We start from the raw sequence: 43,375 nt of genomic DNA on the forward strand, positions 1-43,375 counted from the left end.
CGAATACACTTGACCCACGGGTGCAACACCTCTCTTCAACGGACATCTAGACAATCTCCAACTCTAGAAGGTGTTGCACTTGCATCTAGACAACAGGCGGCCTCGCAAGACTCCAGCCATATAAGACGCTGATACTGTGGAGCGTGGAGAAGGCGACGACGTGAGGACCGCGAACGGAATCCGACTCCAGAGGAGGGCCCCGATGTCCCAAGAAACCGCATCGCACGCACGGACCGCCCCAGCCCATCGCGCCCGGCACGCGGGTGGCCCAGACCCCGTTCTTCCAGACTCCGACACCCCGGTCGACGCGCCTGAGCAGGATCGCTCCGGTTCGGAAGGAATCATCGCGAAGGCCATGGATCTGACGAAAAGCTACGGATCCGCCGAGACCGCCGTCACCGCATTGGACCATGTCACGGTGGATTTCGAGCGCGGTCGGCTCACCGCCATCATGGGACCGTCAGGTTCCGGAAAATCCACGCTGATGCATTGCATGGCGGGATTGGACAAACCCACGTCCGGACAGGTGTTCATCGAGGATCTCGAAGTCTCCGCGATGGGCCAGCGGCAGCTCACGAGGTTGCGGCGCCGACGCATCGGCTTCATCTTCCAGTCGTTCAACCTCGTTCCAACGCTCACCGCCAAGGAGAACATCCTTCTGCCGCTGCAGATCGCCAAACGCCCGGTGGACAACGATTGGTTCGACCATATCGTCGAAGTCGTGGGACTCAAGGACCGTCTCGACCACCGCCCAAGTCAGCTTTCGGGAGGACAACAGCAGCGCGTGGCCTGCGCGCGGGCGCTGATGTCCCGACCCGCCGTGATTTTCGCCGACGAGCCCACTGGAAACCTCGACTCGCACTCCAGCAGGGATGTTCTGAGGTTCCTCCATGACTCGGTGCGGGAGTACGGGCAAAGCATCGTCATGGTCACGCACGACCCACGCGCGGCGTCGTACGCCGACCGCGTGCTGGTCCTCGCGGATGGAAGAATCGTGAGGGACATGGATTCCCCTTCCTACGAGGAGATATTGGACGTTTTCGCCTCGGACGACTCCGAGCCGAATGACGACGGGACGCTGTCATGATGCGCATTGGCCTGCGGGACGCTCGATCGCATCTCGGGCGTTTCGCCATGTCCATCATCGCCATCGCCCTTGGCGTGGGCTTCGTCGTCGGCTCCTTCTGCTTCCGGGAGATGCTCAACAACCAGACCTCGCAGATGATGGCCACCAACGCCGACCACGACGTTTACGTCAGAGGCGTCCATTCCACCGACGACTCCTCGGAGTCGTCGTCATCGTCAACCTCCTCCCTCAAGGAATACAACTCGATCAGCACCAGCCTGATCGCCACCATCAAGAAGGTGTCGGGAGTCACGTCCGCTGTTGCGAGCGAGAACATCAGTCTTTCCGGAGTGGTCCTTGTGGGAAGCGATGGCAATGCCGTGTCGACGCTGGGCGCTCCCACCCTCGCCATTGCGATGAGCGGAGACCATCCCTGGCGTTCCGCGACGATCACCTCCGGCCATCTGCCGAAAAACGACAACGAGATCGTCCTTGACGACTTCGCAGCCAAGAAAGCCGGACTATCCACAGGCGACAAGGCCACCATGGTCTTCGCCGACGGTCCACGGACCATGACGGTTGTGGGCATCTTCTCCACGAGCTCAAGTCAGGCGGGAGCCATCCTCATCGGAGTGAGTCCGGCGCTGGTGACCCATTATTCGGATAGCTCCGGCCACGGCGGCGATACGACATCGATGATCGGAGTCTATGGAAGCTCGACAACGCCACTGAGCGATGCCGAGCAGAAAGACCTGGCACGGAGGATCAACGACGCCCTGCCCTCGGGATCGTCGGCCCACGCGATCACGGGGGACGAACTGAGGAAGGAAAGCACCGACGCCATCCAAAGCCAGCTCGGCTTCGTGCAGCCGCTTATCCTCATCTTCGCGGTGATCGCCCTGTTCGTCGGCTCGTTCATCATCGCCAACACCTTCTCCATGATCGTTCGTGAGTCCATGCGCGGATATGCCTTGCTTCGATCGATAGGCGCGTCCCCGCGGCAGGTGTTCCTCACCGTGGTGGTTCAGGCGCTGGTTCTGGGAGTCATCGGAGCGTCCGCCGGCGTGGGACTGGGCTGGGGAATGGTTCGTCTGATCATCGCGGTCCTCTCGGCACGGGGGATGCCATTGACCAGCGCGGTCTCGCTATCCGTCAAGGATGTGGTCGTAGGCGTCGCGGTGGGAATCACCGTATCCGTGATGGGCTCGGCGATCCCCGCGAGACGTGCGTCGCTCACCCCCCCCATTCAAGCCATGAACGAGACCGTCAATCCCGAGAAACCCGTCTGGCCGCATGGAGTGCTCGGAACGGCCATGCTGCTCGTCGGGGGGTTGAGCTGGGCTCTCACCTATGTCCTCGCGACCTCGTCCTCCAGCACGCCCACGCCATGGCCGACGATCAATCGCATCCCCATCGGATGGCCCTTGGGGATCGGAGCCGGACTAATCGTTCTGGGAGTCATCGTCATGGGTCCGGCGCTTATCCGTCCCGCGGGGGCTGTGCTGGGGTGGATACCCTCACACCTTTTCCCGGTGACCGGACGCTTGGCCACACGCAATCTGTCGCGGTCGACGCGGCGCAGCTCGAACACCGCCGCGTCGCTTTTCGTCGGCATAGCGATCGTCAGCTGTCTCGCCGTGATAGCCACATCGGCTAAGGCCTCCGTGTCGTCACTGATCGACAACGGGCTGAAGGCGGACTTCGCCGTGATGTCCGCATCCTACGGCGAGATACCCGCGGGTGCCGTGGACGCCCTTCGCAGGGTGGACGGCGTCGGCAGTCTGAATGCCAACCACATCGTCGTGGGACTGAAATACAACGGAAAATCGGTGTCCGCGACCACGGTGGCCGCTCAAAGCACCCTGTTCTCAAACGTCTTCGCGGCCGATTCGCAATCCGGCGACCCCACGAGCGCCCTCGGGGAAGGAGAACTGGTCGTCGGGTCGACGATAGCGGATGACAACAACTGGTCGGTCGGCGACACCATCACCGTGGGAACGGGAACGGCATCCGGAGACCTGCATGCGAACCTGCGTCTGCGCGTGGGCGCGATCGTCGAGAACTCCGTCTACCGCAGCAGTATCATCATAACCGACGACGTCGCCGGATCCCTGGTGCCGAAGACCGCGATGCCCATTGGCGAAGTGTTCGTATCCGCCGCATCGGGAACTTCGACGACCACACTGGGCAAGGCGCTACGTAAAGCCGTCAAGCCCTACTACGTGATCACGGTCATGACGCGGGACCAATACAAATCGACGATCAGCGACACGATCGACAGCATGATCATGATCCTCTATGCGCTGCTGGCCCTGTCGATCATCATCGCGATCGTCAGCATCGTGAACACCCTTGCGCTGAACGTGTCCGAAAGGACCCGTGAGATCGGACTCCTGCGGGCGATCGGCACGTCAAGGGCGCAGATACGCGGAATGCTGGGAATCGAGGCGGCGATCATATCCGTGTTCGGAACCATCGCTGGGGTTATTGTGGGCACCGTCGCGGGAGCGATGATCAGGGCCGTGTACGAACAGGATGGGATGGAGACGCTCGCCATCCCCTGGTCGCAGCTGGCGGCCTTCGTCGCGGCATCCATCGTGGTGGGGCTTCTGGCAAGCGTGTCCCCCGCCAGCCACGCCTTGAGAAAACCCGTATTGGAGGCCGTCTCCAGTGACTGAGAGTTATCCAAGGAAGAGTTATCCAGCAGAGGGCCATCCGGCGCCCGACCGACCGACCGACCGAAGCGCAGACGCGCATCCCACCAATCAACGCTCCCCCGATATCAGCCGACGTCTGCCCGCGGGATCGATCCCCAAGGGATCGAGAGTGGTAGTTCGGTTGTATGACGGAATCGACACCCGAACCGGTCGTATGTCGTATCGGGACGTTCTCGGACATGTCCTGAGCTGGGACGGTGACGTCTTGGAACTCAGACGCGACCCCTCAATAGATTTCTCCCGTCCTGAAACCACCATCGAAATCGCCGGTAAGGACATCGCGATCATCAAACCGATACCAGAACGCCGACGCATGCCCGGGCATCGGCCACTCGCGGATTAGACCAGTTACGGGATTCCGGTGAAGGGGCACATCCGAAGGCACGCGTGGCTGAGGATGGCGGAGAGCACGGGGAGACAATCGTTAAGCGAAAGGCTTCGGCACCGCTTCGAACGACCCGTCGGAATGAACGCCGCGGATTCGCTCCCCGCGTTTGGCCGAAGTCATCAGTTCCTCGCGCCAAGACGAGCCATCGCCCGGAATCACCACGCTGGAATCGCGTGAGGTCACGCCGGCGGTCAACACGGAACGGTAATCACGAAAAGCCTGCCCATGACGGAAGAACTCGGAGATCGTCCCGTCGTCGCCACTATGGAGGGCATCCGCGAACGACTCCAACCGGGAGGCCATGCTTCGCAAAAGACGCTCCACATTGGCGGAGTCCTCCTCGATCATGGAGCGGGTCCTCGCCGGATCCGTCAACGCCACCCGGGTCATGTCACGCCACGATCCGGCGGACAAGGCGGCCGCGATGGCACGCTCGGGATCATCGCACAGCTCGTTTATCATGGCCGTCGAAACGGCATGCGGCATGTGCGAGATCATCGCGGCGGCCCTGTCGTGCATCTCATCATCCACAACAATCAACTCATCGCCAACCAGCCCGGTGATCATCCGCGCCACGGCATCCAACCTGACCTTGCTTGTCCCGGCATCAACGGTGACAGCCCACAAAGCGCCGTCGAAAAGCGATGCATCCGCCGCCGCGAACCCCGATCTCTCATTGCCCGCCATCGGATGCGCACCGACGTAGCAGTCACCCAAACCAGCGGCGACAACCTGCCGGCGGACCATGCCCTTGACGCTTCCGACATCCGTCAGCGTCGTCGCGTTAGGATCAAAAGACCGTGACAATCGTGACAGCACCTCGGGCATGGCCCTTAGCGGATTGCACAGAACCACGATCCGCGGACGCGCCTCCACGAGCTCATCAAGGGAATACACGCATCGAATCCCCTTCTCGCGTGCCGCGGCATAGCAATGGTCACGATGGTTCCACGCAACCACATCGCATCCGGCGTCCACAAGACGCAACGCCAGTGATCCTCCAATCAGTCCAAGACCGACGATGCCGATCGTGCTCACCACAGCAATTCCCTCCGTATCCGCTCACCCGACATGCCCTCCCCGCACGAATCCCCACCGGAACCCCGCGTCGACGTATCCACCCTGACCCCGCCACGCGGAAGCATCCATGCGTCGACCGGAGGCGACACGCTCTCACGCCGCGGATAAACCGCCAGCGTCTTCACCCAATCGCCCGCAGCGACCAATGTTCTCAGGCAATCATTGAACCGCGGATCCCAAGGTGCGGAATCCAGTGTGGCGATGAAACTGTATGTGCCATCATGACCCTTGATGGGACGGGAGATGAAACTCGTCATGTTCAGCCCCGCGTCGCGCAGGACATCCAACAGATCGGCTAGCACGCCCGGACCTGTGCTCAACGGTATGAACGTCACGACGGTTTCGAAATCGCCGGCGTCCCGATGGCGGAAGACCCGCATGATCCTCTCCCGATGGTTTCGGGGCGCGATGACCAGAAAGTCGGTGCGCGCCCCTGCGTAGTCCTGGACATGGGATCTCCACGTCCGAGCTCCATACAGAGGACCGCATATCGCGGGCGCCAAAGCCACCTGGCCAGGCTGGAGGTCACGGCACGCCGCGGCATTCGATGTGGTCGGAATCTCACGAAGGCCATGGTCCTGGATGAAGCGTCGACACTGCGCCAAGCCATGCGGATGGGCGACGGCAAACACCGGAGGATCATCCGAATCGGGAAGTACGAAGGCGTCAAAAGACACGTCGACGCTGACGCGCAGAATTCCCATGGAGTTCTCGGAATCGATAAGAGCGTCGAGATTGGGAACAACATAGCCCTCAACGTTGTTCTCCCAAGCCATGACGGACCAAGCGACCTCGGATTGGACGGCGTTCATCATCTCGGGAACGTCCGATGCCGGAACAGGGCGCATCTCGATGCCGAGTACGTCCCGGATCATTCCCGTCGCGGATTGGGCTGCCTCATGCGTGAACGAGCCCTGCGGACCCAGGTAAAGAAGTCGTGTGACGTCCTCGCTCATCGGTATCCCTCCCCTCCTCGCCCCCTACGGAAACCGAGACGGGCACCGCTGCGGACGCTACGACGGCGCATACGTCCGGAGGCATTGAAGAACCTCCGCGGAACCATGACAAGAGCGACCTGCACTATCACCATTCCAAACAACCACATGTATCCCACATGCTGACTGAAATAGGGAAGATCCGATCCCGTGAATCCCACCGGCGTGGTGGCCCCCGACTCGGACCCGGTCAGAGCCATGCCCCAGACGACAAGCGAGGACACGATGAGATGGATGGACAACGCCACCACACCATCGCGCGACCTGGCGCACCAAGCCGACATCGTCACGATCGCGAGGGCAAGGATCAGACCGTACGGCATATTCGAGGACGCTCCCATGCGATGGGCGAAGGTCCCGATGAAACCAACCGCCACCGCCGACAGAATGGTGATGAGGTAGCGAATCGGAGCCGCGAGGGTCTGTGACCATGGCCGGTCGCGACCGACGCTGGTATCCGGGATGTCAGGCATGCCTCCAGTATGCACCGAAGCATGCACCAGCACATGGCCGTACACGGACGGAACAGGCCGCCATGGCGAGCGAACGCCACGGCGGCCCACGGTTCCGTCACCTCACGCGCTATATCAGCGCACGCGCCGAATCCTACGCGTTGTTGTTCTGGCGGCGCTGCTTCGCACGCCACTTGTACCACTCATCACGGCTGAGAATGATCTTGCGTACTCGGACGGCCTCCGGGGTCACCTCTACGCACTCATCCTCGTTGGCGAAGTCGAGGCACTCCTCAAGGCTCATACGGATCGGAGGGGTGAGGGTCTCGAGCACGTCGGCGGTCGCCGAGCGCATGTTGGTCATATGCTTCGCGAGGGTGATGTTCACATCCAGCTCGTCTGGCTTGTTGTTGACGCCCACGACCTGCCCCTCATACACCGGGCTCTGGGGATCGACGAAGAAGTTGCCACGCGCCTGCAGCCTCTGCATAGCGTAGGGAGTGGCGATCCCCGCGCGGTCCGAGACCATCGAGCCATTCTGACGGGTGACGATCTGACCAGCCCAGGGAGCGTATCCGGCCGACAGGGAGCTGGCGATCCCCGTGCCGCGAGTCGCCGACAGAAGAGCCGTGCGGAAGCCAATCAGGCCACGAGACGGAACGGTGAACTGCAGGCGCACCCATCCGGACCCATGATTGCTCATCGAATCCATGCGGCCCTTGCGGTCGGCCATAAGCTGGGTGACGGTTCCCATATACTCCTCGGGAACGTCGATGGTCGTGCTCTCCATGGGCTCATTGAGCTTGCCGTCGATCTCCTTGGTGACCACCTGGGGGCGGCCCACGGTGAGCTCGTAACCCTCTCGACGCATCTGCTCGGCCAGAATGGCCAGCGCAAGCTCTCCCCTGCCCTGGACCTTCCACGCGTCCGGACGCTCGGTGGGAAGAACGTGGATGGAGACATTACCGATCAGCTCATGCTCCAGACGGTCCTTGATCATCCGTGCCGTGAGCTTGTGGTCCTTCCCCTCGGTTCCGGCCAGAGGCGAATCATTCACCCCGAAGGTCATGGAGATCGCCGGCTCATCCACATGGATAAGCGGCAGAGGACGGGGATCGGCGGGATCCACTATCGTCTCCCCGATCATGATGTCGTTCACTCCGGCGATGGCGACGATGTCGCCGGGACCCGCCTCCTCGACGGGAACACGGTCAAGTCCCTTTGTGCGCAGGATCTCCGTCAGCTTGAACTGCTCGACGGAGCCATCCACGCGGGACAGCCCATACTGCTTGCCCTTGATCAGCGTGCCGTTGTAGATGCGGACGAGTCCCAGGCGTCCCAAATAATCCGAGGCGTCGATGTTCGTCACATGCGCCTGAAGAGGGGCCCCTTCGTCGTAGCTTGGCGCAGGAATGGTCGAGATGATCGATTCGAACAGCGGTTCAAGATCCTGGTTGTCAGGCAGCCCACCATCCTCGGGCTGGTTGACCGACGCGTATCCGGCCTTCGCCGCGCAATAGATGACCGGGAGCTCCAGAAGGGAGTCCAGATCGAGGTCCACGCCCTCCTCGGTGACGTCCTGCGCAAGTCCCAGCAGAAGATCCGTGGACTCAGCGACGACCTCGCTGATGCGCGCGTCAGGACGATCCACCTTGTTCACGCAGAGAATGACGGGAAGCTTCGCCTCCAAAGCCTTGCGCAGAACGAAACGCGTCTGGGGAAGCGGTCCCTCGGAAGCGTCCACCAGCAGCACCACGCCGTCGACCATGGAGATTCCGCGCTCCACCTCACCGCCGAAATCGGCGTGTCCGGGGGTGTCGATCACATTGATGGTGATCCCCTCCGGATGACCGTATTTGGCTGCAAGAGGTCCGGTGTACTGCACCGCGGTGTTCTTCGCGAGAATGGTGATTCCCTTCTCGCGCTCAAGGGCGTTGGAGTCCATGACGCGGTCGGGAACCTCCTCACGTTCGGAGAACACGTGCGACTGCTGCAGCATCGCATTGACCAGCGTCGTCTTGCCATGATCGACATGAGCCACAATCGCCACATTCCGAATATCTCCGCGAACCGCCATCACAGAACCTCTCTTCACCAAACCGGAGCACCATCGGATGCCCTCGGCATCCGTTCGCGAACCCCTCGGATTCGCACGCACCCTAAACCGTCGCAAGTGTAACGATGCGTGACGACACAATCATCAGGACGTCCTCAGCGCAATCCCAACGACAGCGCGTCCTGCGCAGAGTCCGGCAGCATGGGGGCCAAATCGGGAAGCTCGGACAACGAGGCCATCCCCATGCGGTCGAGGAACTCATCTGTCGTGACAAGAAGAGCCGCATGGGTTTCAGAATCCTCCCCACGCGCCTCCACAAGACCACGCACCATGAGAATCCTCACGACGCCGTCCGAGTTGACTCCGCGAACCGCCGACACCTGCGAGCGCGTCATGGGCTGTTTGTAAGAGATGATGGCCAAGGCCTCCAACGCGGCTGGCGACAGATTCGCCGAAGTGGTCTGGGAGGTCAGCGACATCACCAACGGAGCAAACTCGGCCCTGCTCACAAGCCTCCACCCTCCCGACAGACGTTTGAGCGCGAAGCCCCGCGCGGGGACTCCGGATCGAGGATCACCGTCATAATCACGGCTCAACGCAGTGAGCTCGTCCTCCACCATCGAGGCGTCGACGTGAAGAACCCGTGCGGCGTCCCGGGACGACAGAGGCCCGTCGCTTGCCATGAGAAGTGCCTCCAAAGCAGCCGCCACGCGTTCACGCGCCTCCCCATCGCCATCCGTCTCGTCGACACCACGCGGTTCGTCAACACCGCGAGTCTCGTCCGTACGTCGCTTCACACCGGAATCGGCTTGATCGGCGGCCAATCCATTGCCGTCACCGTTCATCGTCACGACACTGTCCTCTCCGTCGAACCGCCACCATCATCATCCCTGTCCTTCGCGTGAGGCTCCTCCAACGAAAGATCCGGTTCCGAACCTTCGCCTGCAACCTCCCCATCGCCGGGGTCCCCGACCCAACGCACCCATAGCGGCTCAAATGGACCATCCTGACGAAACTGCAGCCATCCTCGCGTGATGAACACCAAAAGCGAGAAGAACCTGGCCACCACGACGATTCTCGACCCGGCGTCGCGACACAGATCATGGAATCCGACAGGATCGCCACGTGGAACGGACAGAATGCGCCGACGTACCAGCCGCGCCTGCCCACGCAGATCCACCACGGGCGCGTGAAGACGATGCTCCGCCAGCCGCGTCACTGGTGAGTTCGCAATCACCACGGCCGCGATGGACGCAAGGTCGTGAGGGTCCGTCGACCACACAAGCTTCGCCGGCACTGTGAGAACTCCCTCCGTGGAACCCGGATGAGCCACCCATCCTCCATATGCGTCAAGCCGATCGCCGATCCCCACGGCGGCCTTGGAAAAGGCCCGGTATTGCAAAAGCCTCGCGAAGAGGAGATCCCGTTCCTGGAGGGCTCGCAGAGACTCCTCGTCCCGTCCGCTTCCCTCGACCGAGCTGGGCAGAAGCGCCGCGCTTTTCGCCTCAACCAGAATGGACGCCACATCCAGAAAAGCGCTGGCCTGCTCCAAATCGGCATCAACGTCCAGACCACGGACATATTCAAGAAACTCCTCGGTGATGGATGACAGCGACAGCTCGGTCAACTCGAGTCTGTGAGATGACACCATCGTCAGCAACGTCTCGAAAGGGCCGGAATAGACATCAAGATCGACGGAAAAGACCGCCTCATCCGGAGCGCCGTTCGTGCTCCCTGAATCTCCCGGCGATTCGACGCTCATCGCCAGTCACCCGGCCTCGGCCACCGGAACACCTGCCCGGGCCGCACTTCGACCCTCATACGAACCACTCCGACATCCATGCCGCCGACCTCAGGGAACGATCCCTTTGCCCACGAGCTCCCTGGCGACCTCGCGGTATTCCCTCGCAGTCTTATGCCCGGGAGCGTAGATCGTGATGGGGGCCGCGGCCACCGTTGAATCCGGAAGCTTGATGGACCGTGATATGACGGTATGAAGAACCTTGTCCTGAAAAGCCTCATGGATGCGCTGCAACACCTCCTGCGAGTGCAGCGTCCTGGTGTACATGGTCACGAGCACCCCATAGACCTTGAGGTCGGGATTGATCCTGGCGCGCACCTTCTCGATCGACTGCATGAGAAGTGCCACCCCCCGAAGCGCGAAGAACTCCGCCGCGACCGGGATCAGAACACCGTCGGCGGCGGCCAGCGCGTTGACCGTGAGAAGCCCCAGCGAAGGCTGGCAATCGATGATGATGACGTCATAGTCGTCCCTCACCGATCGAAGGACCCCGGAAAGGATGCGCTCCCGTCCGACCTCGGTGACCAGCTGTATCTCCGCCGCCGACAGGTCGATGTTGGCGGGCATCACATCGATATTGGGAAAATCAGTGTGACAGATCACCGTGTGGGGGTCCACGGAGGGGTCGAAAAGAACCGTGTACACAGTTCCCTCCACCGTATTGGCGTTGATTCCCAACCCAACGGTAGCGGCGCCCTGGGGATCGAAATCGACGACAAGCACCTTGCGCCCGTACAGGCTCAGCGCTCCAGCGATGCTGATGGTGCTGGTGGTCTTGCCGACCCCGCCCTTCTGGTTGCACATCGCGATGATTCGCGCCGGGCCGTGGTGTGCGAGAGGCTCCGGCTCGGGGAACGTCTCAAAGTCACGTCCAAGCAAATCGGTAGGCATGAGTCCCACAGTAGCAACAGGTGTACTCACTGTCAGCCGGCCGTCGCCCGCGGATGGGTCATCACATAGGTCTCCACAAGCGTCTGCGGACTGATATGCGTGTACACCTCTGTCGTCGTGACCGAGGCATGGCCAAGCAACTCCTGCACAGTGCGGACGTCGGCCCCGCCCTGGATGAGATGCGTGGCGAAGGAATGCCGCAGCGTGTGCGGATGAAGAGGACGCGAAAGATGGACGCGCTCTCCCGCGGTCCTGACCACGTCCCAAGCCGATTGGCGCGAAAGACGACGCCCACGCAGATTAAGAAACACCGCCCGCACCTCCGTCCCATGACGGGAATGGGATTCGAGGACTGGTCGAGAGGACCCGTAATAGCGTGACAGCGCGTCGCAGGCATACGCCCCAATGGGAACCACGCGCTGTTTGGCGCCCTTCCCGGTAAGTCTCGCATACCGTTCCTCGAGGTCAAGATCACCTCTGTCCAATCCCACCGCCTCCGAGATTCGCGCTCCGGTCGCATACAAGAACTCCAGAAGGGCCTTGTCCCGAAGGACGACCGGATCCATACTTCCGTTCATGGACGCGGCGTCGAGAAGCCTGGATACCTCGTCGATGGTGAGCACGTCGGGAAGGTCACGCCTTGCCTTGGGAGCCCTTACGGAGGCCGAAACATCCACATCGACGACATGCTGGGACAGGGCGAAGCGATGGAACTCGTGGATGGACGCGAGTCTGCGAGATCGGGTTCGGTCGGAGTCACCTTCGGCCCGCCGCCATGTGAGATAGTCCTCGACGTCGCCGCGCGACACTCCGCGCATGTCATCCACGCCGCGGCCGGCCAGCCATGTGGTGTATCCGGCCAGATCGGCGGCATAGGCATCCACGGTGGCTTCGGACAGCCCCCTTTCCACTCCGATGTGGATGATGAACTGATTGCCAAGGGATTGGTACGCAGGCGCGAACGAGGTCGAGCCCCGTCCTTCGACGGGGCTCGACCTTATATGATTATGATCACCGCGGGAATCCACCATTCTCAGGCGGCGACCGGTGCGTTCACATCCTCGGGAAGGGCGCTCTTCGCCTCGGCTACCAGAGCGCGGAACGTGTCGGGGTCCGAGACGGCGATCTCGGCCAGAGCCCGACGGTCAAGATCGATCTCGGCCAGGCGCAGGCCCTGCATGAAGCGGTTGTAGGTCATGCCCTCGGCGCGTGCGGCGGCGTTGATGCGCTGGATCCACAGCTTGCGGAAGTCGCCCTTGCGGGCCTTGCGGTCGCGATAGTTGTAATTGAAGGAGTGAAGCAGCTGCTCCTTGGCCTTGCGGTACAGACGTGAACGCTGTCCGCGGTAGCCGGAGGCCCTTTCGAGAACGACGCGGCGCTTCTTATGGGCGTTCACTGCGCGTTTGACTCGTGCCATGTTATTTCCTCAGCTTTCCTATGACGTCTTCGGTACGATGCTCAGTGGTTGAGCAGCTTGCGCATGTTCTTGCTCTGGGCGGGAGCGAGAACCTCGTCCCTGGACAGAGCGCGGCGCTTACGAGCCGACTTGTGCTCAAGATTGTGGCGCATCGCGCTGCCGGCGTGCATGAGCTTGCCCGAACCCGTCACGCGGACGCGCTTGGACGCTGCTGAATTACTTTTCATCTTCGGCATTGCTGCCCTCCTTGTTGATGATGGACATCTCGTGCGGGCCTTAACCGCCACAGGAACGGCCGGCCCTCAATCTCTTGTGGTCTCAGTCGGCCGTTCCGGCCTCCTCCGCGGCGGAATCGGACTGCTCGGTCCGCGAAGTCTGCTTGGCGGCGAGCCGCGCGGCCTGACGAGCCTGACGCTCGGCCTTGGACTCCGCACCGCGCCGCCGCTGTTCCGACTGCGTGTGCACCTTCTTGCCTTTGGGCGCGAGAGTCATGATGATGTTGCGGCCCTCCTGCTTGGGAGAGGACTCGATGGTGCCATAATCGGCGACGTCCTCCGCGAGCCTGCGCAGAAGCTCCACGCCTCCGATAGGCCGTGACTGCTCACGTCCACGAAGCATGATGGTCACCTTGACCTTGTCTCCGCCGCTGAGGAAACGGGTCACATGGCCCTCCTTGACGGTGAAGTCGTGATCATCGATCTTGAGGCGGAAACGAATCTCCTTGATCTCCGCGGCGCTTTGGTTGCGCCGGGCCTGCCGAGCCTTGACCTTCTCGGTGTATTTGAACTTTCCGTAGTCGATGAGCTTGGCGACGGGAGGCTTCGAATTCGGTGCCACCTCGACAAGGTCGAGACTCGCCTCCTTGGCCAGATTCAAGGCCACGGAGGTCGCAATCACTCCGACCTGCTCCCCATTGGGTCCAATGAGGCGCACCTGAGGTACCCTGATCTCATCGTTGATACGTGGTTCGTCGCTGATGATGACTCCAATCCTTAACTTTCACCGAGACGGACCCCCGGAAACCTTCGGATGTTCATGACGGGCAAGTCGCACGAACCATGACGACAACGCGCCACGACCATGATGAATCCTCACCGCGTGCCGGACGCATCGCATCCGACCATGAACCCGAAACCACAAAAGGCCTCCAGGTGGGGTCGCCCCACTTTCTTGATTTCTCAAGCCGAAATAGGATAGTAACACCATTCCCGCACATGCGCCACCGCATGTCGCGCCATTTCCGCGGAATCCGGCTCCAGATCGGACTCCGATCCCGAATCCCCACCCGCAAAGCACATCCGTCGCATTACAGTGGTGCGCATGGGAACGAGCATATCCATGGATTCGGAAGCAACCTGTGTGATTCTGGGCGCCGGGGAATACGCGGGCACCCGTCCCGTCCTTCCCGATCACCGCCTTCTCATCGCCGCGGATGGTGGGCTCGACCACGCCCGGGAATGGGGCGTCGAAGCCGATGTCGTGGTCGGCGACTTCGATTCGATCGTCGGTCCCGTTCCCCCCAATGATGACGAGGGAGACTCGCGGACAATCACCCTTCCGCCCCAGAAGGACGACACCGACATGCTCAGCGCACTCAAAATAGGCTGGTCCCGGGGAATGAGGACGTTCCATATATACGGCGGATTGGGCGGTCGTCTTGATCAGACCCTCGCCAACATTCAGCTTCTCGCACTTCTCTCATCCCATGGGGGAATCGGTTTTCTCCATGGTGACGGGACGATAGCTACGGCCATCAGCGACGGCCGGCTGACCTTCCCCGCGCATCCATGCCCCCGGACGTCGGTCGTCTCCGTGCTGTGCCACGGGGACGTGGCCATTGGCGTCTCGGAACGGGGTCTGGCCTACCGACTTGATGACGCGATCATGACCAACACCACCCCGAACGGCATCAGCAATGAGTTCGTGGACGCGTCAGCGGCCAGCGTGGACGTCTTGGACGGGACGCTGATCGTCACCTTCCCTGAAGGATCGCCATATCCATCATCCGTGTCGAACAACCACGCAATGACGGGCGGGATTGGCGCGCTGGACATCGCCGTCACGAACGCCGTCAACGATGACCCGCGGCATGACGAAACCGACGGACCCGATTCGGGACGACGCATGATCCTGTACTGTCATCGGCCATGCTCCACGTGCGCGAAGGCACGCGCCTGGCTCGACGACAACGGCATCGCCTTCCGCGAGGTGGAAATCGCCACAAACAATCCGGGCATCGCACGACTCAGCCGGTGGCTTGACCAATCCGGACTGCCCGTCCGAAGGCTGTTCAACACCTCCGGCCGGCAGTATCGAGCCCGCGGACTCTCCTCGCGGCTTGACGGGCTCAGCCGCGACGAGGCCCTATCCATCCTCGCCTCGGACGGGATGCTGGTGAAGCGCCCCGTGCTCGAACATCCGGACGGCGTGCTCATCGGATTTAAGCCACAGGAGTGGCGCGACGCGTTGCTCTAGTACAGGTGCCGCATTACAGTGGAGGCGTCGGTAAATCAAGGCCGAGGTGCCGTGAACGCACCCGGGTTCGTATCCCTAAGGGAGACATACATGACAGTTAAGATTGGTATCAACGGCTTCGGCCGCATCGGCCGTCTCGCATTCCGCCGCATCTTCGAGCTTCAGGCCCGCGGTGGAGAGGCCGGTGACATCGAGGTCGCAGCCATCAACGATCTGACCACCCCGTCCATGCTGGCCTACCTGCTCAAGTACGACAGCACCCACGGCACCTTCCGCCATGACGACGGAACCCCGGTCGAGGTCACGTCCACCGACGACTCCATTGTCGTCGACGGCAAGTCCTACAAGGTCTACGCCGAGAAAGACGCCAACAACATCCCGTGGGTCAAGAACGACGGAGTCGAGTTCGTGCTTGAGTGCACCGGCTTCTACACCTCCGCGGAGAAGTCCCAGGCCCACATCAACGCCGGCGCCAAGAAGGTTCTGATCTCCGCCCCCGCCAAGGATGAGGGAACCCCGACCGTCGTCTTCGGCGTGAACGAGAACATCCTCAAGCCGTCAGACGCGATCGTGTCCGCCGGATCGTGCACCACGAACTCCCTGGCCGCCATGGTCAAGCTGCTCGACGAGAAGTGGGGCATCAAGGCCGGCTTCATGACCACGATCCACGCCTACACGGGAACCCAGATGATCCTCGACGGACCCCGCTTCCCCAAGGAGCGCAACAACCGCGCCGCCGCGATCAACACGATTCCTCATTCGACGGGCGCCGCCAAGGCCATCGGCAAGGTCGTTCCCTCGGTCAACGGCAAGCTGCAGGGCCATGCCCAGCGCATCCAGGTGCCGGACGGATCCGTCACCGAGCTCACCTCCGTGCTGAACACCACGGCCACGGTGGACGAGATCAACGCCGCCTTCAAGGAGGCCTTCTCCACCACGGACTTCTACGGATACAACGCTGACGGCATCGTGTCCTCCGACATCATCGGAGACACCCACGGCGGCGTCTTCGATCCCACGCAGACCGATGTCAACGAGGTCGACGGAGTCACCCTCGCCCGCACCGTGTCCTGGTACGACAACGAGTACGGCTTCACCTGCAACATGATCCGCACTCTGCTGTACTTCGCCGAGATCTCCGAGTGACGCTCAGGAATCCCCGCATCATCTGATGTCGGGATTCCGCGCCAGGGAAATGGGTTCGGTCCCTTGATGGGATCGGGCCCATTTCCTTTTCTCCATTTCCCCCATCGCGTTCCAAGCGCCACGACATGCGCGTCGGCGACATCCGTCCACAGTGGCGGTACAACTGGGAATATGGGAAAAACACGTCATTCAGGTCAGGCATCCACGCCCGCGACCCTTCAGCTTGAGCGTGCGGGCATCCCGTTCCGCATCTACGAATACACCCATGACGCCGACCATATGGACTCGGGATATGGCGTCGAGGCCGCCACGCGTCTTGGATTCGACGAAGGTCAGGTGTTCAAGACGCTAATGGCCGACACGGGAGGGGAACGCGTCATCGGCATTGTCCCCGTCAACGGCCATCTGAATCTCAAGGCACTTGCCGCCGCCGTCGGCGCGAAAAAGGCGACTATGGCCGACCCCTCCGTGGCACAGCGCGAAAGCGGATACGTCGTCGGCGGCATCTCCCCCTTCGGGCAGCACACACACCATCGGACGGTTCTTGACGAGGGCGCGCTGACGTATGACATGATTCTGGTGTCCGGGGGCAAAAGGGGCTTCGATGTGGCGGTCTCCCCACACGACCTTCTCACGGTGCTCCATGCGGCGACCGCCCCCATACGCAAAAGCTGATCCAAGCCTCCACCAGAGAGGTGCCGCTTAGCTCCTTTCGGAGCGCCGCCAATCCCCGCTCCTGGAAGATCCGCGCCGCCCCCCACGAAGTTGCGACGGCATGACGAAATGCATCGTCTCCTTGATGTCACCCGCATGGTCGATGTCGGTGAACCCCCAGCGTCCCAACGTCGAGACGACGCCCTCGACCAGCTCCTCGGGAACCGATGCGCCCGAGGACACGCCAACGACGTTGGCGCCCTCGAACCACCGCTGCGACAGCTCTGACGCGTCATCGATCCGATACGCCCGTCCCCCGCTGGGAAGCTCCTGCTGGGCCACCTCCATAAGACGCACTGAATTCGACGAATTGGACGACCCCACTATGACCACACAATCAGACCGTTGGGCCACCTGCTTCACCGCATTCTGCCTGTTCTGCGTCGCATAGCAGATATCCGAGCTCGGCGGCTCCTCAATCCACGGGAAACGCGCACGCAGGGCGCGAACCACATCAATGGTCTCATCCACGCTCAACGTGGTCTGGGTGAGAAGAACAAGCCGCTGCGACTCCGGGAAACTCAAGCTGGACACATCCTCCACGCCATCGATCAGATGAACCCTGTCGGGCGCCTCTCCGATGACCCCCATGGCCTCGTCATGGCCATGGTGTCCGATATAGACGATGTCGTACCCCTCCCGGACGAATCTGAGAACCTCCCGATGCACCTTGCTCACCAACGGGCAGGTTGCGTCGATGACGTTCATGCCCCGACGCCGCGCCTCCTCCTGCACGGCGGGAGACACTCCATGCGCCGAGAACACCACCGGCACGCCAGCCTCGGCGGCCTCCTGCGGAATCTCGTCAAGCTCGTCCACGAACACCGCGCCCTGCTCGGCGAGATCCTCCACGACATGCCTGTTATGGACGATCTGTCTGCGGACATACACGGGAGGAAGCCCCGAACCGCCATCCCCGTGGGAACCTGAGGACAGTATGGTCCGCACCGTGAGGATCGCCCTGTCGACGCCCGCGCAGAAACCCCGAGGGTCGGCGAGAATGATCCGTCCTGACATGGCACCGCCTTTCGTCGGCTCACCACAGTACCAAAGCCCCTCCAGAAAAATTCCAGCAGACGCAGCCGGCGAATGGGGCAGTCCCGTACTACACTGTCTACACGGTTCACACTGTCAACGCGGCCAGCCCCACACAGCATAACAACGGCTTCGGTCGTTCCCCAACACAAGGGACATCCTCATGCCTCGCATCCTTCCCCCACGCTCCGGCAACCAGTACACCATTCAGTCCGGCGAATACCAGGCTGTGATAGCGCAGCAAGGAGCCTCCCTGCGTTCCCTGACATATCAAGGAAAGAACGTGATCGTCCCCTTCGATGCGGACGACATGGGAACAACCAGCCAGGGTCGGGTTCTTGTGCCCTTTCCCAATCGCCTGGCCGATGGAGAGTACACATTCCATGGAACCCGTCACCTTCTTCCCATCGACGAGCATGACCGGCGCACCGCCATCCACGGATTTGGGCACCAGCACCTCTGGACGCTGGCCAGCGTCGAGGACGACCGCGTGCGGCTGACATGGCGAGTGCCCTGCATGACCGGTTACCCATTCGACCTGGTCGTCGACGCCGTGTACGAAGTCAGTGCCTCCGGACTGGCGCTCACCATAAGCGCATGGAACCATGGGAATGCGGACGCCCCCTGGGCCGTGGGACTACATCCGTGGATTGCCAATGGCCACGATGGATATGGGGATGAGATTGACGCCGACAACGGACGCTGCCGCATCACCGTACCGGCGCGAATGCATGTGACGGTGAACGACAGGCTTCTTCCCACAGGAACGGAGTCCGTGGAGGGAACGGCCTACGACCTTCGCCAACCCACCACCCTGACAGGGCGACACTTCGACGACGCATGGACCGACCTGATCAAAGACGGCTCCGGAGACGCCACGGCGACGCTGACCAGACCAGATGGCATGACCGTGAGCATCCAAGGCGATTCCACCGTCACATCCTTCCAAGTCTGCACCGGGACGGGATTCCCCGCGCAGACACGTCCCGCCGGAATCGCGATCGAGCCGCAGACGGCCTACGCAGATGCCTTCAACAGCGGCATCGACCTCATGGTCGTGCATCCTGATGACACGGTGAGCACGACGCTTTCCCTCAGCGCCAGCATGGCCAACGGCCGCTGACGGGCAAACGCGCGGAAGGGGCGTTGTGCCGGTCCGAGGTTTGTGCGATAATTCCGAGGGTTCGTCAATAGTCAAGTGAAGGAGTCCATCATGGGTATGCGCGGACGCAAGCGCAAGGATCGCCGCAAGAAGGCCGCCAACCACGGCAAAAGGCCCAACGCCTGAGTCTCTCTGACCCCGTCACGGCATAAACGTTAGATGGGTCCAAACGTCAGGTAGATTTATAAAAGAACGGGAAATGATGGGGGTCCCGAAGGATTCATCCTTCGGGACCCCCATCATTCTCATCGATGCCCACTCGATTCGCTCCCTCACCACAGCGCTCCGAAAAGTCCGTCGGCATCCGCGCCCCCACAAACGATCGCCGACCCGAAACAATCGCCGACCCACGTGCGAAGCTACTCGTCCCCTGCGAAGCTACTCGTCCCCGTCCAACTCCTCATGGCAGCAATGGTCTATGGTCTCGTGCAGGCGACGCAGCAGGCAATCAGGAGCGACCTGGGGCCGAAGATAGGCACGCAGCATCTCGATGACTGCACGCTCGCGGCCATCGCACGAGCACTCGGGATCGAAGCACACGTCGACGCGCTGGCCACTGTCATGCGAATCATCCGACGTGCTGCCGGGAGTGTTCGCGGCATACGCGGACCATCCTCCGCCGACTTCGACGGACGATGACGACACGACGGTGGCGTCCACCCGTGTGGAGCGCATCATGGCGCAGTCGCACATCTCCGAATGGATGGTCACCCGTGTCGTTGACACCGCTGACGCGGGGGCGTCCCCACGGTCCTGCCCGTGGCCCTCCACTCGTGCGCTCATGCCAGCTCCTTTTCATTCACGTCATCCACATCCAACGTTCTGTCCTCATTATGTGCATCGTGGCCGCCAGCGGCGTTCGCGGACGGTGAAGACCGTCGCGGCGAGGCCTTTTCGGACCTCCCCACTCCCGTGCCGTACCCCTTTTCCGTTGCATAGGATGCCAACTCATGGCGGAGCTGCGCCCTCGCCCTGTTGAGCCGGCTCATCACCGTACCGATGGGAACGCCCTGTTCGTCGGCGACCTGCTGATAGCTTTTGCCGTCGATGGCGGCATCGATAAACACCTGACGCCGCTCAGGGCTCAGCGAATCGAGCGCGTGGATGATCTCCTCGGGAGCGAAGGCATCGAGATACTGCTGCTCCGCGGATTTCAACCCCTCGGAGCTGTGTCCTGCCGCCGAATATATGTCCCAGTCGTCATATTCACCCGTCGAGTCGTTGGCCCTCTTCGGGCGACGCTTGGACTTGGCGTACTGGTTGAAGAAGGCGTTGCGCTCGATGGTCGTCATCCACGCCTCGAAGTTGCTCCCCTCCTGGAAGCCGTCGAAGGCCTTGAACGCCCTTTCGAAGGTGTCCTGAATAAGGTCCTGCGCGTCCTCCGGGTTGTTGGTCAGCCGCATCGCCTGACGGTACAGGCCGTTGACCGCGGGAAGCGCAAGCTTCTCAAAGCGGGCACGCTTGTGCGCCACACTCTCCTGACGTTCTTCCTTCACGCATCCCATTCTAAACTCCGCGACAACGGCCACGACTCGGACCGTGCGGCCGGCTTCAACGGCGTCTGCGCGCTCCGGGGAGAAGGCGACCCGCCGGTGGCGCAACCATCCAGAGCGGTATCCACCGAGGTCGAACCGTGCGATTGTCATTTCGCGAAGGCACAATGGGACGCATGTCATCATCATTCGACGCCCTCCACGATTTTCTGGAATCGGTCAGCCCCCAGAACGGGGACACCAGACTCGCCGACTCCCTGCTGCTGGGCTTTGACACCGAAACCACCGGAGCCAGCGTGGGACGGGACTCCATCGTGTCCGCCTCGCTTGTGCTCCGCGTCCCCCAAACAGACCGCCGCGAGGATCATGCCGCCTCCTGGGTGATCAACCCCCACCGCCCCATCAGTCCAGCGGCCTCCCGCGTGAACGGTTTCACCGATGCATTCCTGACGGCCAATGGAGTCGAACCCAAGGACGCCCTTCATGAGATCTCTGGAATCATCGCCACAGCCCAGTCGAAATCGATTCCCCTGCTCGCCTACAACGCCTCGTTCGACGTCGGAATGATTGAGTCCAATCTGCGACAGTGGGGGCTTCCCGGAACCGACATATCCCTCATCATCGATCCTCTGGTGATCGACAGGGCCGTGTCGACGCGTCGCGGGCGGCGTACGCTGTCCGCCACAACCGAGTACTACGGAATCGAGCCGGACGGCGATTTCCATGACGCCCATGCCGACACAGTGGCGGCCGTCGACCTCATCGCACCAATCTCGGAGCTCCACCCCCAGATCGCCGACATGAGATTGAGTGAGGCAATGGAATGGCAACGACAGGCATACATGAGGTGGGCCCACTCGTTCAACAAGTGGCTTCAGTCGCAGGGACGACAACCCATCGACGAGACGTGGCTATAATCCGGACCGAATCCGTCACATCTGCGACCATACGGCTGAACGCCTCGAAAGGGATATGACACATGGAACGCGCGGCAGCACAACCACAACCACAACCACAACCACAACGGCCATCATTGGCCACGGCGGCGGACATCCTCTCCCAGGCCGGACTGCTCCGGGAGATCATCGCCGGCGACGTTTGGACGCTTGATCCCTCGGACATCGACGGATCCGACGTTCCCTTCAGCGACCTCACCTACGATTCCCGAACCGTCACGACGGGGTCCCTCCTCTGCTGCAAAGGGCGCTTCCGTCCCGAATACCTCGTGGACGCCGAGCGTCGCGGCGCGGCAGCCTACGTCTCGCAGGAGGATCTTTCAGGATCCGTCCATATTCCGGGCCTCGTCGTGAACGACGTACGCCAGGCGCTTGGACTGCTCGCCGACGCTTGGTTCGGATATCCCGAAAAGCACCTGACGCTCATCGGCATCACCGGAACCAAAGGCAAGACGACCACGGCGTGGTTCCTCCACTCGATCCTCGATTCGGTCAGCGGCGGACGCTGCGCTCTGCTTTCCTCCATCGCCAACATCGTCGACGGGAGCACCTGGGAGGAATCCAATCTGACCACACCGGAATCCCTCGACACCATGCGCATGATGCGCCGGGCTGTGGATGCCGGCATGCGTTACATGGTGATGGAGGTATCGTCGCAGGCATACAAGGTCCATAGGGTCGACGCGCTCACCTTCGACGTCGGGGCCTTCCTCAACATCAGCCCCGATCACATCAGCCCCATCGAGCATCCGACGTTCGAGGACTATCTGTATTGCAAAAGACGGATAGTCGACCACAGTAGAAGTCTGGTTCTGGGAGCCGACACCGCACACGCCGCCCTCCTGAGACAGGACGCCGCACACGCGGACATCCCCGTCACGACCTTCGCCCTCCACGACGGCCGAAAGGACACCGACGCCGATGTGGCCGCCGAACCTTTGGACCCCACTCATCTCTCCTATAGGATCGTCACCCACGACGGGGATTCCCATGACTGCCGTCTGGAACTTGATGGGGACTTCAACTATGCGAACGCGGCGGCGGCCGTGGCCATCGCGAATGCCGCCGGGGCCGTGGTGGATGGGAAATCGATCCGATCCATGGAGCGCGTGCGCGTTCCCGGACGTATGGAGAGGTTCGTCGACGAGAGATCACAGACCATCGGCATCGTCGACTATGCGCACAACGGCGTCTCGACCACCGCACTACTGGACTTTGTGGATGAGAGATATGGATCGAGACATCCCCATATCACCCTGATCACCGGCTCAGCGGGCAACAAGGCTTTCGACAGGCGGCGTGAGATCGTCGCGGCGGCGGAGAATCGCATCGACAGATTCATCTTCACCGAGGATGACACGGACACCGAGCCCACAGAGGATATATGTCGGCAGATGGACGAGAGCATCACGGTTCCCACAGTGGCTCACGACATCATCCTCGATCGTGTCGCTGCGATCGAAAAGGCCATCAGCGACGCCAGATCCCACCCCGATCGCGTCGACGTGATACTCGCCATAGGCAAAGGCAGCGAGCGCTGGATCAAAAGGCTGAACGAGCACACCCCCTATGAGGGCGACGACGTGCTGTTCTCCCGACTGCTGGGTTGAGCCGCGGACGCGGGGATCGGCATCAAGGTGCAGAGCCACGTTGTAAGGTAAGGCGGTGGCCATTGGTCCCATGGGACGAGCGGTTCCGTGACCGTATGGCCGCCATCGATACATGATTGGAGACATCGTTGACCAGCGTCGAATTCGTCACCATACAGGATGTGCAGCAGGAGGCCGAACGGCATGGCGTTGCCCTGCCGTTGGAGCAGACGGACATCTGGATGAGCTACCAGAACACCATTGAGGGACGGCGCTATTGGGGATCCGCCGTGCTCCGCGAGGACGACCGCATCGTCGCGCTGATCTCCCTTGTCGAGTTCACCACCCACGGGTACCGTTTCCTCCGCGCCTGGCACGGACCCGTATGGGTTGATGGCACTCCCACGCCAGAGCAGGAGCGTGATGCCATCAAGGCCCTGTCCTCGGCAGTCCACCACAAGGATGGCGCGCAACTATTCATCCGCTGTGCCGTGTGGTCCGAATCCGATCTCACGCACGCCACATTGTCGGCGGTTCCCTACGATCGGACCGTTGTAATCGATGTCACCGGAGGAGACGAGGCCATCCTGTCGCGAATGAAGCGGCGTGGTCGCCGAGATGTCCGCAAATCGCTGCGCGAATGCCCTGCGGCATGCGCGGATGAGACCACCGATGCCATGAAGTCGTTCCGCGAATATTACGAGATCATGGTCGAAACCGGGCAACGCGACGGTTTTGCGCCCGCCCCGATCGAGGATTACGAGACCATGCTGCGAATCCTCGGAGAGGACCATTGCCGGGTTTTCGCCGCACGAAGCGAGGGAAAGGTGATCGCATGGTCAATCGTCACCGTCACGGGAACCATGGCGGTGCGCTACTACGCGGCGATGAGGACCGACGCGATGGGCATGCACGCCACGGACAGACTGCTCTACTGGGAGTGCTGCGAGCTCGGGCGGCGCGGAATATCGGATTACGATCTGATGGGCATAGGAAGCGACTTCTCCCCCTCGCTCAAAGGCCTGAATGAGTTCAAAACCAAATTCACCGAGGAAATCACCGAGGTCGCCCCCGATCGGGACGTCCCCCTCCATCCCATCGCATATTCGACGCTCACGGGAATCAAGTCGATGAGGTCGGCCCTTCGCCGCTAACCCTCTCGGGAAATCCCTCAAGACGCTGGCTCATCACCGTCGTCACACCATCGGATCTCATGGTGACCCCGTACAACGCGTCGGCTATCCCCATGGTCCGCTGCTGGTGCGTGATGATGATGAGCTGCGCGTGTTTGCTCAGATCGGACACCGCGGAGAGCAACCGGGACAGATTCACATCGTCCAGCGCCGCCTCCACCTCGTCCATCACATAGAACGGACTTGGGCGCGCCATGAAGATTGCGAAAAGCAGCGCCAAAGCCGTCAAGGAGCGTTCGCCTCCCGAGAGAAGACTGAGCTGCCGGACTCTCTTTCCTGCAGGACTCGCCTCGACCACAACACCCGTCGTCAGAAGATCATCGGGGTTGTCCAGACGCAGACGTCCATGCCCGCCTGGAAAAAGCGTGGCGAAAACATCCTCGAAGGCCTTCGCCGTGTCTTCGAACGCGCTGCGGAACACATCCACCATCGTGGAGTCGATGCGTGAGACAAGTGTCATCAGATCGGCCCTTCCCGCTGCTATGTCGTCACGCTGCGAAACGAGGAAACGGTGGCGTTCCTCCAACGCGTCATACTCCTCCGTAGCCAGAGGATTGACCCGTCCCAGAGCCGCCAGATCCTTGGCGGCCTTGTCCCTTCGCCGTTCCTGCTCAGCCCGGTTGTAGGCGACCGTCTGATAGGCACCGGCATCATCACCTGTGACATCCGCACCTACGTCGGCATCGTCGACACCATCTTCGACGGACTTGCGCACCGGCCGTCCATCATCATCCAGAACGGGCACCGGCCTGTCGGGTCCGAAACCCGCGACAAGCTCATCCACCCCCATCCCCAGCTCATCGGCGACGCGCCTGGACAGCTCGTCATAATCCGACTCCGCCCGTTGAAGCTCCAGATCGATCTTGTGCGCCTTCGCCCCCAGTGACGACACCTCGGGTTCCAACGCATCCCTTTGCGCGCGCAAAGATCGGAGCCGTTCGTTATGCGCATCCATATCCTCATGCAACGACCGGCGCCGACCGTCCACCACATCAATCGCGTTCCGAGCCAGCGAGGATGCGCTCTCGCAGTCCTGCGCTATCCTTCGCAGAACGCCGATCGTCCGGTCTATGTCCGCGTTGCGCGCGGCGATCCCCTCGCGCCTGCGCCGCGCGCGGACGGCGTTGTCGGACAACAGTTCCGCCTGCCGATGAAGCGATTCGCATGACCTCGCCGCATCCTTCCATGACAGCGTGGCGTCCAACTCCTCCTTGCGGCTTCCGGCGAGCGCCACATCAAGCGCCCGCTCACGCTCCGCCAACGTCCCGGCATCCGCGCCATCACCATCCACAGTGTCCGAATCGGCCTCAGCCAAAGCGCGGTGGGCATCCGCGACGCGCTCTTTGTGGAGCTGCTCCTGATCAAGGCACGCCTGATAGGCCTCCTCGATCTGCAACAACTGACGACCGACTTCATCCAGGGTTTTTCTTGACTCCTCGGCGATTCTCTGCTGCTCGCGGATCCTCAGACGACTCTCCTCGAGTTTCTCCCGCAGCGTCTCCACCAGATCGGCGGCCGCACCGACCCGCTTCTGGATGGACTCCCCCTCCCGCCGGAAGCGCCCGGCCTCGGAGCGGTTGGCCTTCGCATCCTCACGTGCCTTGTCGCGGGCGGCCACGAGAAGCATATCGGACGACCCATCCGACGTTCCGGACATCAGCCCGGCCTTCCCCACAAGAAGACCATCAGCGGTGACCGCCATTCTCCATCGTGCGTTCCGGGTTGTTCTCCACGCGTCTTGGGCATCCGACGCGCACGCGACATCCGCCACCATTCCCGCGACGGTGGCGAGAATCGATTCCGCGAGACTGACATCCGCGCATTCCGGATTAACCGACAATCGCGAGGCCAGGGACGGCCCCCCATCATCATGCAGCGCCACGTCCGCATCCGGTCGGGGACAGACGACCACCACATAATCACCATCGACATCCACAGTGACGAGCAGCGATTCGGCGGCGGAGCCATCCATGACGAGAGCCCGGCCCCAAGGACCGATCACACGGTCGAAGGCCCGCTCCCATCCCGGAGAGACGCGAAGAAAATCCCACAGCCTTCCCCTGGAGGCACCATGACCGTCCAACGCGGATTCCATATCCCCGCCACGGCTGGAAAGAGTATCGTTCAGAGCCGCCGCCTTCGCCTCCAGGGATATCGCCCGCGATTCCCGCTCGCGCATCCGGTTCTGGGTCTGCGCAAGCGCCTCCTTGAGCCTCCGGAGATCCTCGCGCGCATCGTCAAGGGACCGTTCCAGATCCCGCAGGGTTTCACCCGCATCGTCCCGCTGTTGCGAAACCCGTGAACGAAGGTCCTCCATCCGGCGGGACAGCTCCGTCCTCCGCGCTCCAAGATCCTGCGACCTCGACCGGGCGAGCTGGACCGCGGACTCCTCCTTGGCGATGAGCTCGCGGATCTCGGCCATTCTGGCGTCCCTCTCCTTCGCGGCCCTGCGGACATGCTCCATCGTCTGTCGTATGGACGCAAGCCTTCTCTCCTCCTGCGCCCGTCTTTCGATGATCTGGTCGCAGGCAAGCCGCCGGTCGGCCACCACGCCGTCCATCCGTTCCGCCTGCTGCGCGAGCTCGGCTGCGCGCTGCCCGATGATGTCAGGATCCTCACCCATATCCGCCACCTTCGAGGAGCGAAGCGACGCCTCACGCTCCTCCACCACGGCGATCATGGATCCGAGGCGCTGCGTCTCCTGGGTGAGGCCACGCCAGTCGCCCTCGCATCGCGCAAGGTCGGGATTGGCGCTGGTCGACAGCTTCTCCAACTGTTCTATCCGTCCCCTCAATGCGGCCAGCCGCGCCGTGACATCCTTCAGCGAGCGCCCCGTGCCACCCGCGGACCGCCGAAGGCCCTCCACGCGTTCGGACAGTCTCACCGCATCGTCGGCCATGACACGGCTTTTCGCATCGCGCAGCGCGGCCGACACAAGATCGGCACGACGGGAGATCCGAGCCTGCCTTCCCAGTGGCCCCATCTGACGCCGCACCTCCGTGATGAGATCGTCCACGCGCGCGAGATTGTCCTGCGTGGCGGCCAGTTTGCGCAGGGCCCTGTCCTTCCTTCTGCGGTGCTTGAGAATCCCCGCGGCCTCCTCTATGAACGCCCTGTTCCCCGCGGGGTCGGCCCGGAGGATGGAGTCCAGCCGCCCCTGTCCGACGATGACATGCATCTGCTGTCCCAGACCGGTGTCGGACAACAGCTCCTGGATGTCCAGCAACCTGCACTGGCTGCCGTTGATGGCGTATTCGGATCCACCGTTGCGGAAAACCGTTCTGCTGATGGTCACCTCGGCATAGGGAACGTCAAGGGCGTGGTCCGAGTTGTCGATCGTCAGCGTCACCTGCGCGCGGCCAAGCGCGGGTCGTGTGGCGGTTCCGGCGAAGATGACGTCCTCCATCGAACTCCCGCGAAGATTCCGGGCCCCCTGCTCCCCCATAACCCAGGTCAGGGCATCGACGATATTCGATTTCCCCGATCCGTTCGGTCCGACCACGGCGGTGATCCCCGGCTCGAAACGCAGGGTCGTCGCGGACGCGAAGGATTTGAATCCGCGAAGCATCAACTCTTTGAGGTACATGGGCGGCCGCCGTCAGACGCGTTCGGATTTGGGCTTGCCCAGGTCGGGATCGTGACGCTCCTTGAGAAGCGCCCTGGCATCCCCGGCGGTGACGAAGCTGCCGCAGATCAGAACGCCATGGCCATATCCGATCCCCATGTCGTCCTCGGCATCGACAAGATCCACGGCCGTCTGGATGGCATCCGGGAATGACTCCTGACGTACAACCCTGTCAGGACCGAAGACGCGCACGGCGATGGCCTCCAGCTCCTCGGCGGGCATCACACGCTCCCTCCACGAGTTCTCCGTCACCACAACCTGACTGAGAAGCGGCTCCAGAACGCCGAGATACTCCTCGACCTGCTTGTCCCTCATCATGGAGACGACACCCACAAGCTGCGAAAAGTCGTAGTTCTCCTCGATGGCGTCGCGAAGCGACTGGGCGGCGTTGACGTTGTGGCCTCCATCGATGATGATCGTCGGAGACGTCCTCACCGGTTCGATACGTCCCGGAATCACCACGGAGCCCAAGGCCTGGGAGACGATGTCGGGATCAAGACGTCCCGTCACGGGGATGACGATCTCCGCTGCGGCCACGGCGGCAAGAGCGTTATGGGCTTGATGCGCCCCGAACTTGGCGATGGGAGTCTGTGGATATTCGCCCATCGGCGTCCGTAACGTCGCCACCTGCCCTCCGACGGCGGGGATGCGCGATTCGACCTCCATCTCCTCCCCATCGCGGATCACGGTGGCATCTGCCCCCTTGGCCGTATCGAGAAGTATGGGCATGACCTTGGCGGCATGGGGCTGGGGACCGATGATCGCGACGCAACCGGGCTTGATGATGCCGGCCTTCTCGGTGGCGATCTTCTCGACCGTGTCGCCGAGCCATTGCATGTGATCCATGTCGACGGGACCAATCACCGCCGCGTCTGCGTCAAGCACGTTCGTCGCGTCCCAGCGTCCTCCCATTCCCACCTCGACCACGGCCACATCCACCGGAGCGTCCGCGAAGGCCCAGATGGCCATGGCAGTGAGAACCTCGAAGAAGCTCATGACGGGCTTGCCCAGCTCCCTCATGCGCGCGTCGACAATGTCGACAAGGCCGCGGGTCTGATCCCAGCAGTCGATGAAGTCGTCGTCCGAGAGCGGCTCTCCGTCCACAGCGATGCGCTCGGTGACATGCTCCAGATGGGGGGACGTGTATAGCCCCGTCCTCATCCCATAGGCGCGGCACACGGCCTCCGCCATCCGTGCGGTGGACCCCTTCCCATTGGTTCCGGTGATGTGGATGACGCGGAAGGACTCCTCGGGATGGCCCATCAGGTCAAGAATCATGGACATCCTGTCCAGATCGAGATTGGTGGTGTTATGCTCGGGCGGACGGTTCATGATCTCACGTTCGACGTCGATCAGCCTCTCCCCATTCCCATCGGGATGCTCCAGTGACATATCTACGACGTCCTCTCACCGCGTTCACGCGCTTTTCTCGTTGACGGCCTCATTCCGTGCCCGGACATATCCGAACCGGATGTCGTGCCTGTTCCTCCGTGCCATTCTATGTCCGCGCCATTCTACGAAAATTCCCAATCCACGGAAACTCCCGGCGGAAGCGCGTTCGTTTGGACGTTTTGAGCGCTGAGGCAACATGTCACCCGCGAAGCGCGACTACCATAGGCCGCTGAGAGACGGGGTCGTGGCGGAGCGACGATTGGACGGCCCGCGCGCCCCCGGAACGCAGAGCGGTGTGGCGCGGAACACGCGTGAGCACGCAAAGGACCATGGGAAAGGACCGTGATGGGCGAGATCATCACCGAGCAGGACAAGCGTTATGAGACGGAGGAGAGCGCATCCGCGCCGGGAGCGGACCAGCCCATGTCCGACAGGGTCAACAACCGGTCCCTGCGCCCCAACAGCCAGATCTTCAAGGAGTTCATGACCACCGGCTGGGACAACAACGAGCCGGATGTCACGCCCCTGCCATCCAGCGCCTACACTCCGGCCCGCCTTGAGGAGCTGGGACGGCGTTTCCCCGGAGAACGGCTGGTGATCCCCGCGGGACAGCCGAAGGTCCGCAACAACGACTGCGACTACGCGTTCCGTCCCGACAGCGCTTTCACCTACTACACCGGTCTCGGACAGGATTTCGAGGCCGGTGCGGTTCTCATCCTCAACCCGCTGGATCCATCGGATCCCCGCGCGGCGGAGGGGAAAACCCATGTTCCCGAGCTTTTCGTGGCACCCCGGGCCGACAACAGCACCGAGGACTACTATCGTGACGCCCATTACGGCGAGTATTGGGTGGGGCCGCGCGCAGGCCTCAAGGAGCTCGCGGCTATGACTGGCATCGAAACGCATGACATCGCGCAGCTCCCCGATGCCCTGGGCAAGGATGTCGGCGCGGCTGCCGGAGCCGTCCACGTGCGTGTCATTCCCGGCGTCGACCAGTCCATCGACGTCATGGTCGACGGTCTTCGGACGTCCAACGGATTCCCCGACCGCGATGGCAATTCAGCCCATGACGACAAATTCCAGGAGTTCGCCTCCGAACAGCGCATGGTGAAGGATTCGTATGAGGTGACTGAGATCCGTCGTGCGGTGGACGCCACAAAGGATGGTTTCGACAGCATTCTGTCCCGCCTCCCCGAGTCCGTCGGCAAGCCGCGGTCGGAGAGGATGCTTGAGGGCGCCTTCAATTCCGTCGCACGTGAGGAGGGCAACGCCGTGGGATACGACACCATCATCGCCTCGGGTGCGCATGCGCCGATCCTGCACTGGATGCGCAACACAGGAGTCGTGGGCGAGGGCGAGATGCTTCTCATCGACGCCGGCGTGGAGGTCGACAGCCTCTACACTGCGGACATCACCCGCACCTTCCCCGTCGGCGGCCATTTCAGTCCATTGCAGCGCAGGCTCTACCAGGCCGTTCTCGACTCGCAGCAGGCGGGATTCGAGGCGGCGCGCCCCGGAGCGACGTATTCCGACATCCATCACGCCTGCATGCGGGTGATCGCCCAACGGCTGCATGATTGGGGCATCCTCCATGTGGACGTGGAGGAGTCGCTCTCCCCGGCCGGACAGCAGCATCGCCGGTGGTTGGCCTGCGGCGTGGCCCATCATCTGGGACTCGACGTCCACGACTGTGCGCAGGCCCGATACGAGTCCTACCAGGACGCCGAGATTCGTCCGGGCATGGTGTTCACCATCGAACCGGGATTGTACTTTGCGCAGAACGATCTTCTTCTTCCGCCCGAGATGCGGGGGATCGGCATCAGGATCGAGGACGATGTCCTGATGACGGACAACGGCCCCGAATGGATCTCCGCGGGAATCCCCAAGGAGATCGACGACGTCGAGGCGTGGATGGCCACGCGTGCGGCGGGCGCCAGATGACCACCCCCACCTTCATCACGGAACTCCGCGCTTACATCGGACACCGTCCTCTATGGCTGTCCGGCGTCACTGCGTATGTGGAGGACGAGACGGGACACGTTCTTCTCGGAAGACGTTCGGACACCGCAGAATGGGCCTTGGTTTCGGGGATTGTCGAGCCCGGAGAGAATCCCGCGGACACGGTGATCCGCGAAGTCGCGGAGGAGACCGGCGTCGATGTGGTCGTGGACGCGCTGGCATCGGTGTCCTCGTCCTCGACGCCCGTCGTGTATCCCAACGGCGACATCACGCGATATCTGGATCTGACCTTCCAGTGTCATGCCGCCCCCGGAGGCAGGCATGATGCGCGCGTGGGAGATGACGAGAGCCTCGACGTGGGGTGGTTCGACCGCAACGAGCTTCCACAGCCACTGTCGCGCAGCACAACCACGCGAATGGAGGACATTCGGCGCTTTATTCGCAACCAACAGGACGGGGACGCTCGTGCCTTGTTCACCGTTGACACCACGGCCAATCAGGAATGAAGCAGCGCGTGCAGCTTCTCCCGGTGGAGACGTTGCTCCCGCGGATCGGGAATCGGCAGGGATGCCAACAGTTTCTTCGTATACGGATCCGAGGGGTGCCCAATCACCTCTGACGCATATCCATGTTCGACGATGTGCCCCTGGTGCATGACCATGATTCTGTCCGCAAGCATGTCCACCACCGCCAAATCATGAGTGATGAACAGGCAAGCAAAGCCGATTTCTGCCTGAAGTTTCGTGAACAGCTCAAGAACCTTAGCCTGCACCGAAACATCAAGCGCGGATGTCGGCTCATCGGCGATGAGCAGCGAAGGTTTGAGCGCCAGCGCCCTAGCAAGGGAAGCCCGCTGACGTTGACCGCCAGAGAGCTCGTGTGGAAACCTGTCCATATATGCCCGCGGAAGCTGGACCATCTCGAGCAGATTGCCGACCTCCTTGCGGGCATCCTGAACAGTGGAGAATCGGTGGTTCACAATTAACGGTTCGGCGACATTCTGAGCGATTGTCATGAGTGGGTCAAAGGAGCTGCCGGGATCTTGAAAAACGAATCCAATCTGTGAGCGAATGGGACGAAAATCACGCTCCCTCACACCGTTCATTTCCTTTCCCAGAACCGTCAAAGATCCGCCACTCACCCTCTGAAGTCCCGCTATGGCCCGACCTGTGGTGGATTTTCCTGATCCGGACTCACCAACCAGCCCCAGAACCTCCCCCCGGTGTATCACGAAATCGATGCCAACGACCGCCACGAAATCCGGCTGCATAAGACGTCCCGGATAGGTGATCACAAGACCTTTCGCCTCAACCGCGACCGGCTGGTCACGCCAGTTCGTTCCTCGGCTGATCCGCTTACCATCAGGTCCGGGCACCGCGATCTTCTGACCGATCCTTGGAACCGCGGCCAACAATCGCCGTGTGTACTCATGGTGGGGTTCGTGGAATATCTGGTCCACATCCCCCTGCTCGACGACATGCCCCTTGTACATGACCACCACCTGGTCGGCTATGTCGGCGATTACCCCCATGTTGTGCGTGATGATCAGAACACTCGCGCCGAATTCGTCACGCGCCAGCCTGAGAAGGTCGAGGATCTCCGACTGGACTGTCACATCCAACGCCGTCGTCGGCTCATCAGCCAGAATGAGTCCCGGATTGAGAACCAACGCCATGGCGATGACAATCCGCTGCTTCTGCCCTCCCGAAAACTGATGGGGGTAATAATCAACACGGGTTTGCGGATCGGGTATGCCCACCTTGCGGAGTATATCGATGGACTTCTCACGCAGCTTATGGCGATCCTTCAAACCGTGGGCACGCAACCCCTCCTCGATCTGCCATCCAATGGTGTAAACGGGGTTGAGCACAAGATTCGGCTCCTGGAAGACCATCGCCGCCCTGTCCCCGCGCATTCGACGCAGATCCTCTCCGCTAAGCGAAAGGACATCCACCGCCTGATCGTCGGCCCTTCCCGATAGGTAAATCGCTCCCGAGGTGGTGGCCGTCTCCGGAAGAAGCTTGATAATGGATCTCGCCGTAACCGATTTCCCCGATCCAGACTCCCCCACGACGCCCACCACGGACCGCCGCGGAACCGTGAAACTCACTCCGTCAATTGCCTTGATGGATCCCGCATCCGTCATGAACGACACGCTCAGACCATCGATTCGCGCCAACTCATCCTGCGGCAGCGCACGCACACCGTCCGAGGAATCCATGCTCCTGGATCTTCGTTCATCGTCCATCTTGAGCCCCCTTTTCCATGACAGCTTCATCCACGTCGACCACGGCATCACACGACTCGACGTCCACGGACGGCTCGACCGACGTGTCCTCGATGGATCCCACGACTTCGCCGACCGATTTACGCGCGCGAAGACGCGGGTCCGCCAAATCATTGAGCGACTCGCCCACCAGAGTGATCCCTAGGACGATGAGAACGATTGCGACGCCCGGGGCCACTGCGGTCCACCAGATTCCGGCCGTGACATCGGCGACGGAGCGGTTAAGGTCATATCCCCATTCAGCGGCGGCGGTCGGCTCTATGCCGAAGCCTAGGAAGCCCAGTCCCGCCAGCGTGAGAATTGCCTCCGAGGAGTTGAGCGTGAGAATCACGGGCAATGTGCGCGTCGAGTTGCGGAGAAGATGCCTCGTCATGATCCTCCAGGTGGAGGCACCGACGACCTTGGCCGATTCGATGTATGCGGACTCCTTGATGCGCACGACCTCGGAGCGGATCACGCGAAAATACTGTGGAATGTACACTACAGTGATGGAGATTCCCGATGCCAGAATCCCACCCCACAAACTCGACTGGCCTCCGGAGATCATAATCGCCATAAGAATGGCCAGCAGCAGCGACGGGAACGAATAGATGGCGTCGGCGACGACGACGAGCACACGATCGATCCATCCTCCGAAGTACCCCGATACGAGTCCCAAGAACACTCCGACGAAGATGGACAGAAGAACCGCGATGATGATGGCGATGACCGCAGTTCTGGCTCCCCAGACCGTGCGGCTGAACACGTCGAAACCCCCCACTGTCGTTCCCCAGATGTGCCCCTCGCCGGGAGCGGACTGAGTGGGGAACGACTTGCCGTTGGCACCCTTGATCTGCGCATACCCATAGGGGGCTATCCACGGCGCGAAAACGGCCACAAGAATGAAGAACGCAGTGATGACGAGTCCCATGATCAGCATCGCCTTCTGCCATCCCACTGCGATTCGCAGCGATTTGACGAAAGGTATGTGAGAGAGGAATGAGGGACCCCGCGACGCGGAGGAGAGCGCTTCGATCCTTTCATCGGACCGTGGACCTACTGTCGAATCCTTTGCTGCCATCGCTCAGTACCTCACTCTCGGATCGATGAGGGCGCTGATGACGTCCACGATGAAATTGACCACAGAGACGATGATGGCAATGAGGATCACGATTCCCTGGACCGCAACGAAATCCCTAGCCTTAAGATAGTTAGACAGCATGAATCCCAAACCCTTCCACTCGAACGTCGTCTCCGTAAGGACGGCCCCGGCAAGCATCATGGCTATCTGCATACCCATCACCGTGATGATAGGAATTAAGGCCGGCCTCCAAGCGTGCTTCGACAACAGACGTCCCTCGGACACACCCCGCGATCGAGCTGCCTCCACGTATCCCGACATGTACGTCGAGATGACGTTCGTCCTCACCAGACGGATGAACACCCCGGCGGTGAGAAGCCCCAAGCTGAGCGCGGGAAGGATGGCGTGCTCCAGAACATCTCCCAGCACTTTCATGTCGCCCAGTTGAAGGGCATCAATGATGTACAGACCCGTGGGCGATACCAACCGTGAGAACTGCATCTCAGACGACAGCGATGAGCGACCGGAGCTGGGGAGGACTCCCAACCACACGGAGAAGATAAGCTTGAGCATAAGCCCGAGGAAGAACACCGGTGTGGCATAGCACAGAATCGCGAAGACCCTGATTGAGGCATCGGCCAAGGTGTCACGCCGGCGTGCGGCCAAACGTCCCAGACCGATGCCGACGATCAACGCGACAACGAGCGACAACAGCGTCAGCTCCAAGGTCGCGGCCCCGTAGTGCACAAGGATCGATGAGACGGGCTGGTTGTCAGTAAGCGTCGTGCCAATATTTCCGTGCAGAAGATCACGCAGATATGCAAGATACTGCACGATCAAAGGTCTGTCATACCCAGCCGCATGAATTCTTCGCTGCAGTTCCTGGGGAGTGAGCCGCCCTCCCATCGCCGCGGATATGGGATCGCCCGTGGCCCGCATCACAAAGAAGACGATGGTCACCAGGATGAAAACTGTGGGGATGATCAGAAGAAAACGGGTTATGACGAACCGGAAAAAACCTCCAGAGATTCTGTTCCTCCGAGGTTTCCCGGGATGTGGATCCGACTTCATGGACCCCGTACCGTCCTGCACGGCTATGTCTGATGTCACTGCAAATCCTCCTCGATGATGATGACCATCATCCATCCAACGTACGTCCCGTCGTTCGAATTCCCGATGAGGCTCGACGAGCGACGCCGCCGGCTCCCATAGGAAACCAGCGGCATCGGTCCTGCTCTCTCAAGAGCCATCGGAATTCACGCCATCCGCAATCAGGACTTGGTGATCGAGGCGTAGCGGAAGCGGAAGGACGCATCTAGCACCACACCCGAGACATCTGTTCCGGTGATGGCTATCTGCGAACCCTGAAGAAGTGGAATGGTCGACAGATCCTCGGTTTCCAGATCCTGAATCTTCTCCAGAATCGTCTTACGTGACGACTCGTCCTTCTCACCCGCTTGTTTGACGATCAAGTCGTTTATCGTCGAATTGCTGTAGCCGTTATTGACAAAGTTCCCGTCCCGGAAGAACGGCGAGAGATAGTTGTCGGGATCCGAGTAGTCGGGGAACCATCCCAGCTGATATACGGGATATGATCCGTCGGAGTCGTCGGTGACGACACGCTCCTTGTTGTACTGAGTCCACTCGGTCTGTTGGATTTTCACAGAGAAAAGCCCCCCCTCTTCGAGCTGAGACTTGATCGCCGCGTACTCGTCCGCGGACGACGCTCCGTAGTGGTCGGCGTTGTACTGGATGTTAAGGGTCACGGGAGTTGTTACGCCTGCGTCGGCGAGGACCTTCTTCGCCTTAGCCAGGCTGGGGCCGCCCTTGCCATCGCCGTATGTGGTCTTGAACGTGTTCTTATGACCGACAAGGCCATTCGGAATGTAGGAGTACATGGGCGTATACGTTCCCTTATACACCTTCTCGGCAAGTTCCTCCCTATCGATGAGGTTGGCTACTGCCTGCCTCACGGCCTTCGCCTTGGCGGCGTCAGCGTTCGACTGCGACTCGCCATACGGTTGGAGCTTCATGTTGAACGCCAGCATCCTCTCCTCGCCGCCAGGGCCCTTGACGACCTTGACCTTCGAGTTCTTCGACAGATTCGAGATGTCCGTCGGAGTCAGGGAACGGTAGGCTATATCGACCTGCCCCTCCTCAACGGCCATCTTGAGATTGGAGGAATCAGCGAAGTACTGCACCTGCACCACAGAGTTCTTAGCAGGCGTCAACCCCTTGTAGCTCGTGTTCTTGGCATATGCCAAGGCCTCATTGATCTTGAACGAGGTGAGCTTGTATGGTCCAGCAAAGGCGTTCTTCTTGACGATGGTAGACGCGTCCGTCAGTTTCGTGGCGGAGAAGACCTCGTTGTCGACGATGGGTCCGGCAGGGCTTGACAGCACCTGCTTGAGCGTCACATCGTAGGGAACGGAATCCTTGAACACCACGGTGGACGCGTCAGGCGTGGATATCGATTCGATGTTCGCGAGCAGGGATGACGGACCATTGGCATCGTTGATCTTCTTGATGCGGTCGAAGGAGAACTTCACGTCTGCGGAATCCAAAGTGTCGCCGTTGGCGAACTTCAGACCACTCTTAAGCTTAACTGTGAACTCGGTCCCATCGGAGTTCCAAGTACCGTCATCTGCGGCAATGTCGGGGCTGAGCTTGGATGTCTTGTAGTTCTGCGCGTACAGAAACGGAAAGACTTGTATCTGCACGGCGTAGGAGCCATTGTCATAGGACCCTGCAGGATCCAGACTGACGATTTTGTCGGTTGTTCCGATGGTGATGGTCGAAGACCCGCTGTCCGAGGTTCCCGACTTCACCCCTCCGCACGCGGCAAGCGATGCGACCGCGGCCACTACGGCCACCGCAGCGGTGATTCTTCTATATGTCAATGCCCTCTCCCTCTATTTTCTCCGGCTTCTCCGACACCTTATCCGGAAGAAATAACCCTATGAAGGTAATGTTTCGATGATATTGCCAAACAACACACGAAAATCGTGTATCTCACAGACCGGACATACTGCATCCGTCGCTATGACGACCCGCATAGTCGTATGATCGCGACTGTAATCGCGCCCCTCCCGAGAAGGGAACGAGCATGCGCAGGAGTATGGTCCGAACAAGGACCTGCCATCCATCCGCCACAATGGGACGGCAGCGGGAAAAATGTGCCCGAGAGGATCTCGGCGGTCACACGCCGGGACACGGGACAGGATGAGGGAGGACGCAGGCCAATGGCACGCGGGGATCGAGACGGCGGATCAGATCAGATGGCGTTCTTGCGACGTCTTTTCGTGCCGATCTACATACCTGCCATCCTTTTCGCCACCGGCGAGGGTGCGCTCATCCCCGTCGTCCCGCTGACCGCCAAGGCCTTGGGAGCGGGACTCGCGGGGGCCGGTCTGATATCGGGCCTGCTCATGATCGGCGTGGTTCTCGGCGACATTCCCAGTGGATACGCGGTGTCCCGATGGGGAGAGACCTTCGCCATGCGCATGGCGGCCGTAATAGCCATCGCATCGGCCATCGCCTGCCGAATGGCCACGAATCTTGTGGTCCTCTCCATCGGAGTCCTCATGATCGGCATGGCCTCCGCCACCTTCAACCTTGCACGGCACTCCTTCCTCACGACATGGACGCCCTGGTGGTACCGTGCCCGCGCCATGTCGCTTCTGGGAGGAACGACGCGCGTGGGCGCGTTCATCGGACCGTTCATCGCGGCTCCTGTCATCGCCTTCAGCGGATCGGACAATGTCTACTGGATTCACGTCGCCGCGTGCCTCGCGGTCCTGCTTCTGCTGCGTCTCACGCCCGACCCCGCGAAGGCGTTGTCGTCGAACCTGCAGGCCGCCCGATCCGAGCGGGGGCTTCGGGACTCCCCATCAGGAGCGACCACCACGCAAAGCGATTCGAAAAAGCATGTCGAACAGGAAAAACGCCCTTCGATCCGCGCCTATCTTCCCATCCTCATCCGGCTGGGAACCGCGGCGGGAATACTCCAGATGCTGAGGGCCTCACGACAGGTGATCCTCCCGTTATGGGGGGTGCAGCTCAACATACCCGAGTCCCGGATCGCCATCATCGTCGGCATCGCCGGGGCGGTCGATCTGTCACTCTTCTACACCTCGGGTCAGGTGATGGACCGCTTCGGCAGACGATGGGTCGCCGCGCCCGTGCTCGCCGGACTAAGCATCGCCCATCTTCTGCTTCCCCTGGCCAGCGCCGAATGGGGTTACGTGACCGTGGCCATACTGCTATCCCTCGCCAATGGCATGGGAAGCGGCATCGTGATGACATTGGGCTCCGATCTCGCCACACGCTACGCCGCCGATGACACGCCCGGCTTCCTCTCGGGATGGAGGGTATTCACCGACACCGGCTCCGCCGCCGGACCACTGGTCATATCCGGCATGACCGCACTGGCGGGACTGTGGTCGGCCCCTGTTCTCATGGGACTATGCGGATTGGCGGGGGCGTTCATGATGATGCGCTACATACCACGTCTTGTGGGACGGTAGGACGGTTATACAACGGGAGTGATGTAAGAGTGGATCGGCCGCGGAGCCTCACTTCCTCCACCGAAGCCAGCTGTCGGATGCCGATGTCTTGCAGGTGAGGACCACTCCCTTGCTGGACTTGGCCTTCTTGAATGATGAGGTCGATGTCGACTTGGACGACGACGCCTTGGAGGACGTTGCTTTCTTCGCGGTCGACGTTTTCTGGCGGAAGGCGTTCGATGTGCTCCCAGGCGCGCTTCCACCCTTCCTCACCAGAGTGATCTGAATCGCCTCAAGGCGATAGGCGTAACCCGCCGTGCCGGCGTCCGCCCCATCCTTTGCCCAGCCCATCCAACCGAAATGCTGTGCGTGAACGCGGTAATACACGTCGTACGCCGACCCCAGATTGCTGGTGAGTCTTATGCTGATCGCCTCAAGACGCTTCGCCTTGCCGGACGTTCCCGACATGGCCCCCGTGTTCACCCAGCCCTGCCAGCCATAGGTCTGCACATGCGTGCGATACGTCAGAGTCGGCTTCGGCGCGCTCGCCGGCGCGTCAAGACTCGACGATGTGGCCAGCGATTGATTCGGACAAGTGGCGAGGACCTTCGACATCGCGCTCTTCTCGCTGCTGGTGACCCACAACGAGTATTTTTTCTTGACGGTTATCTGACGGGCAACATAAGCGCAATCGGATGTGGTCTCGCTGGGAATCCATGACGAGGCGTCCTTGTCCCCCTTCGCCTCGTTGGCATCTCCATCGACGGCCAGCAGGTTCAACGGATCATTGGCCGGCGACTCGCGTTGCGTGGCGCTCCAAGACTGCGCTCCGGTAGACCAGGCGTTCCCCAGAGCCACCACATGGTCGATCTGAACAGCCGTGGAGGTAGTCTTCCCTCTATGGAAACTGATCGTCTTCCCGGTGTAGGGATCGGAGAGCGTGCCGCTTGTCACTTCGCAATGCTTTGAATCGCCGTAGGTGACCTTTGTCAAATCCCTTTTGAGTATGTCGTCCCTGGTGTCATATCCGTTGCCGTCGACGTCCGCCCACTCCTCGCCAAACTGGGAGCGGGAATACCCGCTCATCGACGCGGAATCGCTGACGGTCAAGGCTGACAGCGCAGTCAGCGCCGTTTCCGCCTGCGCCGCTTCGGCCTTCTCCACAGGCGTGGACAGAACGCCAACGCCCGATACCATCATGGTCAGCGACACCGCTGCGGACTTATGGACGACACCGTCAATTTACGCGCACGTGACATGTGCGCCTCCCCTTCTTCGTGGCACCCGGCTCTCTTAGACCGGATATCCTCACAGGAAAATCGTAGTACCGCGAGAAGCGTGACAAAACCAGTGCGTCATCATGCCGATGGACCACCATGCAGGCGGGCCCCCATCGGAATCCCAATCGCGACGTTTCAAACACATCGTGGCACCGGCCACCTCACCTGTCAATGAAGACGATTCCAACAAAAAAGGCCACTCCTCACGGAGTGGCCCCAATCCGCTTGTGGAGCTGCCGGGAATCGAACATATGTTCGAACACCCCAGTAATTCCAATGCCTCCCGGCTACTGCCGGAACCGGCGACCCATTAGACGACCCATTATCAATGGTTATCGCTTCCAACGAAGCCACTTTTGCGCGCAAAACTGTGGTCGGGTTTGCGATACCTGACGGGGTACGATGCTTGTGCTGCGATCCGATTGGGCGGCCGCGGCGTCGTCCTCGGTCTTCTTCTGCTCACTGGCGACGACTGCGTCCATCGACGACTGCAGCGCCGTGACCTGATCCATGTAGTCGCTTGCGGTGGCGGATCCCACACCCTGCGCGGTCTTCACGGCCACCGCCAAAGCGGTCCTCGCCTTATCGTCCGCGACCTTGTCCTTCGACGAGTCCTACAGAGTCCGAGCATCCTCGACCTTTGATGCAAGCGCCTTCTGCGCGTCGGCGATCTCGGCGGCCGCGCTCGCGGAGGCAGCAGAGCGGGACGTGGAGGCCGAGGCGGAGGCTTCGTTCTGCGCGGATGACTGTGAGCATGCCGAGACGCTGATGGACAGTATGGCGGCGACGAGTATTGCGGCAATCTTCTTCATTGTTTATCCCCCGGTCGTGGTTACTTGGTGTTTACTTGAACAGGTCCCAGAAGCTGAACGTGGTTTTCCTGTACACCTTGTTGTATAGGGCTTTCTTGGGGTGCGTGACCCAGCCGACGCCTTTCCTCCCATAGCCCGGGATGATGGCTTTCTTGATTGCCCTCTTGGCTCTGCCAGTGGTTCGGGCGCTGATGGAGCGTCTCAGGCTTGGTGTGCGTATGCCGAATTTCATGATTCCCCTTTTCCTGGTTGTCATCCGTGACAACCTTAGAAAAAGCTTAATACAGTCTCAAAGCGGGGAATGTCCCGCGTCGGACGCATGGTTCAACCATGAGGCTCAAACGTTGGGAGAGATGGACGGAATGGCCGTTGACCATCCTCTCGGTCGCGTTCATCGTCATATACGCGTGGCAGGTGCTCGCCGAACCCACGGGATACACGGCATCGATCGCGGACGTGTCCATGAACGTCATGTGGGCCGTCTTCGCCTTGGACTACGTCGTGTCGCTCACACTAGCCGAACACCGATGGACATGGTTCACCCACCATCTGTTCGACCTCCTCGTCGTCCTGCTGCCCATGATCCGTCCCCTGAGGGTGCTGCGCATCCTCACCGCGCTCCACGCCCTCCACCGAACCAGCGGCATGGCGTTACGCGGACGCATAGCCGTGTACGTGTCGTCGAGCGTGCTCGTGCTCATCCTCATCGGATCCCTTGCCATACTCGACGCCGAACGCCACGCCCCCGGAGCGACGATCACCACCTACCCCAAGGCCCTATGGTGGACCGTCGTAACCATCACCACCGTCGGATACGGCGACTACTCCCCCATCACCCCAACGGGACGCGTCATAGCACTCGCCATCATGCTCGCCGGCATCGCGCTCATCGGCGTGGTCACCGCCACGCTGGCCTCCTGGATCGTGGACGAGGTGAGCGCCGAGGAGCAAAGGAGCGCGGACATCACCCGCGCTCAGGTCGACGAACTCAACCAACGGCTGCGCCACATCGAAGACCTCATCGCTTACTCCGACACCGACGGGAGCACCTTCCACGGCGATAACCCCCAAACACCATCCAACAACTCCTGATAATCCAACAGCACCTGCAAGGTCACACCCAACTCCAACGCCAGCGCTCGCGGATCGCCATCCTCATGGATCCGTTCTGCCACCTTCATTCCGAGCCATCCGGAATCCTGGTAGAGAACGATTCTCGCACCATGCTTTTCCTGTTTGGGGACGAGAAGGCCCCGCCGAAGCGGGGCCGGGTGTTTTTACCCTACGATGGTTGATCCATGGGGAAGTTTGTTGAAGGTCTTGCCGCATTTCGTGCATACGAATTGCGTTTGGGTCTTGCCGAGTCCCGCCCCGCCGGCAACGGCTCCGAGCGGGCCAAGGACGATCCCTCCGACGACGCCTTTGGCGATCGACAGCTTTTTCTTCTGTCCGGCCACGATGACCTCACGATGACTGCAGAACATTGATTCCCCTTCCCCTTGAACGACCATGCCCGCGAAAACAGTATCACTCAGACGCTCCAGGCGTATCTGCCTTCATCCAATACGAACATCTGATAGTCGTCGATGACTTGCCGTTTCACGTCTAACTCGCAAGCAATGAGATAGGAACCGCCCTCATACATGCCTTCCGCGCTCGCATACTCCAGCGGGTCAATCAATCTGAGCGCCGTCTCCCGTCTGGCCCGGCGTTCGGCCCGCATGCCCTGCATGGTCGCACATCCCGTATCGCGGTGGATCGCGTGGATGAGTTCGTGACATAAAGCGCATCTGAGCTGCCATGGTCTGAGGTCATGACCGATGGTAATA

The 43,375-nt window shown here is 61.2% G+C and carries 41 protein-coding genes; 14 read left to right on the forward strand and 27 right to left on the reverse strand.

Features of this window, described 5'->3' with window-relative positions; genetic code table 11:
* The first annotated feature begins 355 nt into the window (after positions 1–355).
* The 3 genes from Q1X90_RS06240 (at position 356) to Q1X90_RS06250 (ending at position 4,126) form a co-directional block, all read left to right on the forward strand.
* Positions 356–1,087, forward strand: coding sequence for an ABC transporter ATP-binding protein (locus Q1X90_RS06240; protein WP_300768217.1), 732 nt, complete (start codon positions 356–358; stop codon positions 1,085–1,087).
* On the forward strand, positions 1,084–3,744 hold the full coding sequence (locus Q1X90_RS06245; protein WP_300768147.1) for an FtsX-like permease family protein: 2,661 nt from the start codon (positions 1,084–1,086) through the stop codon (positions 3,742–3,744). Before Q1X90_RS06240 ends, Q1X90_RS06245 begins: the two co-directional genes overlap by 4 nt.
* Positions 3,745–3,847: 103 nt before the next feature.
* Entirely contained in the window at positions 3,848–4,126 is a 279-nt protein-coding gene (locus tag Q1X90_RS06250; protein WP_300768220.1) for a DUF6725 family protein, read from the forward strand.
* An 81-nt stretch (positions 4,127–4,207) separates the two neighbouring features.
* Here the strand turns inward: Q1X90_RS06250 and Q1X90_RS06255 are convergent, their stop codons facing one another.
* The 11 genes from Q1X90_RS06255 to infC all read right to left on the reverse strand — a co-directional run bounded on the left by Q1X90_RS06255 (position 4,208) and on the right by infC (position 13,853).
* Positions 4,208–5,212 carry a prephenate dehydrogenase/arogenate dehydrogenase family protein gene (locus tag Q1X90_RS06255; protein WP_300768149.1) on the reverse strand — a complete coding sequence of 335 codons (1,005 nt, stop codon included), beginning with the start codon at positions 5,210–5,212 and terminating at the stop codon, positions 4,208–4,210.
* On the reverse strand, positions 5,206–6,207 hold the full coding sequence (locus Q1X90_RS06260; RefSeq protein ID WP_300768151.1) for a prephenate dehydratase domain-containing protein: 1,002 nt from the start codon (positions 6,205–6,207) through the stop codon (positions 5,206–5,208). Before Q1X90_RS06260 ends, Q1X90_RS06255 begins: the two co-directional genes overlap by 7 nt.
* Positions 6,204–6,719 carry an alcohol dehydrogenase gene (locus tag Q1X90_RS06265; protein ID WP_300768153.1) on the reverse strand — a complete coding sequence of 172 codons (516 nt, stop codon included), beginning with the start codon at positions 6,717–6,719 and terminating at the stop codon, positions 6,204–6,206. The genes Q1X90_RS06260 and Q1X90_RS06265 overlap by 4 nt, the downstream gene beginning before the upstream one ends.
* A gap of 133 nt (positions 6,720–6,852) precedes the next feature.
* Positions 6,853–8,775 (reverse strand): translational GTPase TypA, encoded by a 1,923-nt coding sequence (gene typA, locus Q1X90_RS06270; RefSeq protein ID WP_300768156.1) that lies wholly within the window; start codon positions 8,773–8,775, stop codon positions 6,853–6,855.
* Between the two features lie 134 nt (positions 8,776–8,909).
* Complete coding sequence (scpB, locus tag Q1X90_RS06275) at positions 8,910–9,599, reverse strand: SMC-Scp complex subunit ScpB (protein WP_300768223.1); 690 nt, start codon at positions 9,597–9,599, stop codon at positions 8,910–8,912.
* A gap of 2 nt (positions 9,600–9,601) precedes the next feature.
* Positions 9,602–10,516 (reverse strand): ScpA family protein, encoded by a 915-nt coding sequence (locus tag Q1X90_RS06280; RefSeq protein ID WP_300768158.1) that lies wholly within the window; start codon positions 10,514–10,516, stop codon positions 9,602–9,604.
* 90 nt (positions 10,517–10,606) lie between these two features.
* Positions 10,607–11,446 carry an AAA family ATPase gene (locus Q1X90_RS06285; protein ID WP_300768160.1) on the reverse strand — a complete coding sequence of 280 codons (840 nt, stop codon included), beginning with the start codon at positions 11,444–11,446 and terminating at the stop codon, positions 10,607–10,609.
* Positions 11,447–11,478: 32 nt separating this feature from the next.
* Positions 11,479–12,477 carry a site-specific tyrosine recombinase XerD gene (gene xerD / locus Q1X90_RS06290; protein WP_300768162.1) on the reverse strand — a complete coding sequence of 333 codons (999 nt, stop codon included), beginning with the start codon at positions 12,475–12,477 and terminating at the stop codon, positions 11,479–11,481.
* A 2-nt stretch (positions 12,478–12,479) separates the two neighbouring features.
* Positions 12,480–12,863 (reverse strand): 50S ribosomal protein L20, encoded by a 384-nt coding sequence (rplT, locus tag Q1X90_RS06295; protein ID WP_300768164.1) that lies wholly within the window; start codon positions 12,861–12,863, stop codon positions 12,480–12,482.
* 41 nt (positions 12,864–12,904) lie between these two features.
* On the reverse strand, positions 12,905–13,099 hold the full coding sequence (rpmI, locus tag Q1X90_RS06300; RefSeq protein ID WP_300768166.1) for a 50S ribosomal protein L35: 195 nt from the start codon (positions 13,097–13,099) through the stop codon (positions 12,905–12,907).
* 82 nt (positions 13,100–13,181) lie between these two features.
* Positions 13,182–13,853, reverse strand: a complete 672-nt coding sequence (infC, locus tag Q1X90_RS06305; RefSeq protein ID WP_300768226.1) for a translation initiation factor IF-3 — start codon at positions 13,851–13,853, stop codon at positions 13,182–13,184.
* A gap of 330 nt (positions 13,854–14,183) precedes the next feature.
* On the opposite strand from infC, the gene Q1X90_RS07480 reads away from it, so the two are divergent.
* From Q1X90_RS07480 to ybaK, 3 genes are all read left to right on the forward strand, one after another.
* Complete coding sequence (locus Q1X90_RS07480; RefSeq protein WP_366944466.1) at positions 14,184–15,338, forward strand: thiamine diphosphokinase; 1,155 nt, start codon at positions 14,184–14,186, stop codon at positions 15,336–15,338.
* Positions 15,339–15,428: 90 nt separating this feature from the next.
* Positions 15,429–16,484: a type I glyceraldehyde-3-phosphate dehydrogenase gene (gap, locus tag Q1X90_RS06320; protein ID WP_300768168.1), complete on the forward strand. Its 1,056-nt coding sequence runs from the start codon at positions 15,429–15,431 to the stop codon at positions 16,482–16,484.
* 171 nt (positions 16,485–16,655) lie between these two features.
* On the forward strand, positions 16,656–17,159 hold the full coding sequence (gene ybaK, locus Q1X90_RS06325) for a Cys-tRNA(Pro) deacylase (protein ID WP_300768170.1): 504 nt from the start codon (positions 16,656–16,658) through the stop codon (positions 17,157–17,159).
* A gap of 27 nt (positions 17,160–17,186) precedes the next feature.
* Here ybaK and Q1X90_RS06330 read toward each other — a convergent pair whose 3' ends face one another.
* Positions 17,187–18,215: a 4-hydroxy-3-methylbut-2-enyl diphosphate reductase gene (locus tag Q1X90_RS06330; RefSeq protein WP_300768172.1), complete on the reverse strand. Its 1,029-nt coding sequence runs from the start codon at positions 18,213–18,215 to the stop codon at positions 17,187–17,189.
* A gap of 181 nt (positions 18,216–18,396) precedes the next feature.
* Between Q1X90_RS06330 and Q1X90_RS06335 the strand changes: the two genes are divergently transcribed.
* Positions 18,397–19,356, forward strand: a complete 960-nt coding sequence (locus tag Q1X90_RS06335; protein ID WP_300768174.1) for an aldose 1-epimerase family protein — start codon at positions 18,397–18,399, stop codon at positions 19,354–19,356.
* Between the two features lie 417 nt (positions 19,357–19,773).
* Here the strand turns inward: Q1X90_RS06335 and Q1X90_RS06340 are convergent, their stop codons facing one another.
* Together Q1X90_RS06340 and Q1X90_RS06345 are read right to left on the reverse strand one after the other, a co-directional pair.
* The gene (locus Q1X90_RS06340; RefSeq protein WP_300768177.1) at positions 19,774–20,178 is read right to left on the reverse strand and encodes a hypothetical protein; all 405 of its coding nucleotides are present in this window, start codon (positions 20,176–20,178) and stop codon (positions 19,774–19,776) included.
* Complete coding sequence (locus Q1X90_RS06345) at positions 20,175–20,891, reverse strand: sigma-70 family RNA polymerase sigma factor (RefSeq protein WP_366944467.1); 717 nt, start codon at positions 20,889–20,891, stop codon at positions 20,175–20,177. Before Q1X90_RS06345 ends, Q1X90_RS06340 begins: the two co-directional genes overlap by 4 nt.
* Before the next feature lie 173 nt (positions 20,892–21,064).
* On the opposite strand from Q1X90_RS06345, the gene Q1X90_RS06350 reads away from it, so the two are divergent.
* The 3 genes from Q1X90_RS06350 (at position 21,065) to Q1X90_RS06360 (ending at position 24,587) form a co-directional block, all read left to right on the forward strand.
* Positions 21,065–21,805 carry an exonuclease domain-containing protein gene (locus Q1X90_RS06350; protein ID WP_300768181.1) on the forward strand — a complete coding sequence of 247 codons (741 nt, stop codon included), beginning with the start codon at positions 21,065–21,067 and terminating at the stop codon, positions 21,803–21,805.
* Positions 21,806–21,867: 62 nt separating this feature from the next.
* Positions 21,868–23,454 (forward strand): UDP-N-acetylmuramoyl-L-alanyl-D-glutamate--2,6-diaminopimelate ligase, encoded by a 1,587-nt coding sequence (locus Q1X90_RS06355; RefSeq protein WP_300768183.1) that lies wholly within the window; start codon positions 21,868–21,870, stop codon positions 23,452–23,454.
* Between the two features lie 128 nt (positions 23,455–23,582).
* Positions 23,583–24,587 (forward strand): peptidoglycan bridge formation glycyltransferase FemA/FemB family protein, encoded by a 1,005-nt coding sequence (locus tag Q1X90_RS06360; protein WP_300768186.1) that lies wholly within the window; start codon positions 23,583–23,585, stop codon positions 24,585–24,587.
* On the opposite strand, the gene smc is transcribed toward Q1X90_RS06360, so the two are convergent.
* Entirely contained in the window at positions 24,556–28,212 is a 3,657-nt protein-coding gene (gene smc / locus Q1X90_RS06365) for a chromosome segregation protein SMC (RefSeq protein ID WP_300768188.1), read from the reverse strand. The two genes, Q1X90_RS06360 and smc, sit on opposite strands and share 32 nt — an antisense overlap.
* Before the next feature lie 12 nt (positions 28,213–28,224).
* Positions 28,225–29,643 (reverse strand): folylpolyglutamate synthase/dihydrofolate synthase family protein, encoded by a 1,419-nt coding sequence (locus Q1X90_RS06370; RefSeq protein ID WP_300768191.1) that lies wholly within the window; start codon positions 29,641–29,643, stop codon positions 28,225–28,227.
* Between the two features lie 345 nt (positions 29,644–29,988).
* On the opposite strand from Q1X90_RS06370, the gene Q1X90_RS06375 reads away from it, so the two are divergent.
* Positions 29,989–31,584: an aminopeptidase P family protein gene (locus Q1X90_RS06375; RefSeq protein ID WP_300768194.1), complete on the forward strand. Its 1,596-nt coding sequence runs from the start codon at positions 29,989–29,991 to the stop codon at positions 31,582–31,584.
* Positions 31,581–32,108, forward strand: a complete 528-nt coding sequence (locus Q1X90_RS06380; RefSeq protein ID WP_300768195.1) for an NUDIX domain-containing protein — start codon at positions 31,581–31,583, stop codon at positions 32,106–32,108. Before Q1X90_RS06375 ends, Q1X90_RS06380 begins: the two co-directional genes overlap by 4 nt.
* On the opposite strand, the gene Q1X90_RS06385 is transcribed toward Q1X90_RS06380, so the two are convergent.
* The 5 genes from Q1X90_RS06385 to Q1X90_RS06405 are packed head-to-tail and all read right to left on the reverse strand — an operon-like array spanning position 32,099 to position 37,849.
* Positions 32,099–33,823 carry an ABC transporter ATP-binding protein gene (locus Q1X90_RS06385; RefSeq protein ID WP_300768232.1) on the reverse strand — a complete coding sequence of 575 codons (1,725 nt, stop codon included), beginning with the start codon at positions 33,821–33,823 and terminating at the stop codon, positions 32,099–32,101. The two genes, Q1X90_RS06380 and Q1X90_RS06385, sit on opposite strands and share 10 nt — an antisense overlap.
* Before the next feature lie 16 nt (positions 33,824–33,839).
* Positions 33,840–34,949 (reverse strand): ABC transporter permease, encoded by a 1,110-nt coding sequence (locus Q1X90_RS06390; RefSeq protein WP_366944468.1) that lies wholly within the window; start codon positions 34,947–34,949, stop codon positions 33,840–33,842.
* Positions 34,950–34,952: 3 nt separating this feature from the next.
* Positions 34,953–36,020: an ABC transporter permease gene (locus tag Q1X90_RS06395; RefSeq protein WP_300768235.1), complete on the reverse strand. Its 1,068-nt coding sequence runs from the start codon at positions 36,018–36,020 to the stop codon at positions 34,953–34,955.
* A gap of 35 nt (positions 36,021–36,055) precedes the next feature.
* A complete protein-coding gene (locus Q1X90_RS06400; protein WP_300768197.1) occupies positions 36,056–36,199 on the reverse strand; it encodes a hypothetical protein in 144 nt (47 codons plus the stop codon).
* Between the two features lie 21 nt (positions 36,200–36,220).
* Entirely contained in the window at positions 36,221–37,849 is a 1,629-nt protein-coding gene (locus Q1X90_RS06405; RefSeq protein WP_300768199.1) for an ABC transporter substrate-binding protein, read from the reverse strand.
* Positions 37,850–38,191: 342 nt separating this feature from the next.
* On the opposite strand from Q1X90_RS06405, the gene Q1X90_RS06410 reads away from it, so the two are divergent.
* Positions 38,192–39,475 (forward strand): MFS transporter, encoded by a 1,284-nt coding sequence (locus Q1X90_RS06410; protein ID WP_300768202.1) that lies wholly within the window; start codon positions 38,192–38,194, stop codon positions 39,473–39,475.
* 48 nt (positions 39,476–39,523) lie between these two features.
* Here Q1X90_RS06410 and Q1X90_RS07485 read toward each other — a convergent pair whose 3' ends face one another.
* The 4 genes from Q1X90_RS07485 to Q1X90_RS06435 form a co-directional block, all read right to left on the reverse strand.
* The gene (locus Q1X90_RS07485) at positions 39,524–40,654 is read right to left on the reverse strand and encodes a DUF1524 domain-containing protein (protein ID WP_366944469.1); all 1,131 of its coding nucleotides are present in this window, start codon (positions 40,652–40,654) and stop codon (positions 39,524–39,526) included.
* Positions 40,655–41,066: 412 nt separating this feature from the next.
* The gene (locus Q1X90_RS06425; RefSeq protein WP_300768205.1) at positions 41,067–41,297 is read right to left on the reverse strand and encodes a hypothetical protein; all 231 of its coding nucleotides are present in this window, start codon (positions 41,295–41,297) and stop codon (positions 41,067–41,069) included.
* Positions 41,298–41,348: 51 nt separating this feature from the next.
* The gene (locus Q1X90_RS06430; RefSeq protein WP_300768207.1) at positions 41,349–41,546 is read right to left on the reverse strand and encodes a hypothetical protein; all 198 of its coding nucleotides are present in this window, start codon (positions 41,544–41,546) and stop codon (positions 41,349–41,351) included.
* A gap of 31 nt (positions 41,547–41,577) precedes the next feature.
* Entirely contained in the window at positions 41,578–41,778 is a 201-nt protein-coding gene (locus Q1X90_RS06435) for a hypothetical protein (RefSeq protein WP_300768241.1), read from the reverse strand.
* Positions 41,779–41,876: 98 nt separating this feature from the next.
* Here Q1X90_RS06435 and Q1X90_RS06440 point away from each other — a divergent pair, with 98 nt between their 5' ends.
* On the forward strand, positions 41,877–42,638 hold the full coding sequence (locus Q1X90_RS06440; RefSeq protein ID WP_300768209.1) for a potassium channel family protein: 762 nt from the start codon (positions 41,877–41,879) through the stop codon (positions 42,636–42,638).
* Between the two features lie 185 nt (positions 42,639–42,823).
* Here the strand turns inward: Q1X90_RS06440 and Q1X90_RS06445 are convergent, their stop codons facing one another.
* Both Q1X90_RS06445 and Q1X90_RS06450 read right to left on the reverse strand, forming a co-directional pair.
* A complete protein-coding gene (locus Q1X90_RS06445; protein ID WP_300768212.1) occupies positions 42,824–43,030 on the reverse strand; it encodes a hypothetical protein in 207 nt (68 codons plus the stop codon).
* A 47-nt stretch (positions 43,031–43,077) separates the two neighbouring features.
* The coding region (locus tag Q1X90_RS06450; protein WP_300768214.1) for a hypothetical protein at positions 43,078–43,375 on the reverse strand (298 nt) is incomplete at its 5' end.

Source organism: uncultured Bifidobacterium sp., from assembly GCF_949292005.1.
GTDB lineage: Bacteria > Actinomycetota > Actinomycetes > Actinomycetales > Bifidobacteriaceae > Bifidobacterium.

Coding starts and splice junctions, on each gene's coding strand:
- Q1X90_RS06380 (WP_300768195.1), top strand. CDS start 31,581: ATGACCACCCCCACCTTCATCACGGAACTCCGCGCTTACATCGGACAC.
- Q1X90_RS06280 (WP_300768158.1), bottom strand. CDS start 10,516: ATGAGCGTCGAATCGCCGGGAGATTCAGGGAGCACGAACGGCGCTCCG.
- Q1X90_RS06370 (WP_300768191.1), bottom strand. CDS start 29,643: ATGTCACTGGAGCATCCCGATGGGAATGGGGAGAGGCTGATCGACGTC.
- Q1X90_RS06350 (WP_300768181.1), top strand. CDS start 21,065: ATGTCATCATCATTCGACGCCCTCCACGATTTTCTGGAATCGGTCAGC.
- Q1X90_RS06395 (WP_300768235.1), bottom strand. CDS start 36,020: ATGAAGTCGGATCCACATCCCGGGAAACCTCGGAGGAACAGAATCTCT.
- Q1X90_RS06355 (WP_300768183.1), top strand. CDS start 21,868: ATGGAACGCGCGGCAGCACAACCACAACCACAACCACAACCACAACGG.
- Q1X90_RS07485 (WP_366944469.1), bottom strand. CDS start 40,654: ATGATGGTATCGGGCGTTGGCGTTCTGTCCACGCCTGTGGAGAAGGCC.
- Q1X90_RS06335 (WP_300768174.1), top strand. CDS start 18,397: ATGCCTCGCATCCTTCCCCCACGCTCCGGCAACCAGTACACCATTCAG.
- gap (WP_300768168.1), top strand. CDS start 15,429: ATGACAGTTAAGATTGGTATCAACGGCTTCGGCCGCATCGGCCGTCTC.
- xerD (WP_300768162.1), bottom strand. CDS start 12,477: ATGGTGGATTCCCGCGGTGATCATAATCATATAAGGTCGAGCCCCGTC.
- Q1X90_RS06410 (WP_300768202.1), top strand. CDS start 38,192: ATGGCACGCGGGGATCGAGACGGCGGATCAGATCAGATGGCGTTCTTG.
- Q1X90_RS06330 (WP_300768172.1), bottom strand. CDS start 18,215: ATGTCAGGACGGATCATTCTCGCCGACCCTCGGGGTTTCTGCGCGGGC.
- scpB (WP_300768223.1), bottom strand. CDS start 9,599: ATGAACGGTGACGGCAATGGATTGGCCGCCGATCAAGCCGATTCCGGT.
- Q1X90_RS06265 (WP_300768153.1), bottom strand. CDS start 6,719: ATGCCTGACATCCCGGATACCAGCGTCGGTCGCGACCGGCCATGGTCA.
- Q1X90_RS06435 (WP_300768241.1), bottom strand. CDS start 41,778: ATGAAATTCGGCATACGCACACCAAGCCTGAGACGCTCCATCAGCGCC.
- Q1X90_RS06240 (WP_300768217.1), top strand. CDS start 356: ATGGATCTGACGAAAAGCTACGGATCCGCCGAGACCGCCGTCACCGCA.
- typA (WP_300768156.1), bottom strand. CDS start 8,775: ATGGCGGTTCGCGGAGATATTCGGAATGTGGCGATTGTGGCTCATGTC.
- Q1X90_RS06245 (WP_300768147.1), top strand. CDS start 1,084: ATGATGCGCATTGGCCTGCGGGACGCTCGATCGCATCTCGGGCGTTTC.
- smc (WP_300768188.1), bottom strand. CDS start 28,212: ATGTACCTCAAAGAGTTGATGCTTCGCGGATTCAAATCCTTCGCGTCC.
- Q1X90_RS06285 (WP_300768160.1), bottom strand. CDS start 11,446: ATGCCTACCGATTTGCTTGGACGTGACTTTGAGACGTTCCCCGAGCCG.
- Q1X90_RS06375 (WP_300768194.1), top strand. CDS start 29,989: ATGGGCGAGATCATCACCGAGCAGGACAAGCGTTATGAGACGGAGGAG.
- Q1X90_RS06430 (WP_300768207.1), bottom strand. CDS start 41,546: ATGAAGAAGATTGCCGCAATACTCGTCGCCGCCATACTGTCCATCAGC.
- Q1X90_RS06385 (WP_300768232.1), bottom strand. CDS start 33,823: ATGGATTCCTCGGACGGTGTGCGTGCGCTGCCGCAGGATGAGTTGGCG.
- Q1X90_RS06445 (WP_300768212.1), bottom strand. CDS start 43,030: ATGTTCTGCAGTCATCGTGAGGTCATCGTGGCCGGACAGAAGAAAAAG.
- Q1X90_RS06340 (WP_300768177.1), bottom strand. CDS start 20,178: ATGAGCGCACGAGTGGAGGGCCACGGGCAGGACCGTGGGGACGCCCCC.
- rpmI (WP_300768166.1), bottom strand. CDS start 13,099: ATGCCGAAGATGAAAAGTAATTCAGCAGCGTCCAAGCGCGTCCGCGTG.
- Q1X90_RS07480 (WP_366944466.1), top strand. CDS start 14,184: ATGGGAACGAGCATATCCATGGATTCGGAAGCAACCTGTGTGATTCTG.
- Q1X90_RS06440 (WP_300768209.1), top strand. CDS start 41,877: ATGAGGCTCAAACGTTGGGAGAGATGGACGGAATGGCCGTTGACCATC.
- ybaK (WP_300768170.1), top strand. CDS start 16,656: ATGGGAAAAACACGTCATTCAGGTCAGGCATCCACGCCCGCGACCCTT.
- rplT (WP_300768164.1), bottom strand. CDS start 12,863: ATGGCACGAGTCAAACGCGCAGTGAACGCCCATAAGAAGCGCCGCGTC.
- Q1X90_RS06390 (WP_366944468.1), bottom strand. CDS start 34,949: ATGGCAGCAAAGGATTCGACAGTAGGTCCACGGTCCGATGAAAGGATC.
- Q1X90_RS06400 (WP_300768197.1), bottom strand. CDS start 36,199: ATGGCTCTTGAGAGAGCAGGACCGATGCCGCTGGTTTCCTATGGGAGC.
- Q1X90_RS06260 (WP_300768151.1), bottom strand. CDS start 6,207: ATGAGCGAGGACGTCACACGACTTCTTTACCTGGGTCCGCAGGGCTCG.